Source organism: Thalassococcus sp. BH17M4-6 (assembly GCF_049323015.1).
Classification (GTDB): domain Bacteria; phylum Pseudomonadota; class Alphaproteobacteria; order Rhodobacterales; family Rhodobacteraceae; genus Puniceibacterium.
Window position 1 is genome coordinate 1 of the sequence record NZ_JBMPGU010000003.1, and the last position, 54,195, is coordinate 54,195.

Genomic DNA, 54,195 nt, shown 5'->3' on the forward strand with positions numbered 1-54,195 from the left:
GATTCTGTTGAAAAACAACGTGTTGCGGATGCAGAAAGTAGCGGCCGGAACGGGGCGCAAGCGCCTCTCTGATCAGGCTTTGGATGGTTTCTGCGGTGCAGGGAAGATCTTGGCCAGTTTGCGGAGGTTTTGAGCGGTGGCTGCGAGGAGGAATTCGTCGTTGGCGCCACATGGACCTCGTAATCGAAGCCGGCCCAGGCCGAGGATGCGTTTGAGATGGGCGAAGAGCATCTCGACCTTCTTTCGGAGCTTCATCGAGATGTCGTATTGGCGGGTCTTGGCAATGTCGCGCGCGACCTGACGGGCGTCTTCGTGTTCCTCGCGGGTGATCTTGCGCGCGTCGGTGTTGGGGCAGCACCTGGCTTTGGATGGGCAGGCCTGGCAGACCTCTTTCAGTGCCCGATAACGGGCGGTGCCCTTGCCTGTCGGTCCTCGGTTCGGGTCCGAGTAGTTGCGGCGGAACTGTTTGAGGGCGTGACCTTCGGGGCAGATGTACTGATCGTTCTCGGCATCCCATTCGAAGTCGGCACGGGACCATGTGCCATCGGATCGGCCAGCCTTGTCGAACACCGGAATATGTGGAGCGATCTTCTGCTCGACCAACCAGCCAAGCATAGGCCCAGTTCCGTAGGCGGTATCGGCGATCAGCCGTTCGGGATGCAGATCGAACCGATCCTTCACCCGTCTCAGCATGGTCTTGGTCGATCCGACCTCGGCCTGACGGATTGATCTGGTGGCTTCAACATCGACGATGACGCCGTGGTCCGTATCGATCAGGTAATTGTCGGAATAGGCAAAGAATGCTGGGCCTTTGCGCGCAGCCGTCCATTGGCTGGCCGGATCGGAATGGGACGTGAACTTGGGCTGAACCGGGGACGCTGCACCAAAGGCCGCCTCGTCCAGCGTATCGAGGTACTCGCGCACTGCGCGGGGCGCATCTGCCGGATCGATGGTCGACACATTCCATTCTTCCTTGGGCGTCGAGTTCTGCTTGTTGGCGTCCGCCTCGATCAGGCTGGCATCGATGGCCATGCGCTGTCCGCTGACCAGGCCTTCTTCGATGCATCGCGCCACCGTCGTCTCGAACAAGTGGCGCAACAGTTCGCTCTCGCGGAACCGCCCATGCCGGTTCTTTGAAAAGGTGGAATGATCGGGAACGCGGTCGCCGAGATCGAGACGGCAGAACCAGCGATATGCGAGGTTGAGATGTACCTCCTCACAGAGCCGCCGTTCCGACCGGATGCCAAAGCAATACCCGACCAGCAGCATCCGGATCAGCAGTTCAGGATCGACGGACGGGCGGCCGGTGTGGCTGTAGAAATCCGCCAGATGGGCCCGGATGCCGTTCAGATCGACGAACCGATCAATCGACCGCAGCAGGTGGTCTTGGGGAACATGATCCTCTAGCGAGAACTCGTAGAACAGAGCCGCCTGCGCTTCCTGCCTCGGTCCCATCATCGCCAATCCCTCCCTATAGGACGAATTGAATCAGCGACTTGCCACTCGATCAAGGAAGAGTTTTTCAACATAATAGGCTCGTTTCTGCCGTTCGCTGCGATCTGTGCGAATGTCCGGTTCGCCAATCTGCGTCGGTTTATGACCCGAAGGGTTCAAGTCACGTGAGGCCTTGCACCGTGCGCCCACTCAATGCGCCATCAACACCGGCACCTGCGCCTGTTCGAGCATGTTGCGTGTGGCGCCGCCAAGGATCGCCTCGCGAAAGCGGGAATGGCCGTAGGCGCCCATCACGATCATGCCCGCGCCGATATCCGTCGCGTGGCGGCAGAGGACATCCGACACCCGGTTGAGTGTCCGCGACAGCACCTCGATCTCGACCGTGCAGCCGTGCCGGGCCAGGTACTGCGCCAGCAGGCCGCCGGGGTCTGACCGGTCCGCGCCGTGGCGCGGCGGGTCGATCAGCACCACATGCACCTTGCCGGCCCGTCGCAGCACCGGCAGCGCGCTGCGGAACGCCCGCAACGCCTCGGGCGCGCCGTTCCAGGCCAAAAGCACGGTCTCGGGCGCCATGACGGGGGGCGTGTCGTCGGGCATCACCAGCACCGGCGCATCGCCGTCAAAAAGCGCGCCTTCGACCACCTGCTCAAGCTCCGCGCGCGCCTCTTCGCGGCCATAGGGCTTGGGCAGCACCACCAGATCGGCGAACCGCGCCCGCGCCGCAACCTGCTGGCCGGTCTGCACGAACTGCACCGCGCCCTCCTCGACCGACCAGCGCAGATCGCGCCCGCGCAACCAGGTGCGGGCCTGTTCGGCCAGCGCCGTGGCCTCTTCGGTGGCCTGGCCAAAGGCCATCTGCATCACCGGCAGATCGCCGCCGGTAAAGAAATACCCCTGCTGCGAATGATCGACGCCGAGGCACAGCACATCCAGATGCGCGCCCGCATCGCGCGCCAGCGCCGCCGCGGGGCCCAGCGTCAGATCGCCAAGCGCCCCGTCAGTCAGCACGGTCAGAACGGTTTTCCAGTCCATCGCACCCTCCATTGCCGGTTCCTGCCGCCACCCTGCGCCGGAACGCGCCCCCCGGCCTTGATCCCGATCAAGCGCAGCCGCCCGATTGCTTGACACAGATCAAGGAAGCCGCGGCGCAAAACCCGCAAGACGGCGGCAATAGCCACCCGTTCCGCGGGCTTGAAACGAATCGCGCGGAACAGACGAAGGGACGCAAAATGCTGAACTACATCAAGCTGGTCGCGCTGGGGCTGATAACGCTCTTTGCGATGATCGCCGCCAATTACGCCCGTGACCTGGCCTACATGGTCCATGCCATGCTGATCATGGTGATCGCGGGCGTCATGTTTCTTTATGTCCTGCGCAGGACCGACGAACCCGCCACGGCGGGGCCGGACCTGTCGGGGTCCTACATGGACGGGGTCGTGCGCTACGGCGTGATCGCCACCGCGTTCTGGGGCATCGCGGGGTTCCTGGTGGGCACCTTCATCGCCTTTCAGCTGGCCTTCCCCGAGCTCAACTTCGACTGGTCCGAAGGCTATGCCAACTTCGGCCGCCTGCGCCCGCTGCACACATCCGCGGTGATCTTCGCGTTCGGCGGCAACGCCCTGATCGCGACGTCCTTCTACGTGGTACAGCGCACCAGCGCGGCGCGGCTGTGGGGCGGCAACCTCGCGTGGTTCGTGTTCTGGGGCTACCAGCTTTTCATCGTGCTGGCCGCGACCGGATACCTGCTGGGCTCCACCCAGTCCAAGGAATACGCCGAACCGGAATGGTACATCGACCTGTGGCTGACGCTAGTCTGGGTCGCCTATCTTGCGGTGTTCCTGGGCACGATCATCAAGCGGAAAGAGCCGCACATCTACGTCGCCAACTGGTTCTACCTCGCGTTCATCGTGACCGTCGCGATGCTGCACATCGTCAACAACCTCAGCATCCCGGTCTCGATCTGGGGCAGCAAGTCGGTGCAGGTCTTCTCGGGCGTGCAGGACGCGATGGTGCAGTGGTGGTACGGCCACAACGCCGTGGGCTTTTTCCTCACCGCGGGCTTCCTGGGCATGATGTACTACTTCGTGCCGAAACAGGCCGAACGCCCGATCTTCTCCTACAAGCTCAGCATCATCCACTTCTGGGCGCTGATTTTCCTGTATATCTGGGCCGGTCCGCACCACCTGCACTACACCGCCCTGCCGGACTGGGCCTCGACCCTGGGCATGGTGTTCTCGATCGTGCTGTGGATGCCCAGCTGGGGCGGCATGATCAACGGCCTGATGACACTGCAGGGCGCCTGGGACAAGCTGCGCACCGACCCGGTGCTGCGGATGCTGGTGATCAGCCTTGGCTTCTACGGCATGTCCACCTTCGAAGGGCCGATGATGTCGATCCGCGCGGTGAACTCGCTGTCGCATTACACCGACTGGACCATCGGGCATGTGCATTCCGGCGCGCTCGGCTGGAACGGCATGATCACCTTCGGCGCGCTCTACTTCCTCGTGCCGCGCCTGTGGCATCGCGAACGGCTCTACAGCCTTGGCCTGGTCAGCTGGCACTTCTGGCTCGCCACCATCGGCATCGTGCTCTACGCCGCGTCGATGTGGGTCACCGGCATCATGGAAGGCCTGATGTGGCGCGAAGTCGACGCCAACGGGTTCCTCGTGAACAGCTTTGCCGACACCGTCAGCGCCAAGTTCCCGATGTATGTCGTGCGCGGTCTGGGCGGGGTCCTCTACCTCACCGGCGCGCTCATCATGTGCTACAACCTCTGGATGACTGCCACCCGGTCGCCTGCCAAGGCAGGTTCCGGCGCCGCAGCCATCCCGGCCGAATAAGGAGGGCCGGAGATGAACATTCTTGCCAAACACAAGATCATCGAAACCCATGCCACGCTGCTGCTGGTGCTGAGTTTCCTGGTCGTCACCATCGGCGGGCTGGTGCAGATCGTGCCGCTCTTCTACCTGGAAAACACCATCGAGGATGTCGAGGGCATGCGCCCCTACACCCCGCTGGAGCTGACGGGCCGCGACATCTACATCCGCGAAGGCTGCTATGTCTGCCATTCCCAGATGATCCGCCCGATGCGGGACGAGGTCGAACGCTACGGCCACTACAGCCTCGCAGCCGAGTCGAAATACGACCACCCCTTCCAGTGGGGATCGAAACGCACCGGGCCGGATCTGGCCCGGGTCGGCGGGCGGTATTCCGACGAATGGCATATCGACCACCTGCGCGATCCGCAGTCGGTGGTGCCGGAATCGGTCATGCCGAAATACGACTACCTCGAACGCACGCTGATCAATGGCGAACATGTCGCCGACCTCATGGCCACGCACCGCATGGTCGGCGTGCCCTACACCGACGAGATGATCGAGAATGCGCAGTCGGATTTCCGCGTGCAGGCCGACCCCGAGGAAGACTACGACGGACTGATCGAACGCTATGGCGAAAGCGCCGTGGTCGCCAATTTCGACGGCGCCCCCGGCGTGACGGAGGCCGACGCGCTCATCGCCTATCTGCAGATGCTGGGCACACTGGTCGATTTCTCGACCTTCACGCCCGACGCCAGCCGGTAAGGAGACCCGATCATGGAAACCTATTCCTTCCTGCGCGAACTGGCCGACAGCTGGATGCTTCTGCTGCTGTTCCTTTTCTTCGTCGGCGTCATCGCCTGGGTGTTCCGCCCCGGCAGCCGCAAGACCCACCAAGACACGGCAGACATCCCGTTCCGCCATGAAGATGCACCCGCCAAAGGGGACGACCCGAAATGAACCCGCAAAATGACGACGACCTTGATTATGAAACCACCGGCCACGAATGGGACGGCATCAAGGAATACAACAAACCCCTGCCGCGCTGGTGGCTCTGGACCTTCTACCTGACCATCGTCTGGGGCGTGCTCTATTCCATCGCCTACCCGGCCTGGCCCGGGATCCGTGATGCGACACCGGGCCTCCTGTGCTTTTCCACCCGCGCCAACGTGGCCGAGGCCATCGCCACGGCGGAAGAGGCCAACGCAGGCATCAACACGCAGCTGGTCGAGGCCGATCTGGCCGCGATCCCCGACGATCCGGAGCTGGTGCAATACGCCACCTCCTCGGGTGCGGCGGTGTTCCGGACATGGTGCGCACAGTGCCACGGATCGGGCGCGGCGGGCGTGCAGGCGGCGGGCTATCCCAACCTGCTGGACGATGACTGGCTCTGGGGCGGCGACATGGAGGCGATCCACACCACGATCAGCCACGGTATCCGCAACGAAACCGACCCCGACGCGCGCTGGTCGCAGATGCCCGCCTTTGGCGACATGCTCAGCGACGAGGAAATCGCCGCCACCGCCAACTACGTGATGTCGCTGTCGGGCGAACCACAGGACGCATCGCTGGTGGCCGCCGGAGAGGAGCATTTCCTCAACAACTGCGCCGCCTGCCATGGCGAGAACGGCGGCGGCGACCGCACCCAGGGGGCGCCGAACCTGTCGGATGCGATCTGGCTTTACGGCAGCAGCTACGACCGCATTGTCGAAACGATCACCTATTCCCGCTTCGGCGTGATGCCCGCATGGACCGAACGCCTGTCAGAGGCCGAAATTCGCGCGGTGACAACCTATGTCCACGGCCTCGGCGGGGGGGAGGCATCGGCCGAGGACTAAGCCAAACCCTTGCTGCATCCCTGCGGCAAGGGCTGTTGCCGGTGCCTCACCCTGTTCGCGACACGGGGGCACCGGCATCTTTGTCTCAGGCGTCTGCGCCAAACCGCGCCGTCCAGCTGGCCACCCTGGCGGCATCGCGTGCCGTATAGGCCGCCAGCGCCTCCGGCAGCGTCCGGTCTGACACGTCGCCGTTGGCCAAATCATTCAGCCGCATGGTGTACCACGCCGTCACGCCCCCCTCTGGCGGGTCGGTGAACCGGGGAAACCCCGGATCCGCCCCACCCGCACGCCAGCGGTTCGGCAGATCGGGGTCAAGCACCAGCGCGCGGGCCAATCCCACAGCGGCGGCGGGGCCCGCCACAAGCGCCTGCGCCTGCGCGTGGGTCTTGATCCCGCCTGTCACCATCAACGGCACATCGGTCCGCCGGATGGCCGCATTGGCAAAATCGGCAAAGTACGGACCATCCGCCGCGCGGTCCGAACCGGACACCGCGCCGGGAAAATAGGTGCCGCCGCTGATGTCGATCAGATCAAGCCCGGCCCCGGTCAGGTCGGCAATCGCCTCCAGCGCCTCGGGCGCGTCCAGCCCGCCCTGCAACTGGTCTGTCGCGTTGATCTTGAGCCCGACGGCAAAGCCCGGACCGACGGCGCCGCGCACCGCCGCGACCACCTCGATCAGCAGCCGCCTGCGGTTCTGCGCCGTACCGCCGTAGTCATCGCCGCGCCGGTTGAACAGCGGCGACAGGAACTGGCTCAGCAGAAAGCCGTGCGCCGCATGGATCTGCACACCGCCGAACCCCAGCCGTTCGGCCCGCCGCGCCGTGGCGGCAAAGGCATCGGGCAGCGCGGCGATCTCAGCCAGCGTCAGTGCATCTGCCCGCAGCCCCGGCAGGTCAAGCGCGCTTGGGCCTTTGGGTCGGCTGATACGCGGATCGGCCATCGCACCGGCCTGGCCCAGTTGCAGCCAAAGCTGTGCGCCGTCACAACTGCCGGCATTTGCCAGCGCCCGAAACCCGGCGCTATCGGCCTGTTCATCCAGCACCAGGTTGCCGGGCTTTTCGGCAAACTGCCTGCTGCCCTGCACCTCGCCCACAATGCTCAGCGCCACGCCGCCCCTGGCCCAGCGGCGGTAGAGCGTCATCTGGGCCTTGGTCGGATTGCCGCGCCCGTCACCCAGCGAATCCGACATCGCGGATTTTACGATCCGGTTCTTCAGGACCGTGCCAGACGGCAGGTGCAACGGTGCGAAAAGGGCCTGATCGGCCTGCGGCGTGGCTGTCATGGGTCTGCCTCCTAGGCCTGGCGGATCGGCTTACCGCGCCGCGCGAAAGCGCGGACGCGGCGGTTGCGGGCGCGTGGACCGCCAGCGCCCGAACCCCCAGGGCCATGGCGGCGTTTCAACAAGATCACGGCGCATCGTCGCCTCGGCCTGATAGATAATCGGATCAATCATGACGGCCCCCTTTCGCACGGGCGGCGCGCGAGTCGCGCAGCCAGCGGCGCTCTTCCTCGTAATGGGTGCGGCCTTCGGACTTCGGTGTCTGCCGGGCCGCAGTCATCCAGCTATGTGCAAGTATTCCCAACATGGCGCATCTCCTGTCTGGCGCGTCGATACATGGAGTATTGCTATATCCGCATCAAAATGCGACTCAGGAAAAATGACCTCATGTAAGCTGAAATGACATGATTGACTGGCACACCCTACCGCCTCTGTCCGCCCTGCGGGCGTTTTCGGCCTATGCGGAAACCGGCTCTGTCACGCGGGCGGGGGCGCGGCTCAACGTCAGCCACGCTGCTATTTCGCAGCAGATGCGCAGCCTCGAGACGCATCTGGGTCTGTCGCTGCTGGACCGCTCCTCGCGGTCGCTGTCGCTGACCGGCGAAGGCCGCCAGCTGGCCGATGCGCTGACCGAAGGCTTCGGCCGCATCGCCCAGGTGATCGAGGCGCTGACCGGCGCCGATGCGCATCGCCCGCTGTATGTCACCACCACGCCGTCCTTCGCCGCCAACTGGCTGATGCCGCGGCTCGCGGGGTTCCAGCAACTGCACCCCGAGATCGACATCATGATCAGCCCCAGCCCGCAGATGAGCGATCCGGCCCCCGGCGGCATCGACGTGGCGCTGCGCTATGGCGCCGGCGACTGGCCGGGGCTTGCATCCGAACTGCTGGTGCACTCCCCCATCGCCGTGGTGGCCGCGCCGTCGCTGATCGGGGATCTGGCGCCCGGATCGCCCGAAGAGCTGGCCAGGTTCCCCTGGGTTCAGGAGCTTGGCACCTCGGAAAGCTCGCTCTGGCTGGCCGGCAAGGGCGTGCGGAACGTCGGGCGGCTGGGGGTGATCCACGTGCCCGGCAACCTGATGCTGGACGGGGCGCGCTCGGGCCAGGGCATCGCCATCTCGACCCGCGTGTCCGTAGAGGAGGACCTGCGCGCCGGCCGCCTGCGCCTGCTGTTCGAGGATCGCCCGGACGATGGCTATCACATCGTCACCGCCCCCGGCGTCGCCCGCCCGCCGCTGCGCGATTTCGTGGCCTGGCTGCGGCGCGAGGCCAAGACGGCAAGAGGTCCGGAGGAAGACGACGCGGGCGGCTGACCGGGAAGGAGCCAGCCTCCCGCGGCGGCTGTTGGTGCCCAAGTGCCGAAGCGTCGACAGAGCGGTTATCGCCCCGCCGTGCCAGCGCCGTACCGGGGGACGTCGCATCGGGCCTATGAGCTACAATGCTTTATGCCAGCCAAGTACATCTTCGCTCCGCGCTACGCACTCAGCCCAGCCAAAGCGCCGGCCCACGGGGCCGGTCCGGCGCAGGCACGGCGGCCGCAAGCGGCCTTGATTCCGTGCCGGGGACAAACATCACCATTCGCCAAGGCTCGCACGCTCCGTTCGCCGCGCGTCGGTGCCCCTCAAGATAAATCATGGATCAAAGACTCGGCTTTTTGACACAGGTCAAAGTCGGGCACCGCCCGTCCTGACAGAAGAGCCTCAACAAACCCGTCTCAACGGAGCGATTCTGTCGTGTCACACGATCCTGCCCCCAGCCTTTACGCCGCGCGCGAGCCGATCTTTCCGCGCCGCGTCAGCGGTACATTCCGCAATCTCAAATGGGTCCTGCTCATCCTCACGCTTGGCATCTACTACATCACGCCGTGGATCCGCTGGGACCGTGGCCCGCAACTGCCCGATCAGGCGGTGCTGGTGGACCTCGCCGGACGGCGGTTCTTTTTCTTCTGGATCGAGATCTGGCCGCATGAATTCTATTTCGTCGCGGGCCTGCTGATCATGGCGGGGCTTGGGCTTTTCCTGTTCACCTCCGCCCTGGGGCGGGTCTGGTGCGGCTATGCCTGCCCCCAGACCGTCTGGACCGACCTTTTCATCCTGGTCGAACGCTGGATCGAAGGCGACCGCAACGCCCGCCTGCGCCTGCACCGGCAAAAGGGATGGGACCTGCGCAAGGCCCGGCTGCGGCTGACGAAATGGACGGTCTGGCTGCTCATCGGGCTCGCCACCGGCGGGGCCTGGGTGTTCTATTTCACCGACGCGCCGACGCTTGCGCGCGATCTGGTCACCGGCGACGCGCATCCCGTGGCCTACACGACCATGGCGATCCTGACCGCCACGACATTTCTCTTCGGCGGGTTCTTCCGCGAACAGATCTGCATTTACGCCTGCCCCTGGCCGCGCATCCAGGCCGCGATGATGGACGAGGATACGCTGACCGTCGGCTACCGGGTCTGGCGCGGAGAGCCGCGCGGCAAGGGCAACGTGCGCCGCAAGCAGAAGGCCGAAGCCGTCGCCGCCGAAACCGCAACCCGTGCAGCGGGGATCGAGAACGGCCCCGGCGGCGCCACCTACAGCGCCACGCCCTATCCCGGCCTCGCCGATGCTGCGGCAGCAGCCCCGGTCAACCCCGCCACCTTTGCCGACGGGCCGGGCGATTGCATCGACTGCATGGCCTGCGTCAACGTCTGCCCGATGGGCATCGACATCCGCGACGGTCAGCAGATGGAATGCATCACCTGCGCGCTTTGCATCGACGCCTGTGACGAGGTGATGGACAAGATCGGCAAACCGCGCGGGCTGATCGACTACCTCGCGCTCAGCGACGAGGCGGCAGAGCGCGCCGGAAAGCCGCCGCGCCCCATCTGGCAGCATGTGTTTCGCCCCCGCACGATGATGTACACCGTGCTTTGGGCGCTGGTCGGGCTGGGGCTGGTCTTTGCCCTGTTCATCCGGCCCGAGATCGAGATGACCGTCGCACCGGTGCGCAACCCCACCTTCGTGACCCTTTCGGACGGATCGGTGCGCAACACCTATGACGTGCGGCTCTTGAACAAGCATGGTGAGGATCGCCCCTTCCGCATCACCGTGGCCGGGCACCCCGCACTTCAGATCACGCTCGAAGGCACGGTCTACGAAACCGTGGACGTGCCCGCCAACGCCACCCGGCTGCAGCGGGTCTATGTCACCGCCCCCGGCGGTTCGGACCCGGCGCAGGATCACCGGACCGAATTCCGGCTCTGGGTCGAGGATATCTCGAACGGCGACCGCGCCTATAACGACACCATCTTCAACGGACGGGGGACCCCATGACCGCCCAACGCACACTGACCGGCAAACATGCCCTGATGATCTTTGGCAGCTTTTTCGGCGTCATCATCACCGTCAACCTCGCACTCGCCGTCAGCGCGGTGCGCACCTTCCCGGGGCTCGAGGTCAAGAATTCCTACGTGGCGAGCCAGAATTTCGACGCCCGCCGGACGGCGCAGGAATCGCTGGGCTGGACGGTGCGCGCCGATGCGACCGGCGGGCTGGTGATGCTGCAAATCACCGACGCGGCGGGCGCGCCGGTGCAGGTCGGATCGCTCAGCGCCACGCTGGGCCGCGCGACCAGCACCCGCGACGACCGCGAACCGCAGTTCGCCTTTGACGGCCACGCCTATGTGGCGCGCGAAACTCTGGGGCCCGGCAACTGGAACATTCGCATGAAGGCCACGGCGCTTGACGGCACGTTGTTCGAACAGCGCGTGATCCTGCACGTGAAACGGTGATGCCATGACCGCGACGCTGCACCCCCCGATGTCGGCCTGCCCGGCCTGCGTGGCCGCCCCGGCGGCGCAGGCCGTCGCCGCCGCTGATGGCACACCGACCGGGGCGGCCGAGCTCATGCTGTCCCTGCCGGGCATCCACTGCGCCGCCTGCATCGCAACGGTCGAACGGGCGCTTGCCGCCGATCCGCGCGTGATCTCTGCGCGGGTGAACCTGACGCTGAAACGCGCCGCGATCAACGCCGCGCCGGGCGTCACCGCCGCCGACCTCATCCCCACGCTAGAGGCGGTGGGGTTCGAGGCGCACGAGCTTGACGCCACCGCGCTCGCCGCCACGCAGACCGACCGCACCGGGCGCGACCTGCTGATGAGACTGGCGGTTGCGGGCTTTGCCGCAATGAACGTCATGCTGCTGTCGGTGGCGGTCTGGTCGGGGGCCGAAGGGCCGACCCGCGACATGTTCCACTGGATCTCGGCCGCCATCGCCTTTCCCGCCGTGGCCTTTGCCGCACAGCCGTTCTTTGCGAATGCACTCAAGGCGTTGCGGGTGCGGCGGCTGAACATGGACGTCCCGATATCGCTGGCGATCCTGCTGGCGCTCGGCACCTCGCTGTGGGAAACCGCGCTGTCGGGCGAACATGCCTATTTCGACGCAGCACTGACCCTGTGCTTCTTCCTGCTGGCGGGCCGCTACCTCGATTTCCGCACCCGCGCCATCGCCCGGTCGGCGGCAGAGGAACTGACCGCTCTCGAAGTGCCGCGCGCCCTGCGCCTGAACGCCACGGGCGAGGCGGAAGAGGTCGCCGTCGCGGCCCTGCGGATCGGCGATCTGATCCGCGTGCGCCCCGGCGGGCGGATGCCGGTGGATGGCGAGATCACCGAAGGCCGCTCCGAACTCGACCGGTCGCTGCTGACCGGTGAAACCCTGCCCGTGCCCGCCGCCCCCGGACAGGCGGTGAGCGCGGGCGAGGTCAACCTGACCGGCCCGCTGACCCTGCGCGCCACCGCCGTGGGGCGCGACACCTCTCTGCACCGCATGGCCGATCTGGTCGCCGTCGCGGAATCAGGGCGGTCCAACTACACCTCGCTCGCCGACCGCGCCGCGCAGCTTTATGCGCCGGGGGTCCATATCCTGTCGGCGCTGGCCTTTCTGGGCTGGTACCTGGGCACCGGCGATCTGCGCACCGCCACCGGCATCGCCGCCGCGGTGCTGATCATCACCTGCCCCTGCGCGCTGGGTCTGGCCGTGCCCGCGGTGACAACCGCCGCGTCGGGCCGGCTTTTCCGGCGCGGCATGCTGATCAAGGACGCGACCGCGCTGGAACGGCTGGCGGATGTCGACACGGTGATCTTCGACAAGACCGGCACACTGACCACCGGCACGCCGCAGGTCACCAATCTGGACGGTTTCAGCGACGACGACCTGAGCATCGTGCTGGGTCTGGCGCAGGGATCGGCCCACCCGCTGGCGCAGGCGCTGACGGCGGCGATCCGGGCGCGCGGCATCCTTCCGGCCGATGTGTCAGACCTGAGCGAGGTGCCCGGTTCGGGCACCCAGGGTCGCGCGCATGGTCAGGTGGTCAGGCTGGGCCGCGCCGACTGGACCGGCGGCACAGCACAGGACATGACCGCGACTTGGCTGCAACGGGGCGACGCCCCGGCGCGCGCCTTCACCTTCACCGACAGTCTGCGCCCCGGCGCGGCAGAGGCGGTGGCGGCCCTGCAGGCCCGTGGTCTGACCGTCATCCTGCTTTCGGGCGACGCGACCGCGCCGGTCGCGGCGCTGGCCTGTCGGCTGGGCATCACCGACTGGCAGGCAGGCGCGCTGCCGCAGGACAAGGCGGCACGCATCGCCGATCTGAACAGTCAGGGTCACAAGGTGCTGATGGTGGGCGACGGGCTCAACGACACGGCGGCGCTGCGCACGGCGCATGTCTCGATCTCTCCGGCTTCGGCGCTCGATGCCGCGCGGGTGGCGTCGGACATCGTGCTTCTGGGCAGTTCGCTGGCGCCGATCCCCGATGCGATCGGACTTGCCCAAAAGGCCCGCCGCCGCATCCGCGAGAACTTCCGCATCGCCACCGGCTACAACGTGATCGCCGTGCCGCTGGCGATGGCGGGGCTCTGTTCGCCGCTGATCGCGGCGCTGGCGATGTCCACCTCGTCGATCACCGTATCGCTCAACGCGCTCAGGCTGGGGGCAAAATGAACGTCCTGACCTACCTCATCCCGATTTCGCTGATCCTGGGCGGCATCGGCCTTGCGGCCTTTGTCTACACTCTGCGGTCGCGTCAGTACGACGACCCCGAGGGCGATGCGCAGCGCATTCTGTCGGACGCCTACGACGACGCGCCCAAGGACTGACCGGCGCCCGTCTGGGGGCTGGGGCATCACAAGGTCGGCAGCGGCAACAGGTGCGGCGCCCTCTGCCGCAGGTGACGCTCCCCCGCCGCGCGCAGACGCGCCACGCCGTCGATCCGCGCGAATTCGTCGTGCAGTTCCATCGCCCGTCGCGACAGCCGGTCGCCAATCGTCTCGCCCCCGGCCGTCACGACCTCAGGATCGTGGTCCGGATGGTAGATCACGCGCCGCATGTGAACGAGCTCTTCCAAGATCCTCGACACGTCGGGCAGCTTGAGCACGCGTGCCACCTCGACCCAGGCGGCAACCTCCTTTTCGCTGCGATAGTCCATCTCGAACTGGTAGACGATGTCATGGTCCTTGCAGCTGAACAGAATCTCGATCGGCACCACGCTGTCGGCGACCTTTTCCTCCAGCGTCTTGGCGCGGATGGTCCCGGTCTGGGCCAGCTCGGCCGCGTCGGCAAAGGTGAATTCGCCGACCAGTTGCCCCTGCGCGCGCAGGGTCCTGACCTTCCTGCGGGTGCGAACGCCCCTGAGCCCGCCCGCCTGCCGGAATCGCTGATACCTTGCGTAAAGCCATACGCCAAGCAGCAGCACCGCGCCCGACAGCAGCATCGCCAGCAGCGCCTTCCCCGCGGGGCCAAGCACCCCGATCTGCTCAAGAAATTCCCAGACCGTCCCTAACGCGCTATACCCGCCTTTCATTCATCCTCTCCGTCACCGAACGACCTGGCAGCGGGCATCCCCGCTTGCGCCAGATTGTCCCGTCATTGCAAAGGATTGCGGCGAATTTAGGTCGCCTTTTGGTACGGGAACTGTTTCGCCGACCGGGGATTGTCACAAAAAAGGGGCGCCCCGAAGGACGCCCGCAATTCTTGACCCAAGGACGGAAGACTCAGCTTGGCCCGATCATGAAACAGGTGACTTGCCGCGCCTGCAGACGGCGGCAGGCCAGATCGGCGGTTTCGCGGGTCAGCCCCATGAAATTCGCATCAAAGCCGGACTTGCGGTTGACCACCTTGCGCAGCGACCCGTCCAGCGTCGACATCTCGGCCAGGGCGGTTTTCAGAAGCACCTTTTCGGCAGCGTATTTGCTGGGATAGCGGCCGATGTTGATGCCCCAGTGACGCCCACCCGAGGTCGAGATGCGGCTGACCACCTCGGCCTCTTCCACGGGTTCCTGGGCCCGCACGCTGGCCAGCACCAGTTCCGCCGGGCGGCGCACCGGTTTGACGCTGCGCGACGGGGCGACGGCGGTCACCGCCTGTGCCACGGCCACCGCAGGTTGCGCCGCGTCGACGGGCGGCTTGGCGAGGGCCGACACCTCCTGCACCGATTCGAGCACGGCGGTGATATCCTGGCCCACCTCGGCCACCAGCAGTTCGGGCAGCGGCTCTGCCCCACGGCGCGCCTGCGGCCGCAGGCTTTTCGTCACGGCGGCAGAGGCGACGCGCACCGATTTCGCCCGCGTGCCCGGCATCGGATCCGAGGTTTTCGCGATCACGACGTCGCCCTTGCCCTGATAGGGCGGACGGCCCGGCGCGCGAAACGCGACGCGGCTGGGCGCCTTGCTGAACCCCAGATCCAGCAGCTTGGCCACCTGCGCGTTGCGCGACGCGGTCGACTTGCCGCCGAACACGGTGGCGATTACGCGCTCCTGCCCGCGCTCGGCGGACGCGACAAGGTTGAACCCCGCGGCCCGGGTATAGCCGGTCTTGATCCCGTCGGCGCCCTTGTAGGCGGCCAGCAGGCGACGGTTGGTGTTGTTCACCGCCTTGATGCCCGCATCGGTGCTGCGGCGGGAAAAGAGGTTGTAGTACTGCGGATAGTCATAAAGCACGTGCCGCCCCAGGATGGTCATGTCGCGGGCGGTGGACATGTGCCCGTTCTCGGTCAGGCCGTGGGCGTTCTTGAACGTGGTGCGCGACATGCCCAGCGCCTTGGCCGTGCGGGTCATCCTCCGGGCAAAAGCCGCCTCGGACCCCGCGATCGCCTCGCCGATGGCGGTGGCGGCGTCGTTGGCCGATTTCACCGCCGCGGCACGCACCAGATAGCGCAGCTTGATCTTCGACCCGGCGCGCAGCCCCAGTTTCGACGGCGGTTCGGCCGCCGCGTTTCTTGAGATCGTGACCAGCGTGTCCATGCTGATCTCGCCGTTCTGCACCGCCTCGAACGCAATATACAGCGTCATCATCTTGGTCAGCGATGCGGGGTGCAACCGGGTGTCGGCGTTTTCGGAATGCAGCACCTCGCCGGTGCGCGCATCGACCACCATCGCCGCGTAGGGGGCCGCCAGCACTCCAAGCGGCACAAGCCAAATCAGTCCGGTTAGAAGAATCATATACAGGCCCAGTAGGCCCGGCTTTTTATGCCGTCCCGTCACGATGTTCTGCCTTCTCTGCCTCAGAGCCCCCGATATTTCGGTGGGCGGTCTTTTTTTGGGTTTATGAAATTAGTCTAGCACATGAATGGCGCGCAATAAACCCTTATAAACAAGCCGTTTTCGGGTTTTTTCTTGCCCTGTCAGAGCATATGTTGGGTGTATGGGGGAACAGGCCCACTAGACCGGCCAATGTGGCAGGAATGTGGCAGCGCCTCAGCCGCCGATCCGGTCCAGCAGCGGGGCCAGCCCGCCCAGGTCCTCCAGGGTGTGGAATCGCGGGTGATCCGGCGCCTCGGCATGCTCAAGATCCCAGGCCAGATCATGCGGCACGAAGACCCCACGCGCACCGGCGTCGATGGCCGGGCGCACGTCGGATTTCATCGAATTGCCGATCATCATCGCCGCCTCGGCCCCGCCGGGACAGCCGCCGAAAATCCGCGCATAGGTGTCGGGCATCTTGTCCGACACGATTTCCACCGCGTCGAAAAGATCGCCCAGCCCCGATTGCGCCAGCTTGCGCTCCTGATGCAGCAGATCGCCCTTGGTGATCAGCACCAGACGGTGATCCCGTGCGGCCATCTCGACCGCCTCGCGGGCGTGGGGCAAAAGCTCGATCGGATGGGCCATCATCTCGCGCCCCGCCGCCAGCAGCTCCTGAATGACATGGTTCGGCGCCTTGCCGTCGGTCACCTCGATCGCGGTTTCGATCATCGACAGGACAAAGCCTTTCACCCCAAACCCGTAATGCCCGATGTTGCGCCGCTCGGCCTCGAGCAGGCGTCGGTCAAGCTGGTCGCGGGGGGCGGTTTCGGCCAGCAGTTCGGCGAATCGGTCCTGCGTCAGCTTGAAGAACCGTTCGTTGTGCCAAAGGGTATCATCGGCATCAAAGCCGATTGTCTGCAATTTCCGTGCCATTCTGCCCCCGCGCCCGACGACGCCCCTTTTCTCATTCCCGAGACAGGTTATATAACTCCTTCCACGGCAGAAAGACCTCAAGCCCCGGATGAGAATGACCGAACCCATGCAGATACGGCCCGCGCAGATCATCATGGCCGCGAAGCCCCCCGGCGATGGCGAGGGGGATGCCGGTGTCGTGCTCGAGACCAAGCCCAAGACAAAGCGCCCGCCGCTTTACAAGGTGCTGCTGCTCAACGACGATTACACGCCGATGGAATTCGTCGTGCATGTGCTGGAACGGTTCTTTGGCCTGAACCACGCGCAGGCCTTCGAAATCATGCTGACGGTGCACAAGAAAGGTGTCGCCGTCGTGGGCGTCTTCAGCCACGAGATCGCGGAAACCAAGGTCGGTCAGGTGATGGACTTCGCCCGCCGCCACCAGCACCCGCTGCAATGCACGATGGAAAAGGAATGATCCCGACGGATCGGCCCGGCCCCGTGCGGACAAGATAGACATGGCAACATCCCGACTGACCACGCTGCTGGACAACGGCACGCCGCGGCTGCCCGACACCGGGCGCATCCTGCTGCTGGGCCCGCAGGCCGACACCGATCTGTCGGCCCTGCCGCGCGACCGTTGCCACGTGGTCCAGACCTTTCGCCCCGATCACGACGCGCTGGCGGCGCGCGGATTCGACTGCGCCACCGCGCCCGACGGCCCCTATGCCGCGGCGGTGGTGTTCCTGCCCCGCGCGCGCGAACTGGGCCAGTCCTGGATCGCGCAGGCCTGCACGCTGACCGACGGACCGGTGGTGGTCGACGGGCAAAAGACCGACGGCATCGAATCGATGCTCAAGCACCTGCGCCCCCGTGTGGCGCTGGACGGGCAGATCTCCAAGGCGCATGGCAAGGCGTTCTGGTTCGGCTCTACCGACGCGCTGGCCGACTGGGCGGGCCCCGAAACTCTCGGGATCGACGGCGGCTGGCACACCGCCCCGGGGGTCTTTTCCGCCGATGGCGTCGATCCAGCCTCGCAGCTTCTGGCGGGCAGCCTGCCGCGCAAGCTGGGGCCCGCCGTCGCCGACCTGGGTGCGGGCTGGGGGTACCTTTCGGCGCGGATGCTCGAGCGGGACGATATCCAGACCCTGCACCTGGTCGAGGCCGATCACACCGCCCTCGACTGTGCGCGGCTGAACGTCACCGACGACCGCGCGCGCTTTCACTGGGCCGACGTGCCAGGCTGGGAATTTCCCGAACGGCTCGACGCCGTGGTGATGAACCCACCGTTTCACACCGGCCGCAAGGCCGACCCGGCATTGGGCCGCGCCTTCATCGCCGCCGCCGCGCGGATGCTGAAACCCACCGGTCAACTTTGGCTGGTGGCCAACCGGCACCTGCCCTACGAAACCGAGTTGGGCGAACGGTTCGCGCAGGTGACCGAAGCCGCGGGCGACAACCGGTTCAAGGTGCTGCAGGCGCAACGCCCCACTCGCGCCCGGCGCTGACTTGCGCTAGCCTTGGTCGTCGGACCGCCGATTTGTCGTAGCGAAGGACCTTTCCATGTCATTCTCCATCGAAGGCAAGACCGCCATCGTCACCGGTGCCGCCAATGGCGTCGGCCTCGCCATCGCGCGGCATTTCGCCCAGAAAGGCGCCAACGTGATGTTCGCCGACATGGACGAAGGCCGCCTGGCCAAGGAGGTGGGCCAGGTCAAGGAGGACACGACGATCCGCTATTTCGCGGGCGACCTGCGCGAACGGCTGACGCTGGCCAACCTGCTCTCCGCGACGCTCGATTCCTTCGACCGGGTCGATATCCTGGTCAACGGATCGCGCCAGCTTCTGACCTCGGAACCGCTGGATACCGATGACGACACGGTGGAAATGCTGCTGAACCAGAACCTGATGACTGCGATGCGGCTGACGCAGGTGGTGTCGAAACGGATGATCAAGCAGTCCGAAGGGCAGGACAGCGGCCAGGTCGGCGCGATCGTGAACCTGAGCTCGATCGCGGCGCGGCGCACCCACCCCGACCTCATGGCCTATTCGGTGTCCTGTGCCGCGCTCGACCAGATGACCCGGTCGATGGCGGTGGCACTGGCACCGCACCGCATCCGCGTCAACGCGCTGGCCTTCGGGTCGGTGATGTCCTCTAGCCTCAAGGACACGCTCAAGGATCATTCCGAATTCCGCAGCGACATCGAACAGCACACGCCGCTGTCGCGCATCGCCAGCCCGTCGGAGCTGGCCGAAGCGGTACAGTTCCTGTGTTCCGAAGCCGCCGGCTTTGTCACCGGGCAGATCATCACCGTGGACGGCGGCCGCACGCTGCTCGACCCGGTGACAGCCCCCGCGCACTGACCCCGCTCCTCAAGCCCTTGCGGCCTTTCCTCGCACCGGTTTGCGGTTGTCGGTCGCTGCGCAATCGCGCTACGACTGTCGCAGTTTGACAGGACACCCGTGATGACCGAAGACCTTGCCCCCGAAAAAGCCCGCGCCGCCGCATGGTTCCGCGAATTGCGCGACAACATCGTCGCCGCCTTCGAGGCGCTGGAAACCGATCACAGCGACGGGCCGCTGTCCGACTCGGCCCCGGGCCGGTTCGACGTGAGCGAAACCAGCCGCACCTCTGACGACGGCAGCGACGCGGGCGGCGGGCTGATGTCGGTGATGCGCGGCGGCCGGGTCTTCGAAAAGGTCGGCGTCAACATCTCGACCGTCTACGGCACCCTTGGCGAACGCGCGCAGATGGCCATGGCCGCGCGCAAGGGCATCCCCGGCATGAAGGACGACCCGCGGTTCTGGGCCAGCGGCATCAGCCTTGTGGCCCACATGCAGAACCCGCACGCCCCCGCCGTGCACATGAACACCCGCATGTTCTGGACCCCGCACGCCTGGTGGTTCGGCGGCGGGTCCGACCTCAACCCCTGCATCGAATATGCAGAGGACACGGCGCATTTCCACGCCACGCAAAAGGCCCACCTCGATCCGCACGGAGAGGATATCTATCCCCGGCTCAAGGACTGGGCGGACGAGTATTTCTACATCCCGCACCGCAAGCGCGCGCGCGGCGTCGGCGGCATCTTCATGGATGACCACTGCACCGGCGACTGGGAAGCGGATTTCAGCCTTACCCAAGATATTGGCCGCGCCTTCCTGCCCGCCTATGTGCCGCTGGTCGAGCAGCGCAAGGCTCAGGACTGGTCAGAGGCCGACAAGGACGCGCAGCTTGTGCATCGCGGCCTGTATGCGGAATACAACCTGGTCTACGACCGCGGTACGAAATTCGGGCTGGAAACCGGCCATGACGCCAACGCGGTGCTGATGAGCCTGCCGCCGCTGGCGAAATGGGTGTGACGGGCCGGGCGCGTCACACCTTTGTCGTGGGTGTCAGTGCACCGTCACCGGTGCCAGATCGTTCTGCCGCGCCAGCGAAAACGCCATGCTGCGTTCCGTGACCAGCGCCAGCCGTTCGCCATCGGCGCGGTGCACCGCATAAAGCAGTTCCTGATCCTCGACCTGCGCCTGCACCTCGTCCGGCAGATCGGCCACCAGAACCGGGCGCACGTAAACCAGACGCTCTTCGTCCTGTCCGGCGAAATTATACTTGGTCTGCATCGTCTAGCCCTTCCTTATCTGAATGGTCTGCACCACGGTTTCGGGTTTGTTCAGCGTCAGGTCCACGTGCAGCAGCCCGTTTTCCATCGTCGCCTCGCCCACCTCGACCCCCTCGGCCAGCACGAACGATCGCTGGAACTGCCGCGCGGCGATCCCCCGGTGCAGGAACACCCGGCCCGCGCCGTCGTCCTTGCTGCGCCCGCGGATCACCAACTGGCGGTCCTCGACCGTGATCGACAGATCGGCATCCGAAAACCCCGCCACCGCAAGGGTGATGCGATAGGAAAAATCCGAGGTTTGTTCGATATTGAAGGGAGGATACCCTTCGTTGCCGGATTTGGCGGTCCGCTCCAGCAACTGTTCAAGCTGTTCAAAGCCCAGCATATGGGGATAGGACCCCAGCGTCATCTTGGTCATCGACACGTCCTTTTTCACAAGCGACCGTCCGCAAAGGCCCCGTTCCGGCGGCCCTGCTCGGTTAATATGGGTGGTCGAATGCCGCTCTGCAAGGGCTTTGCCTGCCCCGCAGAAGGCGCTATCGTGGGCATTCGAACCCCCAAGCGGAAGCGCCAGACATGAACGCCCCCGGCGATATCTCGATGAAAACCGATGAGGTCCTCAGGGTCGAGCTCGAGGTGTTCCGCCACGAACACCGCGACCTCGATGAGGCGATCCGCGCCCTGCAGGAGCGCGGCACCGCAGATCAGCTGACCCTGCAGCGGCTGAAAAAGAAAAAGCTCTACCTCAAGGACAAGATCGCCCTGATCGAGGATCGCCTGACCCCCGACATCATCGCCTGAGCGCGGCTGCGCGGGCCTCGCCCCCGGCGTTTCATAAAAGACTTCAAGGACATACATGACCACAGAGCCTGTCAAAGTCGGCATCATCATGGGCAGCCAATCGGACTGGCCCACCATGAAAGAGGCCGCCGATCTGCTGGAGACGCTGGCCGTGCCGCACGAGGTGCGCATCGTGTCGGCCCACCGCACCCCGGACCGGCTGTGGAACTACGGCAAGACCGCCGTGGACCGCGGGCTTCAGGTCATCATCGCAGGGGCCGGGGGGGCCGCGCATCTGCCCGGCATGATGGCGTCGAAGACCCGTGTGCCGGTCATCGGCGTGCCGGTGCAGACGCGCGCGCTGTCGGGCGTCGACAGCCTGTATTCCATCCTGCAGATGCCGCGCGGCTTTCCGGTGGCGACCATGGCCATCGGGGCGGCGGGCGCGTCCAATGCCGCCCTCATGGCGGCGGGCATCCTGGCGCTGCAGGACGCAGGCCTGGCGCAACGCCTCGACACCTGGCGGGCGGAGCTTTCCGCGTCGATCCCCGATGAACCGGTGCGCGACTAGCCTCGCGCTTTGCGGTTTTACATCCCCCAAGGCGCGGCCTAGAACCCCCGGCAACCGCAGTTGCAGCAGGCAGGCAGACCCATGACGACACCCCTTCCCCCCGGCGCGACCATCGGCATCATCGGCGGCGGGCAGCTTGGCCGCATGCTCTCGGTCGCCGCCGCCCGGCTGGGCTACCGCAGCCACATATTCGAGCCCGGCGCCAACCCGCCCGCAGGCGATGTGGCCCACGCCGTGACCACCGCCGCCTATGACGACACCGACACGCTCAGGGCCTTTGCCGACGCCGTGGACGTGATCACCTACGAGTTCGAGAATATCCCGACCTCGGCGCTCGACCTGTTGCAGGATCTGCGCCCGATCCGCCCCGGGCGCGAGGCGCTGCGCGTGTCACAGGACCGGCTCACCGAAAAGCGGTTCCTGCAGGATCTGGGCCTGACCACCGCCCCCTTCGCCGATGTCCCCGATCGCGCCGCGCTGACCGCCGCCCTGGCCGACATCGGCGCGCCCGCGATCCTCAAGACCCGCCGCTTTGGCTATGACGGCAAGGGTCAGGCGCGGATCATGGCCGAGGCCGATGCCGACGCCGCCTTTGACGATCTCAAGGGCGCGCCGCTCATCCTCGAAGGCTTCGTCGACTTCAGCCACGAGGTGTCGGTGATCGCCGCGCGCGGCCTCGACGGGTCGGTCGCCTGTTTCGATCCGGGCGAGAATGTCCACGAAAGCGGCATCCTTCGCACCACCAAGGTCCCCGCCCGGCTGAGTGCATCGCAGCGCTCTGATGCCGTACTACTGGCGGCGCGCATCCTCAACGCGCTCGATTACGTGGGCGTTCTGGGGGTGGAGCTTTTCGTGACGCCGCAAGGCCTCGTAGTGAACGAGATCGCGCCGCGCGTGCACAATTCCGGTCACTGGACCCAGAACGGCTGCGCTGTCGACCAGTTCGAACAGCACATCCGCGCCATCACCGGCTGGCCCCTTGGCGACGGCACCCGGCATTCCGATGTGCGGATGGAGAACCTCATCGGCGACGATCTGGACCGCGTGCCCGATCTGGCGAAAACCGCCCATGCCGCGCTGCATCTTTACGGCAAGGCCGAGGTCAAGCCGGGCCGCAAGATGGGCCACGTGAACCACGTCAGCCCGGCGAAATAGCGAAGACGCCCAGCCGGGCGGAGGAGCGGCTCAGCCCAGCAGCCGCGCCCCCAGCGGCCCGGTGAGATAGGTGATCTCGCCGCGGGCAAAGCAGGCCGCGACCCGCTGCGTGTCGCGCTCCAGCACCAGCAGATCGGCGCACCGCCCGGGCACAAGCGCGCCGCGATCCTGCAGCCCCAGAACCGATGCCGGGCCAGATGCCAGCAGCGCCCAGGCCTGCGCCATCCCGGCCACGCCCAATTCCACGATGCGCTGCGCCGCGCGCAGCGGCGACGGATAGTGATAATCCGACGCCAGCGCCGTCACCAGCCCCGCCTCCACCAGGTCCAGGGCCGACACGTTGCCCTTGTGGCTCGCCCCGCGCACCAGGTTGGGCGCGCCCAGAATCACCGGCTCGCTCGCCGCCACCGCGGCCTCTGCCACCTCGGCGGTCTCGGGAAACTCCGCAATCACCACCCCGCGCCCGCGCCATGCCGCCCGCACCTCCGGCGTCGGGTCGTCGTGACTGCCCAGCCGCACACCCGTCTGCGCCAGCCGGGCGCACAACCCGTCCAAGGCCCCCGGCACCTCTGCCGCCCGCGATTCAAGCGCCAGCAGCATCTCGAAATGCGCGTCGGGATTGCGCCCGGCCTTGAGCGCCTGACCGGTCAGGCGCGGCGGGCGCCGCCCCTCGGCCAGCCGGTCGTGCGGCAGGTGATCGTTGAACACCACGTAAGGGATGGCAAAGCGCGCCACCGCCGCCTCGGCCCGGGCGTAGTCGTCCAGCAGATGCGTCTCGAGCCGCAGTTGCAGCCGCAGATCAGTGGCCACCGTCGGCGCGACCTCGGCCACGCTTTCAAACACATGCTCAGCAAACTCGGGGCCGCGCATCCCGCCTTCCCAGCTGAAGAACTGCGCGAGCACCGCCGTGGTGATGCCGTTGGCCGCCAGCTCCGCCGCGCAGGCGCGCACGCCGCTGCCCGCCTCGCGCAGCGCGCCCCGGCGCGGCGCCATGTGCCGCTCGAACCCGTCACCGTGCAGATCGACGATCCCCGGGAGCACATCGAACCCGGCCAGATCGACCCGCCGCCCGACCGGCGCATCGGCGATCACGCCACCCGAAATCGCCAGCGGCGCCGCATCCCAGCCCTCGGGCCGCAGCACACGGGCGCCGTCAAGGCAAAGCTCAATTCCCATCGGCCGCGTCGTCCTCGCACAGGCCAAAGACGCAGGCCACCTCGGCCCGGCTCAGCACGGTCGTCCAGTCAAGACGCCCGTCAAACCGCCCTTCCTCGAGAAACAGCAGCGTCTGCGCAATCGTCGCGGGGGCCTGCATTATGAAGGTATGCGTGACCGGCAGAATGATCTGCGATGTCATGCCCTCGACCCGCGTCGAGGCGACCGACACCTTGCCATCGTCCGGCCCCGGAATGAGCGTCGAATAGATCGGGTTGAGCGAGCGCGTGCCCGCCACCACCCCCAGTTCGAAATCCACCGGCGGCAGGCGCGCGGGCAGATCGTCGTCTCCGGTGCCCAGCTGTTGACCCGCCGGGCCGTTGATCCACTCGAACAGCTCCAGCCCGCCCAACTCGTCCACCAGTTCGCTGCCGTGGTTGGGCGGGGCCAGCATCACCACCCGGCCCAGGTTGGCCGGGCGCTGTTCGGCCAGCCAGACCCGCAGCAGGATGCCGCCCATGGAATGGGTGACGAAATGCACCCGGTCGTCGCCGCACTGCGCCACCGCCCCAGGCAGGGTTTCCTCGACCAGCGTCTGCACCCGCGCCGTTGTCGATGGATAGCCCGGCGCAACGGTGGTGTATCCGCGCGCCTCCAGCACCCGCGCCATCAGCGCGAACGACGCCTCTGTCCGCGCCAGCCCGTGCAGCAGGACGACGCAATCGGCCCGCGCCGGGGCGGCGGCCATCAGGAACAGAAGAAGGCTCAGCAGATAACGCATGCCGCTTGAGATAGGCCGCTTTCACCGCCTATGAAAGAGCGTCAAAGGGGGAATGCCGGGATATGACGCCTCGTCTTGCGGTTCGCGCGGTGCTGTTGCACGAAAACCGGCTGTTGCTGGTCAATGCCTACCCGGGTGGTCAAAGCGATCTGTGGTGCGCCCCCGGCGGCGGGGTCGAGCGTGGCGCGTCCCTGCCCGACAACCTGATGCGCGAGGTGTTTGAGGAAACCGGCCTGCGCATCGCCGTTGGCGCGCCCTGCCTTGTCAACGAATTCCACCAGCCCGACACCGGCTTTCACCAGGTCGATCTGTTCTTTCGCTGCACCCTGACGGGGGGCACGCTCAGCGACGACTGGCAGGATCCCGAGGCGGTGGTCGACCGCAGGCGCTGGTTCGACCGCCGGGCGCTTCAGGGCATTCGGCTCAAGCCCGACAGTCTGCCCGACATCGCCTGGGGCGATGGGGTTCACTACGATCCGCTGGAAACACTCGTCCGGTAGCGCCCAAAAGAAACGGGCGACCCCGACGGGCCGCCCGCTTTGATTGGTCCACCCCCTGCGATCAGCTGCGCGAGGGATAAATGCCCTGCGTCACCACGCAAAACTGGATCGGCAGCACCGGCTGCACGATCGAGAAGGGCTGGTTCCCGCCGTTGTTGAGCACGGTGGTCTGCACCTGCGTGGTCACTGTCCCCTCGATCAGGGTGCTGTCCAGATTACCGGTCGACGCATAGGCGTTGCCTTGCGCGAATTCACCGAACCGGTTGCCGTTGGGGCTGGGCGCATCTGTCGTGTTGGTGGTCGCATGCATGTTCGACACCGCCGTGCTCTGCGCCTGGTGGGTATGCGCGGGCATGGTCAGCTGGTTCAGCGTGACCATTTCCGTGCCGATCCTCTCGCCCTGGCGATAATTCGACAGGCCCGGCGCCTGGCCGGCGCTGACCGGAATGCGCCCGCGCAGATCGGGCAGCGCAAAGGTGGTTCGGCCATCGCCGCCGTACATCGTGCCATAAAGCGAGAAGAGTGCCGAATTCTCCGCGATCGACAAAAGCTGGCCATTTGCGGGCAGCGTGGCCCGCGGGCAGAAATTGCCGGCAAACGGCGTGATCTCGCCCAGGTAGGCCTCGGGGCCGGCCTGCGCCGCGGTGCCCGACATCATCGTGGCTGCGGCGGTCAGGGCGATGGCGGCGGCATGGGTGATTTTCGTGAACATCTTGGATTCCTTTGAGAAATAATCTGTCTTGGGTCCGGCCTGCGGACCGGTTGGAAAGGTCGGCAAACGGTCTATGACCGCGGCGGGAATAGCCCATACTGCGCAATGCAGTATTTCATCGCGATCGTCGGCTGGCGTAGGTTGATCGGCTGACCTCCCCCCGTCGGCAGGATCTGGGTCGTCACGGCTGTGCTCGCCGACCCCTGGGCCAGCGTCGCGGTCAGATCACCGGTCGACGCATAGGCGGGAAATGCGGGCAGTTCACCGATCCGGTTGCCCTGCGGGGCCTGCACATCGTTCAGCGTCGTCGTCGCCTTAAGCTCCGACGTGGCAGAGCTTTGCGCCATGTGGCTGTGCGACGGCAGGTCCAGCACGGTCAGCGTGTACTGCTCCCTGCCCTGACGCTGGCCTTCGCGATAGAACGCAAGGCCCGGCGCCTGGCCGACCGACACCGGCGCGATCCCGCGCAGGTCCGGCAGGCCGAAGGTCGTGCGGCCATCGCCGCCGTATGTCGTGCCCAGCAACGAAAACATGGCCTGGTTGCTGCTGATCGCCAGCAACTGCCCCTCGGCCGGCAGCCAGTTGCGCGGGCAGAAGTTGAACCCGACAAGCATGATGTCCGCGATGTAGGGTTGCGAGTCGGCCTTCGCCGCATCCGGCGACATCGACAGTACCGCCGCGCAGGTGGCGGCGAGTAACGTTGAAAATGGTCTCATGGATATCTCCTGATTCAAAAAAGGGCGAAAGACGCAACCTCTGCCTGTCAAATCACCCTGGATCACACCTTACTCAGCGTAAGCTTTCGCGCAAACCCTTCGTTTGGAAAAATTGTCCCGGCGTCCGCGCGCGGTCGCTCAGCGCCGCAGCCGAAGCACCGACAGCGCCACGCCGCCCAGCACCAGCGCTGCCGCCAGCACGAAATCCAGCGTCGGCACCTCGGCCAGAAAGACCAGCCCGCCCGCCAGCGCGATGACCGGAACGGTCAGCTGCGCCACCGCCGCGACGCTGGCCTGAAGGCGCGGCAGAATGCTGTACCACAGCGCATAGCCCAGCCCCGAGGTCACCGCGCCCGAGAGCACCGCCAGAATCACCCCCCGGTTGGTGGCGGGCACCGCATCCGGGGCCACCGGCGTCAGCAGCGCGATGATCACCGCAAAGGGCACCGCCAGCAGGAAATTCGCCGCCGTCGCCTGCAGCGGATCGGTTTCGCCCCGCCCGGTCAGCGAATAGACGCCCCAGCCGAACCCGGCGGCGGCCATCAGGGCGCCGTGCAGCGGGCTGACCACCGGCCCCGCGGCGGGCCAAAGCAGCCAGACCAGCCCGGCAAAGGCAATGCCCGCCCCCGCCAGCCGCCGCGCCGGGGGCCGCTCACCGCCGATCAGCGCGCCCGCGAACATGGTGATCTGCACCACGCCGAACAGGATCAGCGCCCCCACGCCGGCATCAAGCGACACGTAGGCGATTGAAAAACCGTAGATATACACCAGCAGCGCCACCACACCTACGGCCCGCCCCTTGCCGCCGATCCGCAGCCGCCCCCGCGTGGCCAGCGCCAGAACCGCCAGCGTCACCGCCCCCGCCACCAGCCGGACAAGCGCGAACCACAGCGCGTCGATATCCCCGCCCACCAACGCCATCCGGTTCAGAATGGAATTGGCGGCAAAGGCCAGCATGGTAAGGGCGGTCAACAGAAACAGGGCCATGCCGCGCAGTCTGCCCCGCCCGGTGGCCCGCCGAAAGCGCTATTTCGGAAACACGTCGCAACTGCCGGCCGCGTCTTGCAGCGGCGTCGCCGCCAGATACCAGCGCGGCATCACCTGCCAGCCGCCCGCCGCCGCCGCGTCGCGGGTCAGCAACAGATAACCATAGGCGCTGGCGGTCTGCGTCTCGGCCGCCATATCCGTACGGCCCAGAACGGTGCGCCCCGCGAAACTGGTCTTGCAACCGCGCAGCCCGTCCTCGTTCCGGGCAAAGGCGGGCAGACCGTCGGCATCCATCCGCACCCCGCCATGCCCCGCGATATGAACATCGCTGCGCACCGCATCGCCCAGCCCCACCGCCGTCAGCGACAGATGCTGGTAGAGGTGCTGATGCCCCGACAGCACCAGATCGGGCCAGCAATCGCCGCTGTCCGTGCACTCCCCGAGGGCCGCGTTGACGGCGGCCAGGTTGCTTTCGTCACCGATGTGCCGACGGCCGCCGAGGTTGTAATATTCGTTCTTCACCGGCGGGTAGTGGGTGACCCAGAGCTTGTCGCGCCCCGTCGTACCGGGCGCGTCATAGACGCCGCGCGTCTTGGCCAGAAAGGTGTTGGCGCTGTCGATCATCCAGACGGTGTAAGGCGCAAGCGATCCGTCGCGCGGCGCCACGGTAAAGGACCAGCTGTCAAGCGACATCCCCAGGCCCCAGGCCCCCGATCCGTCGCAGGACGCGATGCCTGTCGGCCCGAAAAGCGCCAGCCACCCCGCCCCGAACCATGCGGTGGCGCAGACCTCGTGATTGCCGCGCCCCGGCGCCAGCGGTGCGGCCAGCAGCAGCGGCTGCGCGGGCAGCAGGAATTCCTGGAACCAGTATTCCAGCCGCGCGGTGGCGCCCTTGCCGCTTTGCCAATAGCTCTCTTTCTCGAAATAGTAGTGGTAATCGCCGCCGTGCAGAACAAAATCCGGCGCCTGCGCCACCGCATCCCAAGAGTGGGCATTCAACGGCCAGGTCCAGTCAGGATTGCCCGGCTCTGCCTCGGGCGTGATCTTTGAACAGTCCTGCCAGAAACGGCTGCTGCGGTCGGTGCCGTCCTGCCCCCGGCAGCCGCTGTCGGACAGGAACACCGCCCGCAGCCCGCCCGGGGTCCGGCTGCCAAAAACCGCAGGCCCCGGCATCCGCGCCACCGGCGCGGGCTGGTCGTCATAGAAACGCGGATCGTGGTAAAGCGCCGCGTAGCTGCCGTTCAGCATCACGCCGATCTCGGCAGCCGCGGGGTCCAGCGCGGCGGTGCAAACCGTCGCCTCGTAGATCTGCGTGCGGTTGTCGGCCCAGCCGGACAGCGTTGCCCGTTGCCCGGGCGCGGCGCTGGCGCCGACAAGGGTCAGGCCGTCGGGGCGGCAGGCGTCGTCTGGCACCTTGTCCTTGGGATGATGCAGCACATACCGCAACTCGGTCACCGGCGCGGGCCCGGAGTGCTGCGCCGGGTCGGGCAGGATCTGCTGCCACATCGCCATGACCTGCAGACCGTCCAGATCCGGATCGGGCACATGGGCGATTGGCACGGTCTTGTCCGCCGCCTCTTCCGATGTCTGCGCCCAAAGCGGCGCGGCACAGGCCAGACCGGCCAGCAGGGTTACAATCTTTTGCATATCAATTCTCCAACAAATCCCGTTCAGGGTTTACCCAACCCGGTGGGTTGTCAAAGAAAAAGGGGCCGCCCGAAGGCAGCCCCCAAAGTCATCCAACCGGATGGCGTGATTTACATCATGCCGCCCATGCCGCCCATGTCGGGCATGCCGCCGGCACCGGCGCCGGCGCCTTCTTTCTGCGGCTTGTCGGCCACCATCGCTTCGGTGGTGATCAGCAGGCCGGCGATCGACGCCGCATCCTCAAGCGCGGTGCGCACGACCTTTGCGGGGTCGATGACGCCGAACTTGAACATGTCGCCATATTCGTCGGTCTGGGCGTTGTAGCCGAACTTCAGGTCTTCGCTTTCGCGGATCTTGCCCGCGACAACCGACCCGTCGACACCGGCGTTTTCGGCGATCTGACGCAGCGGCGCCTCGAGCGCCTTGCGCACGATGGCGATACCGGCGTTCTGGTCGCTGTTCACACCCTTGAGGTCGGCCAGCACCTTGGCACCCTGAACCAGGGCAACACCGCCACCGACGACAACACCTTCCTGCACAGCAGCGCGGGTTGCGTTCAGCGCGTCATCGACACGGTCCTTGCGCTCTTTCACTTCGGTCTCGGTCATGCCGCCAACGCGGATCACGGCCACGCCGCCTGCAAGTTTCGCAACACGCTCCTGCAGCTTTTCGCGGTCGTAATCAGAGGTGGTTTCCTCGATCTGGGTGCGAATCTGCGACACGCGTGCCTCGATCTCGGCCTTTTCGCCAGCGCCGTCGACGATGGTGGTCTCATCCTTGGTGATCGACACTTTCTTGGCCGAACCCAGCATGTCCATGGTGACGTTTTCCAGCTTCATGCCCAAGTCTTCGGAGATGACCTGACCGCCGGTGAGGATCGCGATGTCCTGCAGCATGGCCTTGCGGCGATCGCCGAAGCCCGGTGCCTTGACGGCTGCGATCTTCAGACCGCCGCGCAGCTTGTTGACCACGAGGGTCGCCAGCGCTTCGCCTTCGACGTCTTCGGCGATGATCAGCAGCGGCTTCTGGCTCTGGATCACCGACTCGAGCAGCGGAACCATCGGCTGCAGCGACGACAGTTTCTTTTCGTGCAGCAGGATCATGCAGTCATCGAGATCTGCAATCATCTTGTCGGCGTTGGTCACGAAATAGGGGCTCAGGTAGCCGCGGTCGAACTGCATGCCTTCGACGACATCGGTCTCGGTCTCGAGGCCCTTGTTCTCTTCGACGGTGATGACACCCTCGTTGCCGACCTTCTGCATCGCATCCGCGATCTGACGGCCGATTTCGGTTTCGCCGTTGGCCGAAATGGTGCCGACCTGCGCGACTTCGGCGCTGTCGTTGACCGGGCGTGCGGCGGATTTGATCGCTTCGACGACCTTGGCGGTGGCCAGGTCGATGCCGCGCTTGAGGTCCATCGGGTTCATGCCGGCGGCAACAGACTTCATGCCTTCCTTGACGATGGCCTGGGCCAGCACGGTCGCGGTGGTGGTGCCGTCACCGGCTTCGTCGTTGGTGCGGGAAGCGACTTCCTTCACCATCTGCGCGCCCATGTTCTCGAACTTGTCTTCCAGTTCGATCTCCTTGGCGACAGACACACCGTCCTTGGTGATGCGAGGGGAGCCGAACGACTTGTCCAGAACCACGTTGCGGCCCTTGGGGCCGAGGGTCACCTTGACCGCATCAGCGAGGATGTTCACGCCTTTCAGCATGCGCGAACGGGCGTCGGTATTGAATTTCACGTCCTTGGCAGACATTTGGATATCTCCTGTATTTCGGTTATCGGGTCAGAGGGAACGGTCGCTCAGGCGGCTTTGGCCGCAGCGTCGTCCTCGATGATGCCCAGAATGTCGCTCTCTTTCATGATCAGCAGCTCTTCGCCGTCGACCGTGACTTCGGTGCCGGACCACTTGCCGAACAGAACCTTGTCACCTGCGGACACGGCCATTTCGATCAGCTCACCGGAGTCCTTGCGTGCGCCTTCACCACAGGCCACAACGATGCCCTCTGCGGGCTTCTCTTTCGCGCTGTCGGGAATGATCAGACCACCCTTGGTCTTTTCGTCACTTTCCACACGACGGACCAGCACGCGGTCATGAAGCGGTTTGAATGCCATCTTCGAGTCTCTCCTAGCTCAAAGTTTCCATGGCCCCCCGTCTTCGGCAGGGCCGTTAGCACTCACCCTGGCCGAGTGCTAACGGCGCATAGGTATGGATCGGCCTCTACCCTGTCAACATGAGAATGCGCAAAAATCTTTGCCGGCTTTTTGCCAGGCGATTTGTGGCCCTTCGCCCCGCCCGGCACGCCGCCTTTTCCCCAGGTCACGCGCAAATTCCGCACGCCCGCCGGAACCAGACCGATCACTGAAAGGTTACCCTTGCAAATGTCATAGACTATAGAACGGAAGAGAGACAGAAATGAGCACAGTAATGAAGGTCGTCCTGGCCATCGTCGCGGTCCTGGTCATCGTATTCGGCTTTTACATGGTCGACGTGGATGTGACCGACGAAGGCGCGCTGCCCGATGTGGACGTGTCGGTCGACGGCGGCGAAATGCCCGAACTGGACGCCGATGTCGGCTCGGTCGACGTGGGCACCGAAACCGAACAGGTCACCGTGCCTGATGTCGATGTGGACGTGAGCACCGAAGAGGCCGACGTCGAAGTGCCGACCATCTCGGTCAATCCGCCCGAAGACGACAACAATTGATCCTGCCGGTTTGATCCGGACAGCAGTCAGTTCAACCCCCGTGCCCTTCACCGGCGCGGGGGTTCTTCGTCAGGGATCGGATGCCTCCTCCCAACTGTCGGCCCAATGCACCAGCCCGGCGCGCCCGGTGTCGGTCAGCGCGTAGATGCCTTTCTCCACCCGCTCGAACCAGCCGTAATGATTGTCCGCCATGATCCGCGTGGCGGGTTTCACCCCCACCGCCTTTGCAACCGTCGCGCCCTTGCTGGGTCCCTGTTCGGCCAGGTAGGCGGCGCAGCGCAGCGCGTCCTGCCGGTAACCCGTGACGATGCCATAACGCGTCGCCCCCCCGTCGTTGGGATCGCCGCGCAGACGCTCGAATTCGCGCAGCAGCCGGGCCTGCGCCTTGCGGTTCTTGCGCGGTGCGTAGGGCCCCGGATCGCACAGCACCTCGACCTTGCCGTCGCCACGCACGGTGATGAAACCCAGACCCAGCCGCCGACAAAGCGCCAGATTGTCCTTGAGCGCGCGTTTTGCCTGCGCGCCGGTGGGCCGGGGCACCGCGATATAGACCAGATCGGATAGCGCCTGCCGCGCCACCGCCTGGTGAAACAGCGCGAGCGTGAGCCGCAGCTTCAACTCCACGATCACCGGTTCCTCGCCGCCGCGCGTCGCCACGAGATCGGCCTTGCCGACCTCGCCCTTGACCACATAGCCCTGGCGCTGCAGCAGCGCCTTCACCGGCGCATAAAGTTCGCTTTCCCGTTGCATCGCCGGTATCCTTGCGCGCCCGATTGCGGCATACAAGCCCGGCAATGTCCCCACCCTGACGGAGCGTCGAAGATGCGTCTTTTGCCCCTTGTTCTGTTTACCCTGTCCATCGCCACCTCGGCGGCCGCCTCCTGCGGCGGCACCGATCTGCGCACCACCCTGTCCACGGCCGAGCGGCAGGAGCTGGACGCGGCAGTGGCCGACACCCCCTTTCCCAATGGCAACCACTGGCGCGCCACGCGGGGCGACGCGATCATCCACCTGATCGGTACGGTGCATCTGGACGATCCGCGCCTCGACGGGCCCGAGGCGCAGGTGCGCCCGGTGATCGAGGGTGCGGGCAAGCTGCTTCTGGAAATGACCCCGGCGGACGAAAAGGCGCTGCAGCGCGACCTGACCAGCAATCCCGACATGCTGCTGCTCACCGACACGACGCTGCCCGAACTGATGGACGACGCGGCGTGGGAGGCGCTGGCCGAGGCGGTCGCGGCGCGCGGCATCCCGCCCTTCATGGCTGCCAAGTTCCAGCCCTGGTACCTGTCGATGCTGCTGGGCATTCCGCCCTGCGCCGCCGCGACCCTAACCGAGGGCCGCGGACTCGACAAACGGCTCTCCGACATCGCCGAGGCGGCGGATGTGCCGATGGCCCCGCTCGAGGATTACCGGACGGTATTCGCCGTCTTCGCAAGTGCGCCGCTGGAGGAACAGGTGAGGATGATGGAATCGGCGATCATCGACACCCAGATGTCAGAAGACATGTTCGCCACGATCATCTCGAGCTACATGGACGAATCCACCGCCGAGGGGTGGGAGGTCATGCGGCTGCTGTCGTACCGTGCGTCGCCCCTGCCCGAGGCCGAGATCGACGCGGCGTTCGACAGCATGGAAGAGCTTCTGCTGATCCAGCGCAACCGCGACTGGATCCCGGTGATCCTGGACGCTGCCGGGCCCGAGCCCATCGTGGTGGCGGCGGGTGCCGCACATTTTCCCGGCAAGAACGGCGTGCTGGCGCTGCTCGAAGCCGAAGGCTTTGCCATCAAACGCCAGCCCTTCTGATCCGCGACGACGCCCGCACGGGGCGGAGGAGCGCCTCCTCGGCCCCTGCGGCGCCTCCTCGGATCAGGCGGCGAGCCCCCGCCCTTTCAAAAGCGCCTCGACCCCCGGCATCCGGCCGCGGAACTTGAGGTATAGCTCCTCGGCCTCTGCCGATCCGCCCGCCGACAGGATGAACTCCTCCAGCTTTGCCGCCGTGCCCTCGTCAAAGACCGATCCCGCCTCCTCGAAGGCGGCAAAGGCATCCGCATCCATCACCTCGGACCACATGTAGCTGTAGTATCCGCTGGAATATCCGTCCCCGGCAAAGACATGCGCGAAATGCGGCGTCGCATGGCGCATGGTGATCGCCTCGGGCATGCCAATCCCGTCCAGGATCTCTGCCTGCCGGGCCATCACATCCTCGGGCGGCGCGCCGTCGTGAAACTCCAAATCCACCAGCGCCGACGCCACGTATTCCACCGTCTGGAACCCCATGTCGAAGGTCGCGGCCTTCAGCACCTTGTCCAGCAGCGCCTTTGGCATCGGCGCGCCGGTTTCGGCATGGGTGGCGAATTCCGCCAGCACCTCGGGCACCTCGAGCCAGTGTTCGTAAAGCTGGCTGGGCAGTTCGACAAAGTCCCGCGCCACCGACGTGCCTGACACCGATCCAAACTCCACATCCGACAGGATCTGGTGCAGCGCATGGCCGAATTCGTGAAAAAGCGTGCGCGCGTCGTCATAGGACAGAAGCGCCGGTTCCCCCTTCGGCGGCTTGGCGAAATTGCACACGTTGATCACGATCGGCGTCTCGACCCGCGGCCGCCTGGCCTGGCTGCGCATGGCCGAACACCAGGCACCCGAGCGTTTCGAGGCGCGCGCGAAGTAATCCCCGATGAAAACCGCCAGATGCTGGCCGTCCCGCAGCACCTCCCAGACCCGGCAATCGGGGTGATAGGCCGCCACATCGAGCTTGCGGAACTCCAGTCCGAAAAGCCGCGTGGCACAGGCGAACGCCGCATCGATCATCCGGTCGAGCTGGAGATAGGGCTTCAGCTCCGCCTCATCCAGATCGTGCAGCGCCCGCCGCCGCTTGTCCGCGTAATAGCGCCAGTCCCAGGGCTGCAACGGCCCGTTCACGCCGTCGTCCTGCAGCATCTGCTGCATCTCTTCGGCATCCGCCAGCGCCTGCGCCCGCGCCGGGGTCCAGACCTGCATCAGCAGATCGCGCACCTTGTCGGGTGTGCCCGCCATCTCGGTCTCGAGCTTGTAGGCCGCGAAATTCTCGTACCCCAGCAGCTTCGCGCGTTCCTCGCGCAGGCGCAGCACCTCGGCGGCGATGGCGCGGTTGTCGGTGTCGTCGCCATTGGCGCCGCGCGCGGTCCAGGCGCGCCACGCGGCTTCGCGCAGATCGCGGCGCGGCGAGAATTGCAGGAACGGCACGATCAGCGAACGTGACAGCGTCACCACCGGCCCGTCCTGCCCCAGATCCTCGCCCGCGGACCGCGCCGCCGCGCGCACGAAGTCGGGCAGGCCCTCCAGATCGTCCTCGCTCAGCGCCATGTGCCATCCCGCCTCGTCCGCCAGCAGGTTCTGCGTGAACTGCGTGCCCAGCACGGCAAGCCGCGATTTCACCTCTTTCATTCGCGCCGCCTCATCCCCGGTCAGCGCCGCACCCGCGCGCACGAAACCGCGGTGCGTGAGCATCAGCACCCGGGCTTCTTCGTCCGAAAGGTCCAGCGTCTCGCGCCGCTCCCACAGGTCGCGCACCCGGGCAAAAAGCGCCTCGTTGCCATAGATCGCCGAGGAATGCGCCGACAGCTTGGGCGAGAAATCGCGCTGCAGGGCCTGACGTGCCGGGTTCGTATGGGCGCCGGCCAGCGAAAAGAACACCGACAGCACCTTGTCCAGATCCTCGCCCGCGCCTTCCATCGCCTCGATCGTGTTGGCAAAGGTGGCGGGTTCGGGATTGTCGGCGATCGCCGCGATCTCTTTCAGATGCGTGTCCAGCGCCGCATCCAGCGCCGGGGCGAAATCGTCGTCGGAAATGCGGTCGAAGGGGGCGATCCGGAAGGGTGTGTCCCAGTCGGTCAAAAGCGGATTTGTCATGCAGGCTCTCCTTTGCCGCAATAGCTATGTGCCCGGACCGGCGGTTGCAATCGCGGGCCTGCGCCCTTTGCCGCTTTCAGGGCGTGCGCCGCATCCGCGTCTCGAGCCTGCGCAGCGCCAGCGACAGGCCGATGGTCATGGTCAGGTAGATCAGCGCCACCACGTTGTAGGTCTCGAAATACCGGAAATTGCCCGCCGCCGTGACCTTGCCCAGTTGTGTCACATCCAGCACGCCGAGCACCGACACGAGAGAGCTGTCCTTGATCATCGCGATGAAATCATTGCCGAGTGGCGGCAGGATCGTCTTGATCGCCTGCGGAAAAACCACCAGCCTGAATTTCTGCCAGGGGCTGAGGCCAAGCGCATTCGCCGCCTCGATCTGGCCCGGATCCACCGACAGAAGGCCCGCGCGAAACACCTCGGCAATGAAGGCGGAATAGCCGATCATCAAAGCAATGATCGCGCGCCAGAGGAGCGAGAATTCCCGCGTTCGGATCGGCTCGATCCCCACGGCCCCCAGCACCCAGTTGCGCAGTTCCACGAGGGCGGGCGCCAGCACGAAGGCCACGTAAAGCAGCAGCACAAGCATCGGCACCCCGCGCACCACCTCGGTGTAGAACCGCGCCACCTGCCGCAGGATCAGTGATTTTGACAGCGACATCAGCGCGATGATCAGCCCCAGACCGGCAGCCAGCGCGAACCCCACCAGCGTGACGAAGACCGTGACCTGCACCCCACGCAAGAGCGTGCCAAGGATCTGTGCGTGCAGATCGTCGGCGATGACCCGCCAGAACAGCCAAAGGCCGATCCCCGCGACGGCCAGAAGCCACCACGGAAAATCGCCCTTGCCGGGACGTTCAGGCCCCATGCCGCGCCATCGCGGGTGTCGTAGGGTGGGTTTTCAACCCACCGCCCCGCGTGCCGTTATCCGCCAACCTTGAAATCCAGGAACCACTTGGTGTTGAGCGCATCAATGGTGCCGTCGTCCTTCATGTCGGCGATGGCGGCGTTGATCGGCTCCACCAGGTCCGAGCCCTTGGGGAAGATGAAGCCGAAATCCTCGGTCCCGAGCTTGTTGCCCACGATCTTGAGCGCGCCGTCGCTGGCCTCCACATAGCCGGCACCCGCCGTGCCATCGGTCAGCACAAGATCGACATCGCCGGTGCGCAGCGCCTGCACGCCCGCGCCGAAGGTTTCAAACAGCTTGATCCGCGGATTGCCCTCGTCGCCGTCCAGCACCTCGTAGACGCCGACGTAAAACGGGGTCGTGCCAGGCTGGGCGGCCATCAGCAGGTCTGGATCAGCGGCAAAGCCTGTCGCATCGCTGAACCGGTCTTCGTCGCCGCGCACCAGCATCACCATTTCCGACCGCATGTAGGGCTCTGAAAAGTCGACCTTTTCGGCACGGTCCTCGCGGATGGTGATGCCGGTCATGCCCATGTCGAACTGACCTTCGCTGACCGCGGGGATCATCGCGTCCCAGCTGATGTTTTCATAGACCACGGTGATGTTGATCCGCTCCGCGATCTCGGCCATGGCGTCGTATTCCCAGCCCACCGCATCGCCGGTGCCGGGTTCGATGAACTGAAGCGGCGGATAGGCGTTTTCGGTCGCCACGACGACCTCTTGCCCGTCCAGATCGGGCAGGTGACCGCCCGCAAACGCCGATGTCGCCGCGACCGCCGCCGCCGCCGTCCAGATCGCCAGATGTTTCATGTCACTCTCCCCTGATCATGCTGTCGCCCGCAGTATGGCGCGGGCAGCGGCGCGCGCAAGCCTCAGCCGCCGCAGACCGGGCAATCGGCGCGCCGCCTGAGCGCGATCTTCCGGGTCTCGCCCCAAAGTGCGTCATAGATCAGCATCTCGCCCCGCAGAGGCTGGCCCGCATCGCTCAAGAGCTTCACCGCTTCGACCGCCATCATCGCACCCACCACGCCCGGAAGCGGCCCCAGCACGCCTGCTTCGGCGCAGGACGGGGCAAGTCCGTCGGCGGGGGCCTGCGGGAAAATGCACTGATAACAAGGCGCGCCGCCGGCGGGATCGAAGACGCTCAGCTGCCCTTCCCACTGGCTGAGCGCGCCCGACACCAGCGGTTTGCCCAGGGCGGCGGCGGTGCGGTTGGCCAGATATCGGCTGTCGAAATTGTCGGTCCCGTCCAGGATCACGTCATAGTCGGCAAACAGATCGGCGGCGATGTCGTCGGTCAGCCGCCGATGATAGGGCTGCACCGTCACATGCGGGTTCTGCGCCCGCATCGCGGCCTGCGCGGAAAAAACCTTGGGCATGCCGATGTCGCGGTCGCGGTGGATCACCTGGCGCTGCAGGTTGGCATTCTCGACCGTGTCGTCGTCGATCACCCCGATGGTGCCCACCCCAGCCGCCGCGAGATACTGCAGCGCAGGCGCGCCCAGCCCGCCCGCACCGATCACCAGCACGCGGCCCTGGTGCAGTTTTTTCTGACCCTGACCGCCCAGTTCGCGCAGCACGATGTGGCGGGCATAGCGCTCCAGCTCGGCCTCGCTGAACCGGCCGGGCTGCGGCGGCGGGGCCTCTGCCGCCTCTTTCGCCCGCGCCCGTGCCCGCAGCTTGCCCAGGCCAAAGCGGTAGATCAGCACCAGCACCGCGCCGCCGCCCAGCAGCAGCCAGAGCGCGGCCGATTCGCCGGTCGCCATGCGGATCGGATGGCCGTAGGGCAGCACCAGATGCAGACCCAGGACCGCGACATATAGCAGCCCGATCATGTAAAGCCGCGCCTGACGCGGCGCGCCCATCAGATGCCCGACGCCCCACAAGAGCGCAGCCAGAAACAACACCAGCAGCATCAGCTCACCCCTGTGGAGCCAAAGCCCCCGCCGCCGCGCGCGGTGTCCGGCAGCGCCTCGACCGTGGCGAAATCGGCCCGCAGGACCGGGGCCAGAACCATCTGCGCGATGCGCATCCCATGCGCGATCACGAACGGGTCAGAGCCTGCGTTCATGACGATCACCCCCAGGGGGCCGCGATAATCGGCGTCGATGGTGCCGGGGCTGTTGGGCAGGATGATCCCGTGCTTCAGCGCCAGACCGGAGCGGGGCCGGATCTGCACCTCGTACCCGTCGGGAATGGCCAGCCGCAGCCCCGTGGGCACCAGTGCCCGCGCCCCCGGGTCAAGCACCAGCCGCCCGCGATCGGGCAGGTTGGCCCGCAGATCCGCGCCCGCCGCGCCCGCGCTGGCATAGGCCGGCAGCCCCAGCGACCGGTCCGCACCGTCATCCCACATGACCTGCAACGTGACCACGCTCAGCCCTTTCCCAGCGCATCCGCGATGCGCGCCGCCAGCCGGGTCGCCACCACGTCCTTGCCCGCACGGTCCCAGACCTCGGCGCCGGCGTCGCTGATCAGGGTCACGGCGTTTTCGGTTCCGCCCATGATGCCGGTGGCGGGGCTCACGTCATTCGCGACGATCCAGTCGCAGCCCTTGCGCACCCGCTTGGCCGTGGCGTTGGCGACCACATCGTCGGTTTCCGCCGCAAAGCCCACCACCAGCTTGGGCCGCCCGGTCCCCAGTTGCGACACCTCGGCCAGAATGTCGGGATTTTCGGCGAATTGCAGCGTCGGCAGGGTTCCGGCGACCTTCTTGATCTTCGAGCGTGAGTCACCGACCACGTGCCAGTCCGCCACGGCGGCGGCAAAGACAGCGGCGTCGGCCGGCAGGGCCGCCATCACCGCGTCGCGCATCTGCCGTGCGGTCTGGACCCTGACGACCGCGACGCCGTCGGGCGGCGGCACGCCGGCGGGGCCGGTGACAAAAGTGACCTCGGCCCCCAGTACCGCCAGCGCGCGGGCAATTGCGCTGCCCTGCGCGCCCGACGACCGGTTGGCGATATAGCGTACCGGGTCGATGGGTTCATGCGTGGGCCCGGATGTCACCAGCACCCGGCGGCCCTGCAATGGGCCCTGCCCCAGCGCCGCCTCGACCCCCGCGACAATTTCCAGCGGCTCGGACATGCGCCCGGGGCCGTATTCGCCACAGGCCATATCGCCTTCGTTCGGGCCGACGACCCGCACGCCGTCGCCCCTGAGCGTGGCCAGGTTGCGCTGCGTGGCGGCGTGTTCCCACATCCGCACGTTCATCGCGGGGGCGATCAGCACCGGCGTATCCGTGGCCAGCAGCAGGGTCGTCGCCAGATCGCCCGCCAGCCCCTGCGCCATCTTCGCCATTAGATCCGCCGTCGCGGGGGCCACGACCACCAGATCCGCCACGCGGCTAAGCTGGATATGCCCCATCTCGGCCTCGTCGGTCAGATCGAAAAGCTCGGTGTAGACCTTTTCGCCCGCCAGCGCCGAGACCGACAGGGGGGTGACGAACTGCGCGGCCGCCGCGGTCAGCACGGGCGTTACCGCAGCACCGCGTTCACGCAGCCGCCGGATCAGGTCCAGCGCCTTGTAAGCGGCGATGCCGCCACCGATGATCAGAAGTATCCGCTTGCCCGAAAGCATGGCCGCCCCTTTGGTCCGCTGCCCTGCGCCAGTGTTACGCCCGGCGGGCGGAAAGCTCAATTGCCGCTGGAATGTTCGAAGGCGGCGCAGGGGTCATCGCGCACCACGTCCTCGCTGATGTCGACCGCGTCGAAGGTGCCTTCGGGCGCGCCAAAGGTCGCCTCGCCCTGGCCGAAGGCGGCGATGGTCACATCCGGATCGGCCAGTTTCAAAAGCGCGGGCGCGCCCCAGTCGCGGCGGGCGTGGCCGTTACCGGTGATCACCACCACCGGCGCGCCGAAAGCGTCTAGGGCTTGCAGGGCGGCCTGTGCCAGCCGCGCGTCGCGCAGGCGCTGGATATCGACCATCATCGGCAGCATCTCTTCGGGCATGGCGTCGCAGTGGGCGCGCAGTTGCAGCGCCTCGCGCGCCGTCTGCTGGTCGGCGGGCAGCGGATCATCCAGGCCAAAGCGCGCGGCCTCATCGCCAAAGACCGCCTGCGTGCCGACCTCCATCACCCGACGTGCTTCGGCCCGTGGCAAGGCCGCACCGTAATAGGCGGCATCGGGGGCGGCGGCGAAGATCGGGTAATACATCGCGAAATCGGGCCAGCCGCTGCCGTTCCAGCCCAGGGCCTGTTCCAGTGCCGCTTTGTCACCGATCAGATCGGGGGTGATCCGGCCTGCCTGATCCGGCGTCAGCATCTCGAACACCAGCGCCGTCGGGGCGATGTCGGCCACCAGCTCGGCCTGGCGCGCGTGATGCGCCGGGTTGTCGTGCTGTTCGCCCAGAAACACCACATCGCGGCCTGCAAAAACGCCCCCGTCAGCAAAAGCTGCGGGGGCGATGATCAGGGTCAGCAGGCAGAAAAGCCGTCTCACAGAAAGGCATGAACCTCGCGCGATTGCGATTCCAGCGTCTTGCGCATCTTGGCGAATGCCGCCGCCTCAAGCTGGCGGACACGTTCTTTCGACAGGCCCAGCTCATTGCCTAGGCTTTCCAGCGTCCGGCCCGCATCACGCAGCTTGCGCTCGCGCACGATGAACCGTTCGCGGTCGTTCAGCGCGTTCATCGCCACGAGCAGCCATTCGCGCAGCTGATCGGTGTCATGGCTGTTCTCGACAATCTCAGCCGCCTGCGCGCCGTCATCCTCGAGCGCGTCGATCCATTCGCGGCCCTCATCCTCGACCGATTGAGTGGCGTTGAGCGAATAGTCGGAACCGGACAGCCGCCCTTCCATCATCTCGACATCATGCAGCGGCACGCCGATCTCGGTCGAGATCATCTGGCGCAGCTGGTGCCGGTCAAGGCTTTGCCCTTCGGCGGCCGCTTCGCGTTCGAGACGCGCCTGCACACGCCGCATGTTGAAGAACAACGATTTCTGAGACGAGGTGGAGCCGGTGCGCACCATCGACCAGTTGCGCATCACGTAGTCCTGAATGCTCGCCTTGATCCACCAGACGGCGTAGGTCGAAAAGCGCACCCCGCGATCGGGATCGAACTTGTCGGCGGCCTTCATCAGGCCAAGCCCCGCTTCCTGGATCAGGTCGTTCATCGGCGCGCCGTAGCGCTTGAACTTGGATGCCATGGAAATGGCAAGGCGCATGTAGGCGGTGATCAAGCGGTGAAGGGCGGCCTCGTCCCGTTCGTCGCGCCAGGCGTAGGCCAGTTTCAATTCGGTTTCCGCGTCCAGCAATTCGGCCTTCATGGCCCGGCGCGACAATGTCTGGTCGTTAAATCCGTCAAGTGCCATGAGCGCTCCCCAGCTTAGCTTCGGTGTCGGATTATCTTTCCGTCTACCTTCACCTACGCGGGGGCAACGCAGCCGGATCACATTTGGTTGCAAAAAAATATGGATTTGCGACCCGCCTTTGTCATGATCCATCAGCGGCGATGATCGCAAAGCTCACAAAATTGCGTTGTGCGGGCGCTGGCGGGTTGGATAAACCCTTGGCGAAAGGAGCCCTGGCCATGTCCTACACGCTTTATCTGGGCGATTACGCCTATTCCAGCTGGTCACTGCGGGCCTGGCTGCTGTTTCGCCGGTTCGACATCGACACGGCCATCACGCTGCTGGATTTCCACGCCGCGACGGTGGCCGACCAGATGGCCCAGGTGCCCCCCGCCCGCACGGTGCCGACGTTGGTCACGGGCGAGGGCACGGTGATCTGGGACAGCCTCGCCATCGCCGAGGAACTGGCCAGCCGCCACCCCAAAGCGGGGCTCTGGCCCGAGGACCCGGCAGCGCGCGCAACGGCGCGGGCGCTGGCCTGCGAGATGCATTCAGGTTTCGCGGCCCTGCGCAGCCATTGCCCGATGAACCTGCGGCTGGCCTACGTTGATTGCGCCGCCCCCGCCGAGGTCGCGGCGGATCTGCGGCGGATCGAAACGCTCTGGTCCTTTGCGAGGGAGCGGTTCGGGGGCGATGGCCCGTGGCTTTGCGGGCGTTATTCGGTGGCGGATGCGTTCTTTGCGCCGGTGGCGGCGCGCATCGCGGGCTACGGGCTGACGGTGAACACGGTGGCGGCGGACTATGTCGCAGCGCACCTGGCCGACTCGGCGTTCCGCCGCTGGCGCGCGATGGGGCTGGTGCGGGGCAGCGATCTGGCGCGCTATGCCAAACCCTACGAGACGACGGCCTGGCCCGGACCGCAGCCGCTGGCGGCGCAGGCGGTCGAGAGCGGCCCGTCCGAGAACACCGCCTGCCCCTATTCCGGCGATCCGGTGACGCATTACCTGACGATGGACGGGCGGACGTTCGGATTTTGCAACGCCTTCTGCCGGGACAAGACCGTGGCGGATCCAGAGGCCTGGCCCGCCTTCATGGCGCTGGTGGCGCGCGAGGCGTAAGGCGGCTGCGTTTCGCACGCGAAACAATTGACCGTACGATCAAAGGGTTAAGCGGCGTTAACCCTGCCGCCGCCCTCCCCCGCCCTAGCCTTCCTGCGCCCGTTCCGCGCCTTCGGCGATGGCGTCGCGCAACTTGCGTTCCAGCGCCTTCTGCTTGGACGGGGTGAAGTATTTCAGCCCGAACATGTCCTTGACGTAAAAGGCATCGACCACCTGTTCGCCGTAGGTCGCGATCACCGCCGAGGCGATGTAGACATGCGCATTGGCCAGCGTCCGCGTGAGGTCATAAAGCAGGCCGGGCCGGTCGCGGGTGTCGACCTCGATGATCGTGTAGATCTCTGACCCCTCGTTGTCGAAGGTGATCGAGGTCGGGACCTTGAACTGGCGTTCGCGCTTCTTGATCTTGTCGCGCGATTTCATGGCCTCGCGCGCCACGACCTCGCCCTTCAGGGTCTTGCGGATGGTTTCGCGCAGGCGCGGGATGCGGATGGAGTCGTAAGGGCTGCCGTCGGCATCCTGTATCCAGAAGGCGGCGGTGGCATAGCCGTCCTTTGACGTATAGGTGCGCGCGTCCACAACGTTGGCCCCGACCAGCGCCAGCGCCCCGGCAAGCCGGGAAAAGATGCCGGGATGGTCCTGGAGTGCAAAGCAGACGCGGGTGGCATCGCGATCCTCGTCCGGGTGGATGTCGATCTTGATCTCGTCCGGGGTGATGTCGCGCAGCAGGTGGGCAAAGACCACGTGGGCCGTGACATGCAGCCCCTGCCAGTAGGTCGGATAATGGCGCTGCTTTTCGATGCGCAGGTCCTTGCCGTCCCAGTCGGGCAGCGCATCGTGCAGCAGGCGCTTGGCCTCGGCGCCGCGGCGTTCGCGGTTGAGCGCCTCCATCCCGCCTTCGAGCGCCTTGCGGGTCTGGCGGTAGAGCGCGCGGATAAGCGCCGCCTTCCAGTTGTTCCAGGTGCCGGGGCCGACGCCGCGGATGTCGCAGACGGTGAGCAGCAGAAGAAGATCCAGCCGTTCGCGGGTCTGCACCGCCTTGGCGAAATCGCGCACCGTGCGCGGATCGGCGATATCGCGTTTCTGCGCCATGTCCGACATCAACAGGTGATGGCGCACCAGCCATTCCACCGTCGCGCATTCGGCCGGTTTCAGCCCCAGTCGCGGCGCCACCTTGCGGGCGATCTGCGCGCCCAGCACGGAATGATCCTCGTCCCGGCCCTTGCCGATGTCGTGCAGCAGCAGCGCCACATAGAGCACCTTGCGGTTGATCCCTTCGCGCAGGATCGAGGTGGCGACGGGCAGTTCCTCGACCAGTTCGTCATGCTCGATCTCGCTCAGATGCCAGATGCACTGGATGGTGTGTTCGTCCACCGTGTAGTGGTGATACATGTTGAACTGCATCATCGCGACAATCGGCTCGAACTCGGGGATGAAGGCCGACAGCACACCGAGTTCGTTCATGCGCCGCAGCGCCCGGTCGGGGTTGCCGTGCTTGAGCAGCAGGTCCAGGAAGATGCGCTGCGCTTCGCGGTCATTGCGCATGCCGTCGTCGATCAGGTGCAGGTTGCCCGCCACCAGGCGCATCGCCGACGGGTGGATCAGAAAGCCGGTACGCAAAGCCTCTTCATAAAGCCGTAGGATGTTCATCTTGTCGGCCAGAAAGGCGGCGTCGTCGCTGATCGCAAGACGGTTGTGGATCACTTCGAAGCCGTCCTTGACCTTGGGGGTGCGCTTGAACATCCGCATCAGCAGCGGCGCGTCCTTGGTCTGGTCCGCCTCGAGCGAGGTCAGCACGATCCGCGTGAGGTCGCCAACGGATGTGGCGTGGCGGAAATAGTGCTGCATGAAAATCTCGACGGCGCGGCGACCGCCCTTGTCGGTGTAGTTCAGCGCCTCTGCCACCTCGACCTGAAGATCGAAGGTCAGCTGCTCCATCGGGCGGCCGGCGATCAGGTGCAGATGGCAGCGCACCGCCCAGAGAAAGGATTCCGCCTTCACGAAGGTGGCGTATTCCTCGGGCTCGAACACGCCCAGACGGACAAGGTGTTCGGCATCCTGGGCGTGGTGGACGTATTTCGTGATCCAGTAGAGCGACTGCAGGTCGCGCAGCCCGCCCTTGCCTTCCTTAACATTGGGTTCGACCATGTAGCGCTGGCCGCCCTGCTTTTCATGCCGGGCGTCGCGTTCGGCGAGCTTTGCCTCGACAAAGTCGCGTTCGCTGCCTTCGAAGAGATCCTTCTGAAGCCGCTTCGCGAACTGCTCTGACAGCGGTTCATGCCCGGTCAGGAAGCGGTGTTCCAGCATCGCGGTGCGGATGGTGTAATCCTCGGCCCCGAGGCGGATGCAGTCCTTGATGGTGCGCGAGGAATGGCCGACCTTCAGCTTCAGATCCCAGAAGACATAAAGCATCGATTCAATGACGTTCTCGGCCCACGGGGTGATCTTGTAGGGCGTCAGGAACAGCAGATCGACATCGGAGAACGGTGCCATCTCGCCGCGGCCATAGCCGCCGACAGCCATGACGGCGATCTTTTCGCCCTCGGTCGGGCTGGGACGGCGGTGCAGGCGTTCGGTCGCCACGTCCCAGGTCAGGGTGACAAGGCAGTCGGTGATCCAGGTGTAGGCGCGGATGGCTTCGGGCGCGTCATACGGACGGGCCACCAGGGATTTGGCAATGAGCGCGCGCCCGGCGTCGCGGGCCGCGCCCAGAATCGGCACGGTCGCGGCGCGCACGGCGCGTTCGTCCTTTGCCTCTTCCAGCGCGGTCCAAAGCTCCGCGCGGACGGTCTCACGGTCGAAGATGTCGGTGGCCGGAGCGATCAGCCGCTCCGGCAATTGGATCGGTGTCGCCGGTTCAGAAACCAGCGCCGCTGAAACTTCTCGGGGCAGGGTCAATGATCACCACCTGGTTGTTGCGCACGGTCGCGATCGCCAGCCCACGTTCATTGGTGCCATCGGACAACAGGCGGAATACACCGCCCGTTCCCTGAAAACCAGCCGATTGGGTCAGCGCCCGCCCGGTCAGCGCATCGCGGCGGCCCTGGCCCACCAGCGCGCCGATGGCGGCGATGCCGTCATAGCCAAGCCCCGCCAGTTCGTGCGGCGCCGATCCGTAGGCGGCGGTGAAGCGGCTTTCAAAGCTGCTTTGCGCGGCCCGGTTGGGCATCGTGAACCAGCCGCCCTGGATGCCCGGCAGGTTGAAGCCGTCCGAACGTGCATCCCAGCGCGACAGGCCCATGTACTGGGTCGACGCCGGGCTGATCCCTTTTTCCGGGGCCAGTTGCAGCACCACAGACAGCCCGCCGGCCCAATCGTCGGTCAGGATGAGCGATTGCGCGTCCTGCTGCGCCATAACGGCCTTGATCCGCTCAAGAGCGGCGGACAGGCTTTCGGTGGTCAGATCATAGGCTTCGGTTCCGACCACGGTTGCGCCTGAACGGGCGGCGGCCGATTGCACGGCGTTGCGGCCGACCTGGCCCGGAACATTGTTCGTATGCAGCACCGCCACGCGGCCTTTGCCCTGCCCCGCTGCGTATTTCAGCAGCCGGTCCGCACTGTTCGCGAAGGTGTTGCCCAAGATGAAGACGTTGCCGCCGGCAATGCCGGGCGTGTTGGAAAAGCTCAGAACGTTGATGCCTTCATCGGCCACCGCGACGCCTGCGGCGTTTGCCGCCTCGCCGAAGAGCGGGCCAAGGATGATCTTGGCGCCGTCATCCACGGCGCGCTGCGCCTGCGCGGCGGCGGTCGAGGCCGAACCGGCGGTGTCGTAGACCTGCAGATCGATCTGCACACCGTCAAGGTCGGCCACCGCCAGACGGGCGGCGTTTTCCAGGCTGCGCGCCACGACGCCCGCGCCGGGATCGGATTTCGGCACCAGCAGGGCGACACGCACCGGCGCGTTGGTATCGACGCTCGGCCCGCCGGAACCGGCCAGACCGCCGATCATGCTGGCGTCGCAGGCGGCCAGCCAAAGCAGTGAGGATACTGCGACGACACGGGTCATCGCCTTGCGGGCAGAGGACAAAACGGCAAACATGGACGGAAGCTCCCTCGTTGTCGGGCGCGGCATCTGGCACGCGCTGCAATTGCGGGCGATCATAGACGAGGAGGGAGACGGGTCCAGTGGTGAATCGGGAAACGGGCAGATTGACGCCGGGTCTTTATCTGGTGGCGACGCCGATCGGGAATGCCCGCGACATCACACTGCGGACTCTGGACATCCTGGCCAGCGCCGATGTGCTGGCGGCCGAGGACACGCGCAGCCTGCGGCGGCTGATGGAAATCCACGGCGTGCCGCTCGGCGACCGGCAGGTGCTGGCCTATCACGATCACAACGGCGCGCGGATGCGGCCGCGGCTGCTGGCCGAGCTGGCGGCGGGCAGATCGGTGGCCTACGCGTCCGAGGCGGGCACGCCGATGATCTCGGACCCCGGATTCGACCTGGTGCGCGGCGCGCGCGACGGCGGCTGGCCGGTGACGGCGGCACCGGGCGCTGCGGCGGTGATCACGGCGCTGACCATCGCGGGCCTGCCCACCGACCGGTTCCTGTTCGCGGGGTTCCTGCCCAATGCCAAGGGCGCACGGCGGGCGGGCCTGAAAGAGCTGGCGGCCACCCCCGCGACGCTGGCGTTCTACGAATCGCCCAAGCGGCTGGCGGCGATGCTGGCGGATGCCGCGACGATCCTCGGGCCGGACCGCCCCGCCGCGGTTTGCCGGGAACTGACGAAGAAGTTCGAGGAGGTGCGCAGCGGCACCCTGGCGGAGCTTGCCGCGGAACTGGCGGACCAGCCGGTCAAGGGCGAGATCGTGGTGCTGGTGGGCCGGGGTGCGGCGCCCGAGGCCACGGCGGACGAGGTCGACGCGGCCCTGCGCGAGGCGCTGAGCACCCTGTCGGTGCGCGACGCGGCGGACCAGGTGTCGAGCGCCCTGGGCCTGTCGCGGCGCCCGATCTACCAGCGCGCGATGGCGCTGCGGGCGGAGGGGGATTAATCGAATCTTAGTGTTTCTGGCAGAGGCTTGCGGCATGAGCTGTCAACTTGCCTTTGATTTCGATGCGGCAACGCCCGCCCTGCCCGATCCGCAATCGGCGCGGCGCGCCCGTGGGGCGCTTGGCTATCACGCGGGCATGGCGGCCGAAGAGGGTGTGATCCGCACCTATGCGCGGCGCGGCCACGCCTGTCTGCACCAGCGCTGGCGCGGCACGGCCGGGGAAATCGACCTGATCCTGCAAGACGGCGTCGGGCTGATCTTCGTCGAGGTCAAGAAAAGCGACAGTTTCTCGCGCGCGGCGGAACGGCTGGGCCCGGCACAGATGCGGCGGCTGTGCGCCGCGGCTGAGGAATTCGCCGGAACGCAGCCGCTGGGGTCACTCACGGATATGCGATTCGACGTGGCGCTGGTGGACAGCACGGGGGCCGTGCGCATTCTTGAAAACGCGCTTTTGGCGGCGTGACCGGCACGCCGCGGACCGGGCAGGTTCGCACGCCCTGAACCGCGCAGGGTACGGCACCCGCCGACGACCGGTCATTGCACCAGCCCGCACCATGCGCCATGTATCAGGCGACATTGCGGAGTGTGCCCATGAAAATCGCCTTTCAGATGGATCCGATCGGTCCGGTCAACATCAATGCCGACAGCAGCTTCCGGCTGGCCGAAGAGGCCCAGGCGCGGGGACACGAGCTGTTCTACTACACCCCCGATCATCTGGCCTATGAAGAGGGTCGGATCACCGCGCGCGGCCAAAGCCTCAAGGTGCAGCGGGTCGAGGGCGACCATGCCATCCTGGGCGAGATGCAGCATGTGGACCTGAGCGACTTCGATGTCGTCTGGCTGCGCCAGGACCCGCCCTTCGACATGCACTACATCACCACCACCCACCTGCTGGACCGGCTGGCGCCCGGCACGCTGGTGGTGAACGACCCGTTCTGGGTGCGAAACTATCCCGAAAAGCTGCTGGTGCTGACCTTTCCGGACCTGACCCCGCCCACCACCATCGCCCGGGATCTGGAGACCATCCGCGCCTTCAAGGCCAGGCATGGCGATATCATCGTCAAGCCGCTGTACGGCAATGGCGGCGCGGGGGTGTTCCGGCTGGACGAGAACGACCGCAACCTCAGTTCCCTGCACGAGCTTTTCACCGGCTTCAGCCGCGAGCCGCTGATCGCGCAGAAATACCTGCCCGCGGTGACCAAGGGCGACAAGCGGGTGATCCTGGTCGACGGCGAGCCGGTGGGCGCGATCAACCGTGTGCCCGCCAAGGGCGAGGTACGGTCGAACATGCATGTGGGCGGGCGGCCCGAAAAGGTCGAGATGACCGAACGCGACCTTGAAATCTGCGCGCGGATCGGGCCGCTTTTGAAGGAAAAGGGCCAGGTTTTCGTCGGGATCGACGTGATCGGTGAGTATCTGACCGAGATCAACGTGACCTCGCCAACCGGCATTCAGGAGCTTGAGCGGTTCGACGGCATCAACGTCGCCGCAAAGATCTGGGAGGCGATCGAGGCGCGCCGCGCATGAGCTGGCGGCTGGGCCTGACCAACGCGGTGCTGCGCCTGCTGGCGAAACCGCATCTGGCCCGCACCCCCGGCCCGGCAGAGGCAGAGCGTGATCTGCGCCGGTCGACGCGGCTTTTCATGCGCCAGCCGCCGTTTCTGAGGCACATCAGCCGCGACGGACTGCACTGGATCTGCGCCGGGACCTGCGCACCGGGCAAGGTGATCCTGTACTTTCACGGCGGCGGCTATGTCTCGGGCTCTCCGCTCACCCACCAGGGGCCGCTGGGGCGGCTGTCGAAACTGGCGGGGGTCGAGGTCTGCGCGCCGGTCTACCGGTTGGCGCAGGAGGCGCCGCTTCCCGCGGCGTTCGACGATGCGGTGGCGGCCCATGACCGCGTGCGCGCCTTGGGATATGCGCCAGACGACATCGTGCTGGGCGGCGATTCCGCCGGGGGCGGGCTGGCGCTGGCGCTGCTGGCGCATTGTTGCGCCATAGCGGAACCGCCGCGCGCCGCCTTTGCCTTTTCACCCTGGACCGACCTGTCCCGGACCGCGCCGAGCCTGGCAGAGAACGCCCGCGCCGATCCGTTTCTGCCGGTGGATCGGATTTCCGAGCTGATCGACATCTGCCTTGGCGATCACGATCCGCGCGACCCGCGCGTGTCCCCGCTTTATGCCGACTTTCCCGGCGCGCCGCCGGTGCTGCTGCACGTGGCCGAAAGCGAGATCCTGCGCGACGACACCCTGCGCATGGCCCGACGGCTGGAGCAGTTCGGCGCAAAGGTGACGCTCGACACCCTGCCGCACGCGCCGCATGTCTGGCCGCTTTTCGACGGCTGGTTCCCCGAGGCGCGCGCCAGCCTGCGCCGCACTGCCGCCTTCATTCAGGACTCCTTCGCCGACACCAGCCGGTAGCTCAGCGCCTCGGCCACGTGGGGGCGGCGCACGGCATCGGACCCTTCAAGGTCGGCGATGGTCCGCGCGACCCGCAGCACCCGGTGATAGCCGCGTGCCGACAAGCCAAAGCGGTCCGCGGCGCGCAGCATCAGATCGCGGCTTTCAGCGTCGAGCGCGGCCATGTCCTCAAGCACCGGACCTTCGGCATCGGCGTTCGTGCGCATGGTCGCGTGATTGCTGAACCGCGCCGCCTGCCGGTCGCGCGCCGCGGCAACCCGGGCCGCGACGGTGTCGGACCCGTCGCCCGAGGGCGGCAAGTCGAGATCGGTGAAGGCCACCGGCGGCACCTCGATCCGCAGATCGAACCGGTCCATCAGCGGGCCCGAGATGCGGCCCAGGTAATCCTCTCCGCAGATCGGCGCCCGCGAACAGGCGCGGGCGGGGTCCGACAGGTAGCCGCATTTGCAGGGGTTGGCGGCGGCCACCAGCATGAAGCGGCAGGGGTATTTGATATGGGCGTTGGCGCGCGCGATCATCACCTCGCCGGTCTCGATCGGCTGGCGCAGGGTTTCCAGCACGGTGCGTGGAAATTCGGGAAATTCATCCATGAAGAGCACGCCGTTGTGCGCCAGGCTGATTTCGCCCGGTTGCGCGCGCCTCCCGCCGCCGACGATGGCGGCCATCGACGCGGTGTGGTGCGGTTCGCGGAACGGGCGTTGACGGGAAATGCCGCCTTCGTCCAGAAGCCCGGCCAGCGAATGGATCATCGAGGTTTCCAGAGCCTCTATCGCCGACAGCGGCGGCAGGATGCCGGGCAGGCGCGCGGCGAGCATGGATTTGCCCGACCCGGGCGCACCCACGAACATCAGGTGATGCCGGCCGGCGGCGGCGATCTCGAGCGCGCGCTTGGCCTTTTCCTGGCCCTTGACGTCGCGCAGGTCGCGGCCCGGCGGGCCGGGCAGCACCTCGCCCGGGGCGCAGGGGGACATGACCGCCTGGCCCGAGAAATGCCGCACCAGATCAACGAGGCTGGCCGCGGCGAGCACGGTGCAGGCCCCGACCCAGGCGGCTTCTGCCCCCGAGGCGCGGGGGCAGAGGAGTGCGCGGTCGCCTTCGGCGGCGGCCATCGCGGCGGGCAGCGCGCCCACCACGGCAACCAGCGATCCGTCGAGCGACAGTTCGCCCAGCGACAGGGTCTGCGCGATGGCGTCGGGCGGGATGATGTCGAGCGCCGCCAGCAGGCTGAGCGCGATGGGCAGGTCGAAATGCGAGCCTTCCTTGGGCAGATCGGCGGGCGACAGGTTGATGGTGATCCGCTTGGACGGCAGGGCGATGGCCATGGACGACAGCGCCGTGCGCACGCGGTCACGCGCCTCGGACACGGCCTTGTCCGGCAGGCCGACGATGGAAAACGCGGGCAGCCCCGGCGTCACGGCGCACTGCACCTCGACCGGGCGGGCCTCTACCCCCTCGAAGGCAACCGTGTAGGCATGCGCAACCATGCAACCCCCTTACCTGACCCCGGGTGTCAGCATTCGCCGGGCATGGTTAGAAATTGGTTAACGGCGGGATTGCGGACCGCCGCCTGCCCTTTCGCCGCAACTGCCCTATGATCAAGGGGAATCGCACCGTCCCGGGGGGATCTTCATGCGGCACATCCTGCGGCTGACGCTGAAATGGCTGATCCTCGCGCTGCTGGGGCTGACGCTGGTTGCCTGCGCGCTGCATCTGTCCAATTCCGAAGATGCGGCGCTGCCCGAGCCGCCCGAGGACAGCCTGCGCATCGCCACCTACAACGTGCATTATATCCTGCTCAACCAGCAGACCGGCGACTGGTCGGTGGGAGACTGGGACCGGCGCAAGGGGCCGATGGATGCGGCGTTCAAGGCCGTCAACGCCGATGTCATCGCCTTTCAGGAGATGGAGAGTTTTGCCCGCGGCTCCGACGGGTCGGTCAATTTGACGCTGGATTTCCTGCTGGCGCAGAACCCCGGATACGCGGCGGCGGCGGTCGGGGACTGGCGGGAATTCCCGTCGACGCAGCCGATCCTTTACCGGCGCGCGGCGTTTCGGGTGGCCGATCAGGGCTGGTTCTTCTTTTCCGACACGCCCGACGTGATCTATTCGCGGACCTTCAACGGCTCCTACCCCGCGTTCGCGTCCTGGGCGCGGTTCGTGCCCCTGGACGGCGGGCCTGCGTTCTGGGTGATGAACGTGCATTTCGAATACAAGAGCGGCTCGAACAGGCTGTTGTCGGCCGAGCTTGTGAACCGCCGAATCGCCCCGATGATCGCGAGCGGTGAGCCGGTATTCCTGGTCGGTGATCTGAACGCGCGGCTGGGGTCAAAGACCATGGAAACGCTGGAGGCGACCGGCATCGCCTTTGCGGATGTGCCGGGATCGACCTATCACTTCAACCGCGGGCTGAACCTTTTCGGTGCGATCGACCACCTGGGCTATATCGGTGCGACGCCGGTGCAGGGGCCGCTGGTGCTGCAACGCCAGTTCGGCGGTGAATGGCCCAGCGATCACTACCCGGTCTTCGCGGATTTTCGTCTTCGGTAGATAAGCGCCTTCAAGCGGATGTGCGAGCGATCCGGCCTGCCGGGCCGGAGCGGCGGGCCGGGGTCTGCCGCTGCAACGCTGCCGCCTCTCGATTTATCCCTCCGCCCCGCGAGACGCGGAAACGCAGTAAGCGCATAGACGCAGCGGCAGGCCGCGGGACGGCCGGCCGCTCTGGCTTGGCGGCGCGCCGGGCGCGCCTTGATTCCAAGCCAAGAGATTTCTCAGTTTTTCCGGGCCGGAGCGGCGGATCGGGGTCAGGAGAGGCCCCGCAGCGCCGTGACCAGCCGTTCGGAATTGAACGAGGACGGCTCGTAATCAAGGTTGCCGCTGTCGTTCAGAAACACCCGCAGCACCATGGCGTTGACGTAGCAGACCACGCCGTCGCCCGAACATTTGGCGGTGGTGCTGGCGGGTACGGTCACGGTGACGTTGCCCGCGACCTGATCGACGATGGAAAACGACGCGGTGCCGCCTGCGGACTGGTCGAGCCTGATTTCCTCTTCGGAGGCGCGGATTTCATCGGTCAGCACCACGAACCGGTATCGGCTGCGGTCGCCGGTCACGTCGGCGATGCGCCAGGCGCGAAAGGCGTTCACGCCGCTGGCCTGAAGCGCCTTGTAGGCGTCGGAGATGCCGCTGTGGACTTGGGTGCTGTTCACCCGCACCGCATCCTTGACGACAAAGGACAGGTCATCGCGGATTTTCGACGCGATGGCGGCGCTGGCCTGGTCAGACAGCGTGGCCGACGACGAGATCTGCACGCCCCGGACCGACGTCGCCTCGAGTTGAACGGGCTGTGTGGGGGCGGCGGTTCCGAGCGGGATTTCGCTTTGCAGGGTGACAAGGCTGTTGTCCTCGGCATCCCAGAGCAGCAGCCGCCCGGCAGAAAGCGCACCGGAATTGCGATAGCCCAGGCT

Annotated in this window: 56 protein-coding genes (1 of these 56 only partly in view); 25 read left to right on the top strand and 31 right to left on the bottom strand. The window is 66.2% G+C overall.

All coding sequences use genetic code 11. The annotated features are described in order from the left end of the window. Window positions 1-72 precede the first annotated feature (72 nt). Window positions 73-1,458 carry an IS1182 family transposase gene (locus ACOXXX_RS04805; RefSeq protein ID WP_422825414.1) on the bottom strand — a complete coding sequence of 462 codons (1,386 nt, stop codon included), beginning with the start codon at window positions 1,456-1,458 and terminating at the stop codon, window positions 73-75. A 186-nt stretch (window positions 1,459-1,644) separates the two neighbouring features. Next, on the bottom strand, window positions 1,645-2,487 hold the full coding sequence (locus ACOXXX_RS04810) for a universal stress protein (protein WP_422825421.1): 843 nt from the start codon (window positions 2,485-2,487) through the stop codon (window positions 1,645-1,647). Between the two features lie 197 nt (window positions 2,488-2,684). Between ACOXXX_RS04810 and ccoN the strand changes: the two genes are divergently transcribed. Genes ccoN through ccoP form a run of 4 tightly spaced genes read left to right on the top strand, consistent with a single transcriptional unit; the run spans window position 2,685 to window position 6,109 of the window. Further along, on the top strand, window positions 2,685-4,295 hold the full coding sequence (ccoN, locus tag ACOXXX_RS04815) for a cytochrome-c oxidase, cbb3-type subunit I (RefSeq protein WP_422825422.1): 1,611 nt from the start codon (window positions 2,685-2,687) through the stop codon (window positions 4,293-4,295). Window positions 4,296-4,307: 12 nt separating this feature from the next. Next, complete coding sequence (gene ccoO, locus ACOXXX_RS04820) at window positions 4,308-5,036, top strand: cytochrome-c oxidase, cbb3-type subunit II (protein WP_422825423.1); 729 nt, start codon at window positions 4,308-4,310, stop codon at window positions 5,034-5,036. A gap of 12 nt (window positions 5,037-5,048) precedes the next feature. Further along, window positions 5,049-5,231 carry a cbb3-type cytochrome c oxidase subunit 3 gene (locus ACOXXX_RS04825; RefSeq protein ID WP_422825424.1) on the top strand — a complete coding sequence of 61 codons (183 nt, stop codon included), beginning with the start codon at window positions 5,049-5,051 and terminating at the stop codon, window positions 5,229-5,231. Beyond that, the gene (gene ccoP, locus ACOXXX_RS04830) at window positions 5,228-6,109 is read left to right on the top strand and encodes a cytochrome-c oxidase, cbb3-type subunit III (RefSeq protein WP_422825425.1); all 882 of its coding nucleotides are present in this window, start codon (window positions 5,228-5,230) and stop codon (window positions 6,107-6,109) included. The genes ACOXXX_RS04825 and ccoP overlap by 4 nt, the downstream gene beginning before the upstream one ends. 85 nt (window positions 6,110-6,194) lie before the next feature. On the opposite strand, the gene ACOXXX_RS04835 is transcribed toward ccoP, so the two are convergent. Genes ACOXXX_RS04835 through ACOXXX_RS04845 form a run of 3 tightly spaced genes read right to left on the bottom strand, consistent with a single transcriptional unit; the run spans window position 6,195 to window position 7,695 of the window. Beyond that, window positions 6,195-7,391, bottom strand: coding sequence for an oxidoreductase (locus ACOXXX_RS04835; RefSeq protein WP_422825426.1), 1,197 nt, complete (start codon window positions 7,389-7,391; stop codon window positions 6,195-6,197). Window positions 7,392-7,421: 30 nt separating this feature from the next. Then, a complete protein-coding gene (locus ACOXXX_RS04840; RefSeq protein WP_422825427.1) occupies window positions 7,422-7,562 on the bottom strand; it encodes a hypothetical protein in 141 nt (46 codons plus the stop codon). After that, a complete protein-coding gene (locus ACOXXX_RS04845) occupies window positions 7,555-7,695 on the bottom strand; it encodes a hypothetical protein (RefSeq protein ID WP_422825428.1) in 141 nt (46 codons plus the stop codon). The genes ACOXXX_RS04840 and ACOXXX_RS04845 overlap by 8 nt, the downstream gene beginning before the upstream one ends. 97 nt (window positions 7,696-7,792) lie before the next feature. Between ACOXXX_RS04845 and ACOXXX_RS04850 the strand changes: the two genes are divergently transcribed. From ACOXXX_RS04850 to ccoS, 5 genes are all read left to right on the top strand, one after another. After that, window positions 7,793-8,701: a LysR family transcriptional regulator gene (locus ACOXXX_RS04850; RefSeq protein ID WP_422825429.1), complete on the top strand. Its 909-nt coding sequence runs from the start codon at window positions 7,793-7,795 to the stop codon at window positions 8,699-8,701. Window positions 8,702-9,121: 420 nt separating this feature from the next. Next, on the top strand, window positions 9,122-10,696 hold the full coding sequence (locus tag ACOXXX_RS04855) for a cytochrome c oxidase accessory protein CcoG (RefSeq protein ID WP_422825430.1): 1,575 nt from the start codon (window positions 9,122-9,124) through the stop codon (window positions 10,694-10,696). Continuing rightward, window positions 10,693-11,154, top strand: coding sequence for a FixH family protein (locus ACOXXX_RS04860; RefSeq protein ID WP_422825431.1), 462 nt, complete (start codon window positions 10,693-10,695; stop codon window positions 11,152-11,154). The genes ACOXXX_RS04855 and ACOXXX_RS04860 overlap by 4 nt, the downstream gene beginning before the upstream one ends. A gap of 4 nt (window positions 11,155-11,158) precedes the next feature. Beyond that, on the top strand, window positions 11,159-13,360 hold the full coding sequence (locus ACOXXX_RS04865; RefSeq protein ID WP_422825432.1) for a heavy metal translocating P-type ATPase: 2,202 nt from the start codon (window positions 11,159-11,161) through the stop codon (window positions 13,358-13,360). Next, on the top strand, window positions 13,357-13,515 hold the full coding sequence (gene ccoS / locus ACOXXX_RS04870) for a cbb3-type cytochrome oxidase assembly protein CcoS (protein WP_422825433.1): 159 nt from the start codon (window positions 13,357-13,359) through the stop codon (window positions 13,513-13,515). Before ACOXXX_RS04865 ends, ccoS begins: the two co-directional genes overlap by 4 nt. Window positions 13,516-13,541: 26 nt before the next feature. On the opposite strand, the gene ACOXXX_RS04875 is transcribed toward ccoS, so the two are convergent. The 3 genes from ACOXXX_RS04875 to ACOXXX_RS04885 form a co-directional block, all read right to left on the bottom strand. Further along, window positions 13,542-14,219, bottom strand: coding sequence for a hypothetical protein (locus tag ACOXXX_RS04875; RefSeq protein WP_422825434.1), 678 nt, complete (start codon window positions 14,217-14,219; stop codon window positions 13,542-13,544). A gap of 190 nt (window positions 14,220-14,409) precedes the next feature. Continuing rightward, complete coding sequence (locus tag ACOXXX_RS04880) at window positions 14,410-15,855, bottom strand: D-alanyl-D-alanine carboxypeptidase family protein (RefSeq protein ID WP_422825435.1); 1,446 nt, start codon at window positions 15,853-15,855, stop codon at window positions 14,410-14,412. Window positions 15,856-16,110: 255 nt separating this feature from the next. Further along, a complete protein-coding gene (locus ACOXXX_RS04885) occupies window positions 16,111-16,812 on the bottom strand; it encodes an HAD family hydrolase (protein ID WP_422825436.1) in 702 nt (233 codons plus the stop codon). A 133-nt stretch (window positions 16,813-16,945) separates the two neighbouring features. Between ACOXXX_RS04885 and clpS the strand changes: the two genes are divergently transcribed. The 4 genes from clpS (at window position 16,946) to hemF (ending at window position 20,151) form a co-directional block, all read left to right on the top strand. Then, entirely contained in the window at window positions 16,946-17,269 is a 324-nt protein-coding gene (gene clpS / locus ACOXXX_RS04890; protein WP_422825818.1) for an ATP-dependent Clp protease adapter ClpS, read from the top strand. Between the two features lie 40 nt (window positions 17,270-17,309). Further along, complete coding sequence (locus tag ACOXXX_RS04895) at window positions 17,310-18,299, top strand: class I SAM-dependent methyltransferase (RefSeq protein ID WP_422825437.1); 990 nt, start codon at window positions 17,310-17,312, stop codon at window positions 18,297-18,299. 55 nt (window positions 18,300-18,354) lie between these two features. Then, a complete protein-coding gene (locus tag ACOXXX_RS04900; protein ID WP_422825438.1) occupies window positions 18,355-19,155 on the top strand; it encodes an SDR family NAD(P)-dependent oxidoreductase in 801 nt (266 codons plus the stop codon). 102 nt (window positions 19,156-19,257) lie between these two features. Further along, window positions 19,258-20,151: an oxygen-dependent coproporphyrinogen oxidase gene (gene hemF, locus ACOXXX_RS04905; protein WP_422825439.1), complete on the top strand. Its 894-nt coding sequence runs from the start codon at window positions 19,258-19,260 to the stop codon at window positions 20,149-20,151. 33 nt (window positions 20,152-20,184) lie between these two features. On the opposite strand, the gene ACOXXX_RS04910 is transcribed toward hemF, so the two are convergent. Both ACOXXX_RS04910 and ACOXXX_RS04915 read right to left on the bottom strand, forming a co-directional pair. Continuing rightward, a complete protein-coding gene (locus ACOXXX_RS04910) occupies window positions 20,185-20,412 on the bottom strand; it encodes a DUF1150 family protein (RefSeq protein WP_422825440.1) in 228 nt (75 codons plus the stop codon). 3 nt (window positions 20,413-20,415) lie between these two features. Further along, entirely contained in the window at window positions 20,416-20,829 is a 414-nt protein-coding gene (locus tag ACOXXX_RS04915) for an Hsp20 family protein (protein ID WP_422825441.1), read from the bottom strand. 158 nt (window positions 20,830-20,987) lie between these two features. Between ACOXXX_RS04915 and ACOXXX_RS04920 the strand changes: the two genes are divergently transcribed. From ACOXXX_RS04920 to ACOXXX_RS04930, 3 genes are all read left to right on the top strand, one after another. Then, on the top strand, window positions 20,988-21,212 hold the full coding sequence (locus tag ACOXXX_RS04920) for a YdcH family protein (protein ID WP_422825442.1): 225 nt from the start codon (window positions 20,988-20,990) through the stop codon (window positions 21,210-21,212). 55 nt (window positions 21,213-21,267) lie between these two features. After that, on the top strand, window positions 21,268-21,762 hold the full coding sequence (gene purE / locus ACOXXX_RS04925) for a 5-(carboxyamino)imidazole ribonucleotide mutase (RefSeq protein ID WP_422825443.1): 495 nt from the start codon (window positions 21,268-21,270) through the stop codon (window positions 21,760-21,762). An 81-nt stretch (window positions 21,763-21,843) separates the two neighbouring features. Beyond that, complete coding sequence (locus tag ACOXXX_RS04930; RefSeq protein WP_422825444.1) at window positions 21,844-22,917, top strand: 5-(carboxyamino)imidazole ribonucleotide synthase; 1,074 nt, start codon at window positions 21,844-21,846, stop codon at window positions 22,915-22,917. Window positions 22,918-22,947: 30 nt separating this feature from the next. Here the strand turns inward: ACOXXX_RS04930 and ACOXXX_RS04935 are convergent, their stop codons facing one another. Together ACOXXX_RS04935 and ACOXXX_RS04940 are read right to left on the bottom strand one after the other, a co-directional pair. Continuing rightward, window positions 22,948-24,093 (bottom strand): alpha-D-ribose 1-methylphosphonate 5-triphosphate diphosphatase, encoded by a 1,146-nt coding sequence (locus tag ACOXXX_RS04935; RefSeq protein ID WP_422825445.1) that lies wholly within the window; start codon window positions 24,091-24,093, stop codon window positions 22,948-22,950. After that, the gene (locus ACOXXX_RS04940; protein WP_422825446.1) at window positions 24,083-24,853 is read right to left on the bottom strand and encodes an esterase/lipase family protein; all 771 of its coding nucleotides are present in this window, start codon (window positions 24,851-24,853) and stop codon (window positions 24,083-24,085) included. The genes ACOXXX_RS04935 and ACOXXX_RS04940 overlap by 11 nt, the downstream gene beginning before the upstream one ends. Window positions 24,854-24,915: 62 nt before the next feature. On the opposite strand from ACOXXX_RS04940, the gene ACOXXX_RS04945 reads away from it, so the two are divergent. Beyond that, entirely contained in the window at window positions 24,916-25,353 is a 438-nt protein-coding gene (locus ACOXXX_RS04945) for an NUDIX domain-containing protein (RefSeq protein ID WP_422825447.1), read from the top strand. 61 nt (window positions 25,354-25,414) lie between these two features. Here ACOXXX_RS04945 and ACOXXX_RS04950 read toward each other — a convergent pair whose 3' ends face one another. The 6 genes from ACOXXX_RS04950 to ACOXXX_RS04975 all read right to left on the bottom strand — a co-directional run bounded on the left by ACOXXX_RS04950 (window position 25,415) and on the right by ACOXXX_RS04975 (window position 31,531). After that, window positions 25,415-26,065, bottom strand: coding sequence for a phage tail protein (locus ACOXXX_RS04950; RefSeq protein WP_422825448.1), 651 nt, complete (start codon window positions 26,063-26,065; stop codon window positions 25,415-25,417). Window positions 26,066-26,136: 71 nt separating this feature from the next. Continuing rightward, on the bottom strand, window positions 26,137-26,781 hold the full coding sequence (locus ACOXXX_RS04955) for a phage tail protein (RefSeq protein WP_422825449.1): 645 nt from the start codon (window positions 26,779-26,781) through the stop codon (window positions 26,137-26,139). A 138-nt stretch (window positions 26,782-26,919) separates the two neighbouring features. Further along, on the bottom strand, window positions 26,920-27,768 hold the full coding sequence (locus tag ACOXXX_RS04960) for a DMT family transporter (protein WP_422825450.1): 849 nt from the start codon (window positions 27,766-27,768) through the stop codon (window positions 26,920-26,922). A gap of 39 nt (window positions 27,769-27,807) precedes the next feature. Further along, window positions 27,808-29,415, bottom strand: coding sequence for a metallophosphoesterase (locus tag ACOXXX_RS04965; protein WP_422825451.1), 1,608 nt, complete (start codon window positions 29,413-29,415; stop codon window positions 27,808-27,810). A 110-nt stretch (window positions 29,416-29,525) separates the two neighbouring features. Beyond that, window positions 29,526-31,172, bottom strand: a complete 1,647-nt coding sequence (groL, locus tag ACOXXX_RS04970; RefSeq protein ID WP_422825452.1) for a chaperonin GroEL — start codon at window positions 31,170-31,172, stop codon at window positions 29,526-29,528. A 47-nt stretch (window positions 31,173-31,219) separates the two neighbouring features. Further along, complete coding sequence (locus tag ACOXXX_RS04975; RefSeq protein ID WP_422825453.1) at window positions 31,220-31,531, bottom strand: co-chaperone GroES; 312 nt, start codon at window positions 31,529-31,531, stop codon at window positions 31,220-31,222. 301 nt (window positions 31,532-31,832) lie between these two features. Here ACOXXX_RS04975 and ACOXXX_RS04980 point away from each other — a divergent pair, with 301 nt between their 5' ends. Beyond that, window positions 31,833-32,123, top strand: coding sequence for a hypothetical protein (locus ACOXXX_RS04980; protein ID WP_422825454.1), 291 nt, complete (start codon window positions 31,833-31,835; stop codon window positions 32,121-32,123). Window positions 32,124-32,192: 69 nt separating this feature from the next. Here the strand turns inward: ACOXXX_RS04980 and ACOXXX_RS04985 are convergent, their stop codons facing one another. Continuing rightward, a complete protein-coding gene (locus tag ACOXXX_RS04985) occupies window positions 32,193-32,873 on the bottom strand; it encodes a DUF2161 domain-containing phosphodiesterase (RefSeq protein WP_422825455.1) in 681 nt (226 codons plus the stop codon). A 72-nt stretch (window positions 32,874-32,945) separates the two neighbouring features. On the opposite strand from ACOXXX_RS04985, the gene ACOXXX_RS04990 reads away from it, so the two are divergent. Beyond that, window positions 32,946-33,929: a TraB/GumN family protein gene (locus ACOXXX_RS04990; RefSeq protein WP_422825456.1), complete on the top strand. Its 984-nt coding sequence runs from the start codon at window positions 32,946-32,948 to the stop codon at window positions 33,927-33,929. 63 nt (window positions 33,930-33,992) lie between these two features. On the opposite strand, the gene ACOXXX_RS04995 is transcribed toward ACOXXX_RS04990, so the two are convergent. The 8 genes from ACOXXX_RS04995 to ACOXXX_RS05030 form a co-directional block, all read right to left on the bottom strand. Then, window positions 33,993-36,014: a M3 family metallopeptidase gene (locus tag ACOXXX_RS04995; protein WP_422825457.1), complete on the bottom strand. Its 2,022-nt coding sequence runs from the start codon at window positions 36,012-36,014 to the stop codon at window positions 33,993-33,995. 76 nt (window positions 36,015-36,090) lie between these two features. After that, window positions 36,091-36,882 carry an amino acid ABC transporter permease gene (locus tag ACOXXX_RS05000; protein WP_422825458.1) on the bottom strand — a complete coding sequence of 264 codons (792 nt, stop codon included), beginning with the start codon at window positions 36,880-36,882 and terminating at the stop codon, window positions 36,091-36,093. Window positions 36,883-36,938: 56 nt separating this feature from the next. Then, window positions 36,939-37,730 (bottom strand): transporter substrate-binding domain-containing protein, encoded by a 792-nt coding sequence (locus tag ACOXXX_RS05005; protein ID WP_422825459.1) that lies wholly within the window; start codon window positions 37,728-37,730, stop codon window positions 36,939-36,941. Window positions 37,731-37,792: 62 nt separating this feature from the next. After that, on the bottom strand, window positions 37,793-38,836 hold the full coding sequence (locus tag ACOXXX_RS05010; RefSeq protein ID WP_422825460.1) for a HesA/MoeB/ThiF family protein: 1,044 nt from the start codon (window positions 38,834-38,836) through the stop codon (window positions 37,793-37,795). Then, window positions 38,836-39,273, bottom strand: a complete 438-nt coding sequence (gene dut, locus ACOXXX_RS05015) for a dUTP diphosphatase (RefSeq protein WP_422825819.1) — start codon at window positions 39,271-39,273, stop codon at window positions 38,836-38,838. Before dut ends, ACOXXX_RS05010 begins: the two co-directional genes overlap by 1 nt. A 20-nt stretch (window positions 39,274-39,293) precedes the next feature. Beyond that, a complete protein-coding gene (gene coaBC, locus ACOXXX_RS05020) occupies window positions 39,294-40,493 on the bottom strand; it encodes a bifunctional phosphopantothenoylcysteine decarboxylase/phosphopantothenate--cysteine ligase CoaBC (RefSeq protein ID WP_422825461.1) in 1,200 nt (399 codons plus the stop codon). A 56-nt stretch (window positions 40,494-40,549) separates the two neighbouring features. After that, entirely contained in the window at window positions 40,550-41,353 is an 804-nt protein-coding gene (locus ACOXXX_RS05025) for a ChaN family lipoprotein (RefSeq protein WP_422825462.1), read from the bottom strand. Beyond that, window positions 41,350-42,225 (bottom strand): RNA polymerase factor sigma-32, encoded by an 876-nt coding sequence (locus ACOXXX_RS05030; protein ID WP_422825463.1) that lies wholly within the window; start codon window positions 42,223-42,225, stop codon window positions 41,350-41,352. The genes ACOXXX_RS05025 and ACOXXX_RS05030 overlap by 4 nt, the downstream gene beginning before the upstream one ends. A 218-nt stretch (window positions 42,226-42,443) precedes the next feature. Here ACOXXX_RS05030 and ACOXXX_RS05035 point away from each other — a divergent pair, with 218 nt between their 5' ends. Then, complete coding sequence (locus ACOXXX_RS05035; RefSeq protein WP_422825464.1) at window positions 42,444-43,322, top strand: glutathione S-transferase N-terminal domain-containing protein; 879 nt, start codon at window positions 42,444-42,446, stop codon at window positions 43,320-43,322. 84 nt (window positions 43,323-43,406) lie between these two features. Here ACOXXX_RS05035 and ACOXXX_RS05040 read toward each other — a convergent pair whose 3' ends face one another. After that, window positions 43,407-46,217: a [protein-PII] uridylyltransferase gene (locus tag ACOXXX_RS05040; protein WP_422825465.1), complete on the bottom strand. Its 2,811-nt coding sequence runs from the start codon at window positions 46,215-46,217 to the stop codon at window positions 43,407-43,409. Continuing rightward, window positions 46,177-47,358, bottom strand: coding sequence for a penicillin-binding protein activator (locus tag ACOXXX_RS05045; protein ID WP_422825466.1), 1,182 nt, complete (start codon window positions 47,356-47,358; stop codon window positions 46,177-46,179). The genes ACOXXX_RS05040 and ACOXXX_RS05045 overlap by 41 nt, the downstream gene beginning before the upstream one ends. 128 nt (window positions 47,359-47,486) lie before the next feature. Between ACOXXX_RS05045 and rsmI the strand changes: the two genes are divergently transcribed. From rsmI to ACOXXX_RS05065, 4 genes are all read left to right on the top strand, one after another. Next, a complete protein-coding gene (gene rsmI / locus ACOXXX_RS05050; RefSeq protein WP_422825820.1) occupies window positions 47,487-48,311 on the top strand; it encodes a 16S rRNA (cytidine(1402)-2'-O)-methyltransferase in 825 nt (274 codons plus the stop codon). Window positions 48,312-48,345: 34 nt separating this feature from the next. Next, window positions 48,346-48,774, top strand: a complete 429-nt coding sequence (locus ACOXXX_RS05055) for a YraN family protein (RefSeq protein ID WP_422825467.1) — start codon at window positions 48,346-48,348, stop codon at window positions 48,772-48,774. Between the two features lie 128 nt (window positions 48,775-48,902). After that, window positions 48,903-49,838: a glutathione synthase gene (gene gshB / locus ACOXXX_RS05060; RefSeq protein WP_422825468.1), complete on the top strand. Its 936-nt coding sequence runs from the start codon at window positions 48,903-48,905 to the stop codon at window positions 49,836-49,838. Next, a complete protein-coding gene (locus ACOXXX_RS05065; protein WP_422825469.1) occupies window positions 49,835-50,731 on the top strand; it encodes an alpha/beta hydrolase in 897 nt (298 codons plus the stop codon). Before gshB ends, ACOXXX_RS05065 begins: the two co-directional genes overlap by 4 nt. On the opposite strand, the gene ACOXXX_RS05070 is transcribed toward ACOXXX_RS05065, so the two are convergent. Then, a complete protein-coding gene (locus ACOXXX_RS05070) occupies window positions 50,701-52,215 on the bottom strand; it encodes a YifB family Mg chelatase-like AAA ATPase (protein ID WP_422825470.1) in 1,515 nt (504 codons plus the stop codon). The genes ACOXXX_RS05065 and ACOXXX_RS05070 overlap by 31 nt on opposite strands. A 145-nt stretch (window positions 52,216-52,360) precedes the next feature. On the opposite strand from ACOXXX_RS05070, the gene ACOXXX_RS05075 reads away from it, so the two are divergent. Beyond that, window positions 52,361-53,278, top strand: coding sequence for an endonuclease/exonuclease/phosphatase family protein (locus tag ACOXXX_RS05075; protein WP_422825471.1), 918 nt, complete (start codon window positions 52,361-52,363; stop codon window positions 53,276-53,278). Window positions 53,279-53,532: 254 nt separating this feature from the next. On the opposite strand, the gene ACOXXX_RS05080 is transcribed toward ACOXXX_RS05075, so the two are convergent. Next, window positions 53,533-54,195, bottom strand: the 3' portion of a protein-coding gene (locus ACOXXX_RS05080; RefSeq protein ID WP_422825472.1) for a hypothetical protein. It continues 102 nt past the right edge of the window; 663 of the gene's 765 nt are visible here — the last part of the coding sequence; the start codon falls outside the window, past its right edge; the stop codon is at window positions 53,533-53,535.

Bases quoted from the DNA above. Each gene is read 5' to 3' on its own strand.
- ACOXXX_RS04805 (WP_422825414.1), bottom strand. From the start codon at position 1,458: ATGATGGGACCGAGGCAGGAAGCGCAGGCGGCTCTGTTCTACGAGTTC.
- ACOXXX_RS04810 (WP_422825421.1), bottom strand. From the start codon at position 2,487: ATGGACTGGAAAACCGTTCTGACCGTGCTGACTGACGGGGCGCTTGGC.
- ccoN (WP_422825422.1), top strand. From the start codon at position 2,685: ATGCTGAACTACATCAAGCTGGTCGCGCTGGGGCTGATAACGCTCTTT.
- ccoO (WP_422825423.1), top strand. From the start codon at position 4,308: ATGAACATTCTTGCCAAACACAAGATCATCGAAACCCATGCCACGCTG.
- ACOXXX_RS04825 (WP_422825424.1), top strand. From the start codon at position 5,049: ATGGAAACCTATTCCTTCCTGCGCGAACTGGCCGACAGCTGGATGCTT.
- ccoP (WP_422825425.1), top strand. From the start codon at position 5,228: ATGAACCCGCAAAATGACGACGACCTTGATTATGAAACCACCGGCCAC.
- ACOXXX_RS04835 (WP_422825426.1), bottom strand. From the start codon at position 7,391: ATGACAGCCACGCCGCAGGCCGATCAGGCCCTTTTCGCACCGTTGCAC.
- ACOXXX_RS04840 (WP_422825427.1), bottom strand. From the start codon at position 7,562: ATGATTGATCCGATTATCTATCAGGCCGAGGCGACGATGCGCCGTGAT.
- ACOXXX_RS04845 (WP_422825428.1), bottom strand. From the start codon at position 7,695: ATGTTGGGAATACTTGCACATAGCTGGATGACTGCGGCCCGGCAGACA.
- ACOXXX_RS04850 (WP_422825429.1), top strand. From the start codon at position 7,793: ATGATTGACTGGCACACCCTACCGCCTCTGTCCGCCCTGCGGGCGTTT.
- ACOXXX_RS04860 (WP_422825431.1), top strand. From the start codon at position 10,693: ATGACCGCCCAACGCACACTGACCGGCAAACATGCCCTGATGATCTTT.
- ACOXXX_RS04865 (WP_422825432.1), top strand. From the start codon at position 11,159: ATGACCGCGACGCTGCACCCCCCGATGTCGGCCTGCCCGGCCTGCGTG.
- ccoS (WP_422825433.1), top strand. From the start codon at position 13,357: ATGAACGTCCTGACCTACCTCATCCCGATTTCGCTGATCCTGGGCGGC.
- ACOXXX_RS04875 (WP_422825434.1), bottom strand. From the start codon at position 14,219: ATGAAAGGCGGGTATAGCGCGTTAGGGACGGTCTGGGAATTTCTTGAG.
- ACOXXX_RS04880 (WP_422825435.1), bottom strand. From the start codon at position 15,855: ATGATTCTTCTAACCGGACTGATTTGGCTTGTGCCGCTTGGAGTGCTG.
- ACOXXX_RS04885 (WP_422825436.1), bottom strand. From the start codon at position 16,812: ATGGCACGGAAATTGCAGACAATCGGCTTTGATGCCGATGATACCCTT.
- clpS (WP_422825818.1), top strand. From the start codon at position 16,946: ATGGCCGCGAAGCCCCCCGGCGATGGCGAGGGGGATGCCGGTGTCGTG.
- ACOXXX_RS04895 (WP_422825437.1), top strand. From the start codon at position 17,310: ATGGCAACATCCCGACTGACCACGCTGCTGGACAACGGCACGCCGCGG.
- ACOXXX_RS04900 (WP_422825438.1), top strand. From the start codon at position 18,355: ATGTCATTCTCCATCGAAGGCAAGACCGCCATCGTCACCGGTGCCGCC.
- hemF (WP_422825439.1), top strand. From the start codon at position 19,258: ATGACCGAAGACCTTGCCCCCGAAAAAGCCCGCGCCGCCGCATGGTTC.
- ACOXXX_RS04910 (WP_422825440.1), bottom strand. From the start codon at position 20,412: ATGCAGACCAAGTATAATTTCGCCGGACAGGACGAAGAGCGTCTGGTT.
- ACOXXX_RS04915 (WP_422825441.1), bottom strand. From the start codon at position 20,829: ATGACCAAGATGACGCTGGGGTCCTATCCCCATATGCTGGGCTTTGAA.
- ACOXXX_RS04920 (WP_422825442.1), top strand. From the start codon at position 20,988: ATGAACGCCCCCGGCGATATCTCGATGAAAACCGATGAGGTCCTCAGG.
- purE (WP_422825443.1), top strand. From the start codon at position 21,268: ATGACCACAGAGCCTGTCAAAGTCGGCATCATCATGGGCAGCCAATCG.
- ACOXXX_RS04930 (WP_422825444.1), top strand. From the start codon at position 21,844: ATGACGACACCCCTTCCCCCCGGCGCGACCATCGGCATCATCGGCGGC.
- ACOXXX_RS04935 (WP_422825445.1), bottom strand. From the start codon at position 24,093: ATGGGAATTGAGCTTTGCCTTGACGGCGCCCGTGTGCTGCGGCCCGAG.
- ACOXXX_RS04940 (WP_422825446.1), bottom strand. From the start codon at position 24,853: ATGCGTTATCTGCTGAGCCTTCTTCTGTTCCTGATGGCCGCCGCCCCG.
- ACOXXX_RS04945 (WP_422825447.1), top strand. From the start codon at position 24,916: ATGACGCCTCGTCTTGCGGTTCGCGCGGTGCTGTTGCACGAAAACCGG.
- ACOXXX_RS04950 (WP_422825448.1), bottom strand. From the start codon at position 26,065: ATGTTCACGAAAATCACCCATGCCGCCGCCATCGCCCTGACCGCCGCA.
- ACOXXX_RS04955 (WP_422825449.1), bottom strand. From the start codon at position 26,781: ATGAGACCATTTTCAACGTTACTCGCCGCCACCTGCGCGGCGGTACTG.
- ACOXXX_RS04960 (WP_422825450.1), bottom strand. From the start codon at position 27,768: ATGGCCCTGTTTCTGTTGACCGCCCTTACCATGCTGGCCTTTGCCGCC.
- ACOXXX_RS04965 (WP_422825451.1), bottom strand. From the start codon at position 29,415: ATGCAAAAGATTGTAACCCTGCTGGCCGGTCTGGCCTGTGCCGCGCCG.
- groL (WP_422825452.1), bottom strand. From the start codon at position 31,172: ATGTCTGCCAAGGACGTGAAATTCAATACCGACGCCCGTTCGCGCATG.
- ACOXXX_RS04975 (WP_422825453.1), bottom strand. From the start codon at position 31,531: ATGGCATTCAAACCGCTTCATGACCGCGTGCTGGTCCGTCGTGTGGAA.
- ACOXXX_RS04980 (WP_422825454.1), top strand. From the start codon at position 31,833: ATGAGCACAGTAATGAAGGTCGTCCTGGCCATCGTCGCGGTCCTGGTC.
- ACOXXX_RS04985 (WP_422825455.1), bottom strand. From the start codon at position 32,873: ATGCAACGGGAAAGCGAACTTTATGCGCCGGTGAAGGCGCTGCTGCAG.
- ACOXXX_RS04990 (WP_422825456.1), top strand. From the start codon at position 32,946: ATGCGTCTTTTGCCCCTTGTTCTGTTTACCCTGTCCATCGCCACCTCG.
- ACOXXX_RS04995 (WP_422825457.1), bottom strand. From the start codon at position 36,014: ATGACAAATCCGCTTTTGACCGACTGGGACACACCCTTCCGGATCGCC.
- ACOXXX_RS05000 (WP_422825458.1), bottom strand. From the start codon at position 36,882: ATGGGGCCTGAACGTCCCGGCAAGGGCGATTTTCCGTGGTGGCTTCTG.
- ACOXXX_RS05005 (WP_422825459.1), bottom strand. From the start codon at position 37,730: ATGAAACATCTGGCGATCTGGACGGCGGCGGCGGCGGTCGCGGCGACA.
- ACOXXX_RS05010 (WP_422825460.1), bottom strand. From the start codon at position 38,836: ATGCTGCTGGTGTTGTTTCTGGCTGCGCTCTTGTGGGGCGTCGGGCAT.
- dut (WP_422825819.1), bottom strand. From the start codon at position 39,273: ATGTGGGATGACGGTGCGGACCGGTCGCTGGGGCTGCCGGCCTATGCC.
- coaBC (WP_422825461.1), bottom strand. From the start codon at position 40,493: ATGCTTTCGGGCAAGCGGATACTTCTGATCATCGGTGGCGGCATCGCC.
- ACOXXX_RS05030 (WP_422825463.1), bottom strand. From the start codon at position 42,225: ATGGCACTTGACGGATTTAACGACCAGACATTGTCGCGCCGGGCCATG.
- ACOXXX_RS05035 (WP_422825464.1), top strand. From the start codon at position 42,444: ATGTCCTACACGCTTTATCTGGGCGATTACGCCTATTCCAGCTGGTCA.
- ACOXXX_RS05045 (WP_422825466.1), bottom strand. From the start codon at position 47,358: ATGTTTGCCGTTTTGTCCTCTGCCCGCAAGGCGATGACCCGTGTCGTC.
- ACOXXX_RS05055 (WP_422825467.1), top strand. From the start codon at position 48,346: ATGAGCTGTCAACTTGCCTTTGATTTCGATGCGGCAACGCCCGCCCTG.
- gshB (WP_422825468.1), top strand. From the start codon at position 48,903: ATGAAAATCGCCTTTCAGATGGATCCGATCGGTCCGGTCAACATCAAT.
- ACOXXX_RS05065 (WP_422825469.1), top strand. From the start codon at position 49,835: ATGAGCTGGCGGCTGGGCCTGACCAACGCGGTGCTGCGCCTGCTGGCG.
- ACOXXX_RS05070 (WP_422825470.1), bottom strand. From the start codon at position 52,215: ATGGTTGCGCATGCCTACACGGTTGCCTTCGAGGGGGTAGAGGCCCGC.
- ACOXXX_RS05075 (WP_422825471.1), top strand. From the start codon at position 52,361: ATGCGGCACATCCTGCGGCTGACGCTGAAATGGCTGATCCTCGCGCTG.